A 57671-nucleotide genomic window follows, 5' to 3' on the forward strand; every position below is an offset into this window, starting at 1 on the left:
CAGCGTTCAATCTGAGCCATGATCAAACTCTTCAATTTAAGATTTTGTCGGCTCAATGAATACTGAACATTACATAAAGTAATGTTTGAATTGACTGTGCTGAATCCGAAGATTCAATGGTCACTTCGTATCATTGAAACCTAATTTGAAACCGAAGTTTCTAATTGGATTATCATCAACGAGTGCCCACACAGATTGATAGGTTCTTATTTTTAAAGAGCGTTTCGACTGAGGCTTGCTCAAATCGGACGGCCATTTTAGCGAGATAACTTTTGGTGTCAAACACTTTTTTCAGTTATTTCTCTGTGAGTTATTTTTTAACTCAACCGTCTTGTTATCCCGCATTGCTTTGCTAGACAACGGAGGCGAATTATAGGGAGAAAAATTGACTTGGCAAGGGGAATTCAGCCTAAAAAAGACATTTTTAGACTGAACGTTTAAATAAGCATCAATTTGAGGATTGTATAGCCGATTAATAGGCTTATGACTCTAATTTCGCCACTCGTTGATTGAGTTCAGCGATCGAATTTCTTACTTCGTCGACTAAATAGCCGTACTGCGCATCTTGCTCTTGCTGATAGACAATGCGTCCATTTACAAAGCTCACTTTAACCGACGCAGGTTCACCGCACATAATTGGAGCCATTAGTGAAGAGTGACAGCCTGACAAACGAGGCTGATTGAGATCATAAAGGACGAGGTCAGCGGCGTAACCTTCTTTTATTTCCCCCACATCGGTAAGACCTAAGATATCAGCCCCTCCTTTACTGCCCCATTCCAGGACTTGTTCCAATGTTGTCGCATCTGGACCATTTTGTGCTCTGTGAATTAGCCAAGTCAGGTTGAGCTCTTGCAGCATCGATCCTGATTCAGCAGACGCGGAGCCATCCACTCCCAGAGAAATAGGCATACCCGCTTTGGCCATCTCAATAACAGGTGCGATGCCACTCCCCAGACGGCAGTTAGATGTTGGGCAATGAGCGATTCCCGTTTTCGTCTCCGCTAACCGCTGAATATCAGCCTCACTCGCTTGGACCAAATGAGCAAACCATACATCATCACCCAGCCAGTCACAGCTCTGTGCAAACTCAACCGCACTCATTCCGTACTTAGCGAATGCTTGCTCATTATCAAAGTCCACTTCTAGAAGATGGGAGTGCATTCTCAATTTTTGACTTCTGGCATACTCAGCCATTAATTTGAGATCGCTAGGCGTTGCAGAATGAGCGATTGTGGTTGGTGCAACCACCAGCTTACGCATCGCAGATCCACCTTCTTGATGGTAACGACTACGAGTATGCTCTAAACGTGAAATCATTTGCTCTGCAGATTCTGGAACAACACCAGCTTTCGCTAACCCTTTGTGCGTGCCTTTAACTGTTGCCCCTCCCCGACATAAGACCAAGCGTATTCCCATTTCGTCAGCAGCCTGCCAAAGAACATCTTCTAACTCTTGGCTTGAGCTCGCATGATAAAGATAGTGGTGGTCAGCACAGGTCGTCGCACCAGAGCGAAGTAACTCATAGAAACCCAACTTAGCAGCGGAATACATGATCTCCGGTGTAATTTGAGGCCAATAGCGATATGGAACGCTCGCCAGCCAATCACCTAAGCCATGATTCATGCCTGCCGGGATCCCTTTTAATATAGATTGAGCGATATGGTGATGTGTATTAACCATTCCCGGGTAAACAACACAATTTGTCGCATCGACCAGTTTTTCGCTTTCATTAGGAAGTAAGTTCTGCCCCAGCTCAGTAATGACACCATTCTGAATTCGAATATCTTTTACATTTTGTTGAGGAGAAAACACACTATTGGCATTTTTAATTAAGTAGTTCATATAAAGATCCTTTTTAATGAACAATCGGTATCTAAGTTCAAACAACTAGAATGGATTAACCTTTGAGCAATGTCCCAGAGATTCAACTCTTAACCGCTTCTACTCAACTAATAATGAGGGTATGAGAACTCACTCCCCCCACTCTGTATACAATGCAATAACTGAACCATATTCAGAATATGTAATCCTCAATGTTTAGCACCGTTCAAATGCACCAAAATATTTTTTTTGAGGCCAAAATGCACATCTTTAGTGCAACATAGTCCATATCATCCCCTCAAATTAGCATTTATTGTATACAACACTGATTTTGTAATTTCTCCCTCAAACTCAAGGTTAATCATTCGTTACTTACAGGTTACATCATATGAGACTACAGGTTATCAATGAATGGCACAGTGTTTGCTAAATGTTAATTGAAAGCGTGAGTAGAAGCGGTTAGATACCTAAACATAAGGTGTCGGGACATTGCTCATAGTTAACCTAAAGCTGTGTAACCAACAATACGGTCGCATCTTTAGGGAAGTGAAAAGGAAGACACGGAGTAACTATGAAAACTATTTCAAAATTCAACAAACTTGCCCTTTCGTTATCTTTGCTATGCGCTTCAGGAAGTAGCCTTGCAGCAGATAAAGTAACTTTCCAGCTCGACTGGTTACCTGGGGGAGACAAAGCACCAGTATTCGTTGGGGTTGAACAAGGATTTTTTGCAGCAGAGGATCTGGATGTCACCATTCTTGGTGGTAAAGGTTCTACAGATGCAATAACCAAAGTAGCGACGGGTACCGCCGACATTGGCTCGGCTGATATTGTTGCTCTGATGGTTGCAAAAGCGAATGATAATGTGCCGGTAAAAGCCATTTACTCAATTTTCAATAAAGCACCTTATGCTTTCTACGCACTGGATGATTCTGGTGTTGAGTCGGTTAAAGATGTCGCAGGCAAAACCATCGTCACTTCTCCGTTCACTTCTGCGAACGTTTTTCTGCCAATCATGCTTAAGAAGAATGGTATCGATGAAAACAGTGTAAAAGTCCTCAAAGCAGATCCAGGCGCACTCAATCCAATGCTGATTACGGGGCAGTCTGATGTGATGATTTCCTGGATGACAGATCGAGTGAAAAATACGGAGCAGGCAGAACAAGCGGGTAAAAAGCTGAATGTACTGCCTTGGTATGACGCCGGTCTTGAGTTCTATTCATCATCTATTATCGCCAGCGATAAGTTCATGTCTCAAAGTCCTGACGTAGTGAAGCGATTCGTAAAAGCTTACGCGAAAGCCGTTGAATACACCTGGGCAAATCCAGAGCAAAGTGGCGCTGCCGTTAACAAAATCGTTCCAGATGTCGATGCGGCCCAAGCGACCGATACGATTAAATCCATTCGTGGTTTAGTGATGAACGAAGTTTCAGAAAAAGATGGCGTGGGTGTATTTACTCCAGATCGCCTGAGTGAAACATGGGCGTGGACAGCGGAAGCTCAAGGCCTTGATATTGGTAAGTTAGACCCTGAAAGCGCCGTTGCTCGTCAATTTTTCCAAGAGGTGAACTAATGCAGCCATTTGTTTCGTTCAAGAACATAGGGCATACCTATCACTCTGACAAACATTCGGTTACGGTTCTCAACGATGTCAACTTCAATGTTAATAAGCATGAATTTGTTGCCATCGTTGGTCCTTCAGGTTGCGGCAAGTCTACCTTGCTGCGCCTGCTGTCAGGCCTGATATTGCCAACCCAAGGTGAGATTTCCATTTTTGGTCAGCCAGTGACTGAGCCAAGAGAAGATATCGGTATCGTGTTTCAAAAACCAACGCTATTGCCTTGGAAAAACATCCTCGACAATGTGTTATTTCCGCTCAAGCACAAGTTCAACTATGTCAGTCAAAAAGAAAAGCAGCATGCCGAAGTTCTTTTAGACACGGTTGGTCTGGCTGGCTTTGAAAACAGCATGCCAAACCAGCTTTCAGGGGGGATGCAACAACGAGTCGGGATTGCCAGAGCTTTGCTACTTAATCCGGATATTTTGATCATGGATGAGCCGTTCTCCGCGCTTGACGCATTGACTCGTGAAGAGATGGGCTTTGAGTTGCAAAAAATTTGGATGGAGAAACCGAAAACCGTCTTATTCATTACTCACTCGATCTCCGAAGCGGTGCTACTCGCCGATAAAGTATTAGTCATGGGCCCACGACCAAGTACGGTGTTAGAGGAAATCAACATTGACTTGCCTCGCCCACGTGACATTCACACACTGCAAGATCCAACGTTTGGCTCTTATACCAACAAAATTCGCGAATACTTTTATCGTTCAGAGAAAAAGAATGAGGCGGATAGCAAGGATACAGACAACGTTGAACCAATACGCAGAACGGTTGCGTAATCGAATTTATCTAAAGGAATAGATATGAAACAGTATTTGTCACAATGGTCACAAAACTGGCTTCCGCTCGTCGCGATACTAGCACTCATTCCTATGTGGGAAGCGACGTGCCGGATCTTCTCGGTACCAACATTTATACTCCCTGCGCCATCAGATATTGCACTGGCTTTCAGCCAAGTTCCGATGGAAAGGTGGTTAGACAATTTATGGGCAACACTACGCATCGCCCTGCTTGGTTTTGGAATTTCATTTTTAGTGAGTATTCCTTTGGCCATCATGATGGTGAACTCTAAATTTCTCACTAAAGCACTGTTTCCAATATTAGTTGTTATCCAGTCAACACCCGTAGTGGCGATTGCTCCACTGTTGATTGTTATTTTGGGGACCGGTGATGCGCCGCGTCTCACCATTACCTGCCTGATCACCTTCTTCCCACTTGTGGTATCCGCGACAACCGGAATGCTGGCAACCCCACCGGAGTTGATTGAGCTATCTCGCTCGCTAAGCGTAAAAAACAGCAAAACAATTTGGCAAATTCGCCTTCCTTACGCCATTCCCCATATATTCAGTGGTGTAAAGGTCGCGATTACTTTAGCCGTGATTGGCTCTGTGATTGCTGAATTCGTCGCTGCGGAAAAAGGATTAGGCTATCTGGTTCAATTCTCTACTTCGTATTTCAAGATCCCTCAAGCTTTTGCCGCACTGGTGTTCTTGTCTCTGGTGAGTATGTTGCTGTTTAAAGCCGTTAGCTGGGTGCAACGAGCTTGCTTCTCGTGGAGCCTGACCGAAGAAGAAAAGCAAAGATAGAAAACCATAATTAGCAACGCAGCGGCTTTCACAATCACCGGGCGAGAAAACTAGCCAGCGTTTAATAAAAAATTTAACAAGGTGAACTCACTCCAGCTTAGGGGTTGAGTTCATTGAGGTTAACTTAACTAGGAGTAGAAGCGGTCTGTAATAGCGAGACATTATGGCTCTCAAGCTATTGCTGGACATTGCTCCAATAACAAGCACGTATTTAATTGTTAATTGGAGAAAAACAATGACTCAATCATACCTTTTAGATGAACTTAACTTTGAAACAACCATTGGTGGACAAGGTTTAGAATCAAACGATACCGCGATCCCGTTGATCAACTTACACGATTTTGAAAACCGTCGCGAAGAGATCACGGAACAGCTCTGGGAGGCAGCCACTCAAGTCGGTTTTTTCCAGCTGGCTGATCACGGGATCAGCTTAGCGGACATTGAAAAGTCGTTTAAGCTCAGTGAGAAATTCTTTGCCCTGCCAATGGAAACAAAGCAAAACTTTTCGTTGAAAGAAGGCTTAAACGCTGGCTGGGAGTTTAAACAACAAGTTCGTCCATCCACCGGCACCGCGGATCAAAAAGAGTCGTATCAAATTACCCTTCCTCATATGGACAACTTATGGCCAAGCAACTATCAAGTAGAAGACTTTGAATCGCATCTATTGTCATTCGAGCACCAGGCGTGGCAGCTCGGGATGAAGATTCTTTCCTGCTTTGCCGATAAGTTGGGGTTTGAACGTGACTTTTTTACTAAAGCACACCAAAGAGAGTCAGAAAACTATTTGAGCACCTTACGTATGTTGCATTACCTGCCGATGAAAGAAGTTCCAGAGACAGGCTCTTTTTGGCGTGCGGGTGCACACACCGATTTCGATTGCTTGACGATGGTATTCCAGCAGGAAAATCAGGGTGGTCTGCAAGCTGCTGCCGGGAAAGACGCCAAAGACAATTTGGTGTGGAGCACGGTTGAACCAAAAGCAGGTGTCATCACTTGCAACATTGGCGACATGCTGATGCGTTGGAGTGATGACTTGTTGAAATCAACCCTGCACCGCGTGCGTATGCCAACAGCAGAAGAGAACCAAGACTCCCGTTATAGCATGGCGTTTTTCTGCCAAGCAAACCGAGACCAAATCATTCAGGGTCCACTGAAGGTTTACGAGCCGATGACGGCTGAAGACTACTTAAAGATGCGCATTAACGCGAACTTCTCTTAAAGAGTTCGGCAATTGGAATAACAGTTCGAGCCCTGTAATTCCAATACTCCGAAGACGAAAAAGCCATGCAGATGCATGGCTTTTATTTAGTTCGCTTGGTGAAAAACTATTGGTTGGCGATGATATTGCCGTCTTTGACACCCAGCACAATCGGTTTTCCTGGCAAGAACTGCCCAGAGAGAATCGATTTCGCTAGTGGGTTTTCAACATTTTGTTGAATTGCGCGTTTCAAAGGACGTGCGCCATACACCGGGTCAAAGCCGACTTGTGCTATCAACTCTAACGCCTCGTCACCGACTTCCAGATCGTAGTCTTTCTCAGCCAGACGTTTATGCAGACGTTCCAACTGAATGGAAGCAATCGACTTAATGTGCTCTTTACCAAGTGGGTGGAATACCACGGTTTCATCAACACGGTTCAAGAACTCGGGACGGAAGTGTTTGCTGACCACTTCCATGACTTCATTCTTAATGCCTTGATAATCCAGTATTGCGAAGTTTTCCTGAATTCTCGAAGAGCCTAAGTTTGAAGTCATGATCACCACTGTGTTACGGAAATCCACCGTACGACCTTGGCCATCAGTCAGACGCCCGTCATCCAGCACTTGAAGCAGAATGTTGAACACATCTGGGTGCGCTTTTTCTACCTCATCCAATAGAATGACCGAATAAGGTTTGCGACGAACCGCTTCTGTCAGATAACCGCCCTCTTCATAGCCAACGTAACCCGGAGGCGCACCAACCAGTCTCGCCACAGAGTGTTTCTCCATGAACTCAGACATATCAATACGCACCATTGCGTCTTCACTATCAAACATGAAGTTTGCCAGTGTTTTACACAACTCGGTTTTACCTACACCCGTTGGACCTAAGAACAAGAAAGAGCCAATTGGTCGGTTTGGATCCGACAACCCTGCGCGGCTACGGCGAATCGCATTCGCAACCACTTCAACCGCTTCCACCTGGCCAATAACACGTTGATGCAATACATCTTCCATGCGAAGCAGTTTTTCTTTCTCTGCTTCGAGCATCTTCGAGACCGGAATGCCCGTTTGTTTGGACAGCACTTCCGCAATTTCGTTATCAGTAACTTTGTTACGCAACAACGTCATCTCTTGCATTTCGGCTTGTGCAGCCAAGTCCAACTGTTTTTCCAGCTCAGGAATACGACCGTATTGCAACTCAGACATACGGTTTAGATCACCAGCACGGCGAGCAAACTCCATATCCATACGTGCTTGCTCAAGCTCGGATTTAATGTGTTGCGTACCCGATAGTGCGGCTTTTTCTGTATTCCATACCTCTTCTAACTCAGCATATTCACGCTCTTTCTCAGTCAACTCTTCATTTAAAGTCGTCAGACGCTTTTCACTCGCTTCATCATGCTCGTTACTTAACGCTTGCTGCTCAATTTTTAACTGAATGATTTTACGCTCAAGCTTATCCAAAGACTCTGGTTTCGAATCGATTTGCAGACGAATGCTTGATGCCGCCTCATCGATTAAGTCGATCGCCTTATCAGGTAATTGACGATCAGAAACGTATCGATGTGACAAACTTGCTGCCGCTACGATAGCCGGGTCGGTAATTTCTACATGGTGATGCAGCTCATAACGCTCTTTCAAACCACGTAAAATGGCGACCGTATCTTCAACAGTTGGCTCATCCACCAGCACTTTTTGGAAACGACGCTCTAATGCTGCGTCTTTCTCAATGTACTTACGGTATTCGTCCAATGTTGTCGCACCAACACAGTGAAGTTCACCACGAGCCAATGCTGGTTTCAGCATGTTACCCGCATCCATAGACCCTTCACCTTTACCAGCGCCCACCATCGTATGAAGCTCATCAATAAACAGAATGATGTTGCCTTCTTCTTTGGCTAACTCATTCAATACTGATTTCAAGCGCTCTTCGAACTCACCTCGGTATTTTGCACCGGCAACCAGTGCGCCCATATCTAACGCGAGCACTCGACGACCACGTAAACCTTCTGGCACTTCATTGTTAATAATGCGCTGTGCCAGACCTTCAACGATCGCTGTTTTACCCACACCAGGTTCACCAATGATAACCGGGTTATTCTTGGTGCGACGTTGCAGAACTTGGATCGTACGACGGATTTCATCATCACGGCCAATCACCGGATCCAACTTACCCTGCTCTGCTCTTTCGGTAAGGTCTATGGTGAACTTTTCCAAAGCCTGACGAAGCTCTTCCGCATTCGGATCATCGACCTTTTGACCACCTCTGATCTTTTCGATCGCTTGGCTTACTTTCTGCTCGGTTAAACCGACTTCTTTCAATAATTGACCAAGCGGACCTTTGTCTTCAATGGCGGCTAGGAGGAAGATTTCAGACGAAATATACGAGTCCTGGCGTTTTTGAGCGACTTTGTCACAAAGATTGAACAAAGTCCCCATTGCACCCGAAAGCTGCACATCACCACCAATGCCGCTGACTTTTGGTAATCGATCAAGGATTTCACTCAACTTAGAGCGTAAATGTGTCACGTCCACATCCAACATTGTCAGCAATGGACGAATTGGACTGCCATTTTGATCAAGCAAAGCCACCATCAGGTGAACTGGCTCTATATATTGATGATCGCGCCCCAACGCTAATGATTGAGCATCAGAGATAGCGATTTGAAACTTACTTGTGAATCTATCAAGACGCATATCGACCTTCCTAACCTCATATAAGAGAATACTAATAACAGTAGAAAGATGGATACTCAGTAGGGGAATTTCAAGGGAGGATGTAAATAAATATAAACAGTGATGCAAACTCAGGGAATGCATCACCCATTTCAATTACTGGTTAAAACCTAATCTTCAAGCCAGATAAAGGTCGCTTGGCGCCCGGTCACCCCGTCACGACGATAAGAGTAAAAATCATCACCGTTTTGGTATGTACACAAACCCGAGTCAAACACTTGGGAGACTCCAGCTTTGTTTAGACGCTGCGTTGCGAGCTTGGACATATCAGCAAACCACTTGCCTTGAATGTCTCGCGGAATAAACGCTTGCTCAGCCTTAGGATCAAAATCAACAAAAGCTTGCAGAACATCTTCACCGACTTCAAATGCTTCTGGACCGATAGCAGGTCCAAGCCATGCCATCACTTCACCAGAAAACATCTCTAAAGCATTTTCGACAATGCCATTAGCTAAACCTCGCCAGCCAGCATGGACTGCCGCAACTTGTGTGCCTTGGCTATTGGTTAAAATCACCGGCAGACAATCTGCGGTCATCGCAGAACATACAACGTAACCAGAATTGGTGAACACGCCATCGGCATCGAGCACTTTAGACGTTGGCTCTGAAACCTGAGTGACAACGGTAGAGTGAGTCTGATTCAACCAAACCGGCGCACTTGGCATTTCGGCCTGCTTCATCAGCCAGTCACGGTTTTGTTCTACTAATGACAAATCGTCCCCAACGTGAGCGCCAAGATTAAGCCCTTGATAGGCTCCCGTCGAAACGCCTCCCACTCGCGTGGAAGCAAACGCTTTTACATTTTTAGGCGCTGGCCAGTTAGGAACAATGATCTTCATATTAGAATTCGTCCGGTAAACCGTGTTCTTCAGTATCTTTACGCAGTGCTTCGGTCATTGCCACCATGTCATCTGGCACTGGAGCATGAAACTCCAACTCTTCACCAGTGATAGGGTGTTCAAAGCGTAACATCACAGCGTGAAGTGCCTGACGGTCGAAGCCACGGATCATGTCTGTCAGCTCTTGCGAAGCACCTGTTGGAATACGTGCGCGACCACCGTAAGCCGTATCACCTAGCAATGGATGCTGCAGGTAAGACATATGAACACGGATCTGGTGAGTACGACCCGTCTCAAGACGCAGGCGAATGCGCGTGTGCTCACGGAAGTGTTCTGCAACACGGTAGTGAGTAACCGCTGGTTTCCCCATTGGAGCCACAGCCATTAATGTACGCTTGGTTGAGTGACGGCCAATCGGCTGATCGACTTTACCACCCGCTGTCATACGGCCAATAGCAATCGCCTCGTATTCACGAGTGATATTACGCTTTTGCAGTGCACGAACTAAACGCGTCTGCGCTGGTACCGTTTTCGCTACCACCATCAAACCGGTAGTATCTTTATCAAGACGGTGAACAATACCTGCACGCGGTACTTCAGCAATATCCGGGTAATGATGTAGTAATGCATTTAGCACCGTACCATCAGGCGTACCTGCACCTGGGTGTACAACAAAATCACGAGGCTTATTGATTACGATGATGTCATCATCTTCGTAGACGATATCTAGCGGGATATCTTGCGCTTCCCAGCGTTCTTCATCTTCCAGCTCGGCTTGCAATGTAATTTCCTCGCCGCCCATGACTTTGGTGCGAGGTTTGGTGACAACTTCACCATTCACTTGAACTTTCCCCTCAAGAAGCCATTCTTTCAGGCGAGAGCGAGAGAAGTCCGCGAATAATTCTGCGATAGCTTGGTCTAAACGCTGACCTAATTGACTATCTTTTACGGTATTTGTTAATACTATCTGCTGAGCCATATCGAACTTTTTTAAAAACTGTGAGACTAATGCTCACGACTGTGGAAAAATAGACTATTACGTCATTGTATCTGTTACTGGAAAGAAAGTAACGGCAGCTTAAGAAATATTTAGATTCAAGGAACAGACTCCTGATATGAAACGTCAGACTTTAACAGGCCTTTTAGCGGTATCCCTTCTGTTTGGATGTGCAAGCAAAGAAGAAATCGTTCCTGATGTGCCACCTTCGGAACTGTATGCAGACGCACAAACCTCGCTTCAAACCGGCAATTGGCTTACTGCGATTGAAAAACTGGAAGCATTAGACTCACGCTACCCATTTGGTGCGTACTCCGAGCAGGTACAACTTGATCTCATTTACGCGTACTACAAAAACGACGACCTAACACTTGGCTTGGCAACCATCTCACGCTTTATGCGCCTAAACCCAACTCACGAAAAAATGGACTGGGTGTTGTACATGCGCGGCCTAACTCATATGGCGCAAGATCGTAACTTTATGCACGATCTGTTTAATATTGATCGCAGCGACCGAGATCCAGAGCCAGTTAAACAAGCCTTTGATGATTTCAAAAAGCTACTTCAACGTTACCCAAACAGCCATTATGCAGAAGATTCACAAAAACGCATGATCGCCTTGAAAAACCGTTTGGCCAATTATGATCTGGCAACGGCAGATTTCTACCTACGCCGTGAAGCGTGGATTGCCGCGATCAACCGCAGCCAAGAACTGCAAAAGACCTTCCCTGATACAGAAGCAGCGCGTAAGTCGCTCGATATACAGCTAGAAGCTTACAAGCAGCTTGGTCTGGAAGACTCTATCGCCAGAACGGAAGAGTTGATTAAGCTTAATCCAGTCGATTAAACCAAACTGCCGCAAAACTCCTCGCCACAGTCTCAACAACTGTGGCGTTTTTCTATCAAAGCATCTTCCCCGTGCGTGACTTGATGGTTTTTTGAGCACAATATATGCTTAAAGCTCTCCCACCATTAACCTGGACGTGAACGTGAGATTATCTAAGCTATGGGCAATATTACTGATCCTGCTGTCAGCATCCGTTTGCGCATTACAAATTTCACCGTTGAAACAGCCACCGTATACCGGTGATTTAGACGTCATAAAAGAGAAGAACTTACTACGCGTGCTTGTCTCTGCTGACTTGGGCTTTTACTACATTGAAGGCGGGACTCCTAAAGGAATTGGTGCAGAGCTTCTGGCTCATTTCGAGAAAGATTTACGCAAAATCAAACCGAAACTAAACGTACAAATTATCCCTCTTGCTCGTGACCAGTTGATTCCCGCTCTAAACAAAGGCTCTGGCGACTTAATTGTCGCAAACCTGACGATTACTGATAGCCGTAAAGAAAAAGTCGATTTTAGTTCCCCAATAATTTCGGGAATTCAAGAGTGGATCGTCACCAACAAAAAAACACCTGCCATCACAAAGCTAGAGCAACTGAGTGGTAAAGAGATATGGGTCCGAGCTAGCTCCAGTTATTTTGAAAGCATTCAATCTCTTAATAAAACTTTAAACAAGAAAGGATTACCACCCGTCATTGTCCACTTCGTTGAAGAAACCCTCCAAGACTACGAACTGGTTGGCATGCTGAATAATGGCTACGTCAAAGCCATCGTGTTAGATAGCCACAAAGCAAGCCTTTGGCTCAAAGTAATGGATGACATTCGGGTACACAAAAAGGTTCCACTGCGTAAAAGTGGCAAAATCGGCTGGGCAATGCGTAAAGACAGCCCGCAGTTGAAAGCTGTGGTCAATAAGTTCATCAAGAAATCACGCTCCGGCACCCTGCTCGGAAACGTCATCTACGGCAAGTACATTGACAATACCAACTGGCTCAATAAAGCGCTCAACCCGAAAAAAATTGCTCAGTTAGAAAAACTGTCCGCGTTGTTTTCACGCTATGGCGAGAAGTACAACTTTGACTATCTGCTGATAGCGGCCGTCGCTTATAAAGAATCGGGCTTTAATAATAATCTGGTCGGCAGTCGAGGCGCGGTGGGCATTATGCAAATCCTACCCAGTACCGCACAAGATCCGAATATCAACATCAAAAATGTTCGACAATTGGAAAACAACGTTCATGCAGGCGTGAAGTACATGGCGTTTTTACGTCGGCAATACTTCAACGACAAGGCCATATCCGCCGAAAACAAAATCTATTTCACTTTGGCCGCCTATAACGCTGGGCCGGGCAATGTCGAGAGAATGCGTAAGCTCGCCGCCAGACAGGGATATAACCCAAATGTGTGGTTCAATAATGTTGAAGTCGTGATGAGAAAGAACATCAGCGCAACCGTCGGTTATGTCACCACCATCAATCGTTACTACGTCATATACAAACAATTAGAGAGTTTGGACCACGCTAAATCGTTAAAGAATGTTTTGTTGGCTCCGGACGATCCGGTTTTCATGACCCCATTACTCAAGGTTAGTCAAACACCAGAAAGCAAAAAGCCGCTTGTTAACTAAGCGGCTTTTCAAAACTCTCTTTGATTACATACTCTAGTGTGATTTCAATCACGTATTTTATTCAGTTAATTTTTGACCAAACTAAATTATGGGCTGTACAACGCCCCTAAAAACGAGGTGGTTTTCAGCTGAGTACTCTATCCAATCTAATGATTTGCTAACCGATAACAAGCTATTTAACGATAAATCTCGATACTTCTTGAGTGAGATCACATTCATTTTTCCTTTTAAAAACCTCGAACCAAATAGTGATACAGATCACATTTATTTATCCATAAAGCAGTAATCTGAACTTAACCCATGAGGGATGCAACAGAGGAAAAATACTTATGACAATGAATATCACTGGCAAAAACATCGAAATCACCTCTGCAATCCGAGCTCATATTGAGAGCAAATTTAAAAAACTGGAGAAATGGCAAGTCGACCTAATTGGATGCCAGGCAACTTTCAGTGAGGAACCAAATAAACAGAAAAAATTCGAAGCGGTTATCAAGGTTCCAAAAGGCCAACTTATCGCCTCAGCGACTCACGAAGATCTTTACGCAGCTATCAACGAAGTGGAGCAAAAACTAGAACGACAATTGAATAAGCTGACCCACAAGCCTGAAGCTCGCAGAGCTACCAAGCCAGAGCTTGAAGTAGAAGAAGAGTAAATAGACCAGATTGAGGAAATAGCGCCGTAAGGCGCTATTTTTTTGCTTGACGCTCTACGCCTGCTTGCTTATTGTGTTTAAACACTCATAAATTGCGCACTAATTATGCATTTAACCCCTCTGTTTATTTTTGACTTCTTTTTCCTCCCATAGATGGAGGGGCGAACTCGTTTGTGAAAGAAAAGTCAAAAACAAACAGAAAGCCTCCCAAACCGGGAGGCTTTTTTATAAGGAAAGAATTGATGACTGACCAACCCATTTCTCTGGAAGATATTCGTGTACGTTTAAACGAACTTGATGACGAGCTACTTAGCTTGTTGTCTGAGCGCCGCAGACTCAGCATTGAAGTTGCCAAGAGCAAAGTACAAACCTCAAAGCCTGTTCGCGATGCTGTCCGTGAACAACAGTTGTTGGTGAAGCTCATTTCTAATGGCCGCGAAAAATATGATTTAGACGCTCAGTACATCACCAAACTTTTCCACACAATTATTGAAGACTCCGTTCTTCTGCAGCAAAGTTATCTCCAGAATCTAGTTAATCCACAACAAAGCCGTAAACCTCTCGCACGTGTTGCTTTCCTTGGTGCGAAAGGCTCATATTCACATCTGGCAAGCCGCGAATATTTTAGCCGTAAAAATACTGAACTGATTGAACTGAACTGTGAACACTTCAGGGAAGTAACTCAGACGGTAGAATCAGGTCACGCCGACTACGGTGTCCTACCAATTGAAAACACCAGCTCAGGCTCTATTAACGAAGTGTATGACTTGCTGCAACACACCACGTTGTACATCGTTGGTGAGCTGACACAACCGATTGAGCATTGCCTGGTAGCGACAAAAGACATTCGTCTTGAAAACATTAAAACGCTTTACTCTCACCCTCAGCCTCATCAGCAATGCAGTGAGTTCCTAAGCCGCATGAAAGGCGTAAAACTGGAATCTTGCGCCAGCACTGCCGACGCTATGCAAAAAGTCCAAGAACTGAATCGTGATGATGTAGCGGCTATCGGTAATGCTTCAAGCGGTAAGTTGTACGGCCTACAAGCGATTCAGGGCAATATCGCTAATCAAACAGAAAACCATACTCGCTTTATCGTAGTAGCTCGTAAACCAGTCGAGGTATCTACGCAAATACCAGCCAAGACGACGCTGATTATGTCCACGTCTCAACAAGCGGGTTCACTGGTTGAAACACTACTGGTACTGCAACGCTATGGCATCAATATGACCAAGCTTGAGTCGCGTCCTATTATGGGCAATCCATGGGAAGAAATGTTCTACGTTGACCTAGAATCTCATTTGGATTCGCAAGAGATGCAGCAAGCGTTGCAAGAGCTCACTAAGATCACTAAGCACCTGAAAGTACTGGGTTGTTACCCTAGCGAAAATGTAAAACCAACCCAAGTTAAATTGAGTTAATAGACACCTGTGAGCAAAAAGATCATGGCAACCCAAAAAGTCGTTATTGCCTCTTTAAATCCGGCAAAAATCAATGCGGTTAAGAGTGCGTTTCAAAGCGCATTTCCAAATCAGGCTTTTGAGTTTGAGGGAGTGAGTGTACCCAGCGAAGTTGCGGATCAGCCGATGAGCAACGAAGAAACGTATACAGGCGCATTGAATAGAGTAAAAAATGCCAAAGTCGACGCTCTAGGCGGGGATTTTTATGTTGGACTAGAAGCTGGTATCGAAGGCAATGTTACCTTCGCCTGGATGGTGATCGAGTCGCAGACTCATCGTGGCGAATCCCGCTCAGCAAGTTTGATGTTACCGCCAGAAGTGTTGGCGCAACTTGAACATGCCAATGAACTTGGCGATGTCATGGACAGCGTGTTTGGCACAGAAAATATTAAACAGAAGGGTGGCGCAATCAGTCTATTGACCCAAAACCAATTGACGCGCAGCTCGGTATATCATCAAGCCTTAATTCTGGCTTTGATTCCTTTTACCAACACAGAGCACTTTCCAGCGAATCTTTAAAGCTCACGTTCCTATTCTATTGGTATTAAAAAGGGCGGAATTTCCGCCCTTTTGTTTTACTCTGTTGGCTCTAATAATGCTTTGAGCTTGTCTTTCTCTTCATCCGATTTGGATTTCAACTCATTTGAGCCGCGTGTGATGGTTGCAATGCCCACGCCCAGCATCTGGCTGATTTGACGTTGAGATAACTCGCCTTTGAGCAGTTCATTAAGAATGTTCACTCGGGCAATTAATGAATCTCGTTCATCAGGTGTCATCAGCATCGTTAAAAACATTTCATGCTGCTGACTATCGACACTTGTTCGAATTAGCTCAAGAATCTGCTGCCAGTCTGTGTACTCGGGTTCGTGTGACATCAAGTTACCTCACTCAATACTTGGTATTGATCTCATGTTGATTCAAGAACGCGCCATCGATACCCAAAAGATCACGGTAGTAAGTTTCAAACATTAAGATGTTCTGAACATAACCACGTGTCTCTTTAAATGGAATCGCCTCGATAAAGGCATAAGCATCCACTTTTCCCTGGGTTCGCTCTCGCCACGTTTTCACTCTGTTAGGGCCAGCATTATAAGCTGCTAGAGCAAAAATACGATTATTATCGTAATCCTCTAATAAACCTTGCAGGTAATGGCTGCCAATTTCGATATTTTTACCGACGTTATACAACTCTTCAGTACCTTGATACTTTAACTTGTACTTACGTGCGGTGTATTTTGCAGTTTCAGGCATTATCTGCATGATACCGCGAGCACCAACGGGTGAACGAGCCTCTACATCCAACGCACTTTCTTGCCTTGCCAAAGACATCATGGTAACCGGGTCGATATCATGCTTCTTCGCATAGAAATTAAACCACCACTGATGCGCAACAGGGAACCGTAATTCAATATTGTCCCACATCTGAGCTTGAATACTTGCGGTAACAGTCAAGTGATGCCAATGCTTCGAAGAGGCATAAGCCGCTAGCATGGCTTTGTCGTCTTTATTCACCCGACGGAGCAAATGCGCCCACTCGCTCTTTGCTGCAGAAATCTTGTCTGTCGCGATCATCTCCGAAATACGGGCCAAAGCATCGTGATAAGGCTGAACTGCCTTACTGTCTAATTTGATTCGGTGACTTGGATATTTGATCGACTGCCCTATCGCGTTTGCGGCTGCGACACTATAAAAGTTACGCTCTCCAACCAATGTTGCTAAACGCTTCTTACCCGCAATGTCATCTCCGAGTGCAATTTCACTTCGGCCCAACCAATATTGCCATCGCAGCGTCGCCTGCTCTTCTTTGTTAAGAACCGCAATCCACTCCTGAACCCCTTTCCAGTCTGCATTTTGCACCGCGAGACGAATACGAGTCTCGATGAGAGGCAGGTCCTGACTGGTTTTTGTCTTGTCATCTCGCCATTTAGCCAGACTGGCCGACTCTGTACGCGTCAGCCTGAAGGCAATGTAATCTGCCAATGACTGTGCTTTTTCAGGAGAGAATTTCTGCCCTTTTACCACCGAGTCATACGCTTGTTGTGCCTGCTCGATATTCATGCGAGCTAACTTTTCTAACGCATATTGACTCTGAGCACGATTAAAATCGTTCGCGGGCTTTTTCTTGGCAAATTCAGCGACCGTGGCAGGCTTATCAAACAACGCCTTCATATCTTGGGCTTGTTGTTTCGCTTTTGCCGACTTTGGTAGCTTTTGCAGATAACTCATCAGGCTGCCGTTACGTGCATCAAACGCCAGTAACATTCGCTGTAATATCAAATCGTCAGTTCTTCCGCCCGCTTTATCCCAGGCAGAAAATAGCGGGTCACACTCAGAAGCGATACTTGAACCGCTTAACCACATATCTTCCGCGCCTTTAAACGCAGCAACTTGTTTACCCTGCTTCAAATTCGCCTGGTAAAAAATACACTGGTAACGCTCGCCACTGGGTATCACTTTTTGAAACTCAGTAATGGCCTTCCAATCTTTCTCTTTGTAGAGATGATTCAGATAAGGAGCGCTAACACGGCGAGAAAAGGGAAAAGTCTCGTACTCGGAGATAAAGTCATTAACTTGTTTTGGGGACTTACTCGGTAACTGTCGAATGAAAGTACGGTAGTCCACATAAGGTGTCAGCGGATAGTCCGCAATTTTGGGACGGATCACTAAGTACCCGTTGATATCATTTTTATCTAATAGATTTTGGGCCTGCTCATACACTTCGCGCTGTTTTTCTAAGCTAAGCGCGGCGTTCGCTGTCAGACTAACCGCACATAAAGCAGCAGCACAGCATACACTTTTAGCCAATTCCGTAACGTTGAATCTCATTTGTATATTTTTCCCCAGACATTTATTGCCTCAAAGCCTAGTTTTCTTAGAGTTTATGTTTCAAAGGCACTTTAAGTATATGCATACATTTACACAGAAATATGCAACCAATGTAAAGTGAATTGATGTATTAAAATTTATACTCGTTAACTTTTGCAGCAATGAGGACGAGAAGTTCATAATGTGCAAAGAAATCCATTCTTCACTTCAAGCGAATAACAAAAGTGTATACCGTAACCATGTAAGTTTCCGGTCAGCTTAGAATAAGAAATCGTATAACAGGTAAAATTCTTGCAGCGCGGTAACAAATAGCCCCAGGTAAACGATTTATGCCAGTCAGTGACAAGGCTCTGAATTGGGCATCCTGAAGTCATTTGGGTATATCAGGCAGTTGGTATAAAATAGTGGGTTTGAATAACAGTTAATTTAGGAACGATCGGCAATGGCTGAATACGTATATACCATGTCGCGGGTGAGCAAAATTGTGCCACCTAAGCGTCAAATTCTTAAAGACATCTCTCTGAGCTTCTTCCCTGGTGCGAAAATCGGTGTTTTAGGTCTGAACGGTGCAGGTAAATCAACTCTGCTACGTATCATGGCGGGTATCGACACGGATATCGACGGTGAAGCACGTCCACAACCTGGGCTTAATGTTGGCTACCTTCCACAGGAGCCGGTACTTGATGAATCAAAAACCGTTCGTGAGATTGTAGAAGAAGCGGTATCAGACGTTGCAGGCGCGCTTCAACGTTTGGACGCGGTATATGCAGCATACGCTGAACCAGATGCGGATTTCGATGCTCTGGCAAAAGAACAAGGCGAACTGGAAGCTCTGATTCAAGCGAAAGATGGCCATAATCTTGATAATGCACTAGAACGCGCAGCGGATGCTTTGCGTCTTCCTGAGTGGGATCAAAAGATTGCCCATCTGTCAGGTGGTGAGCGTCGTCGTGTCGCTATTTGTCGTCTTCTACTAGAAAAGCCGGACATGCTTCTTCTCGACGAACCAACCAACCACTTGGATGCTGAGTCTGTTGCTTGGCTAGAACGCTTCCTGGTTGATTATACAGGTACTGTTGTAGCGATTACCCACGATCGTTACTTCCTTGATAACGCTGCTGGCTGGATTCTTGAACTTGACCGTGGTGAAGGTATTCCATGGGAAGGTAACTACACCTCTTGGCTAGAGCAAAAAGATGCACGTCTACAACAAGAAGCATCACAAGAAAGCGCTCGTCAAAAAACCATCGAGAAAGAACTTGAGTGGGTACGCAAAAACCCTAAAGGTCGTCAGGCGAAATCGAAAGCGCGTATGGCTCGTTTTGAAGAGCTTCAAAACACTGACCATCAAAAACGTAACGAGACCAACGAATTATTTATCCCGCCAGGTGAGCGCCTAGGTGACAAGGTTATCGAAGTGAATAACCTGACGAAATCGTTCGACGGCCGTGTACTGATTGATGACTTGTCATTCAGCATCCCTAAAGGTGCGATCGTCGGTATTATAGGTGCCAACGGTGCAGGTAAGTCAACGCTATTCAAAATGCTAAGCGGCACAGAGCAACCAGATTCAGGCACTATTGAACTGGGTGATACTGTGAAACTGGCATCGGTTGAGCAGTTCCGTGACTCAATGAACGACAAGAACACTGTATTCCAAGAGATTTCTGAAGGCGCTGATATCATTAAGATCAACAACTTCGAAATCCCTGCACGTGCATACTGTTCACGTTTCAACTTCAAAGGCTCTGATCAACAGAAAGTAATCGGTGAGCTATCTGGTGGTGAGCGTAACCGTGTACACCTTGCGAAACTACTGAAAGCGGGCGGCAACGTACTGTTACTCGATGAACCAACCAACGACCTTGACGTTGAAACGCTACGTGCACTAGAAGAAGCGCTACTTGAATTCCCGGGCTGTGCAATGGTTATCTCGCACGACCGTTGGTTCCTTGACCGTATCGCAACACACATCATCGACTACCGTGACGAAGGTCAGGTTAACTTCTACGAAGGCAACTACACCGAGTACATGGACTGGTTGAAGAAGACGCTTGGTCCTGAAGCTGCAGAACCTCATCGCATCAAATACAAACGTATCGCGAAGTAATCTCTACAGATTCATGGTCGCTACCTGACACAGTCAGGAAAGTCCGATTGTAATTTGAACAAAGGCCGCTATCATAGCGGCCTTTCGTTTTCTGAAGGCTGAACCAACATCACTTTTTAGCCATCCCGACACTTTCAGATAATATTCGCACACTTTTTGTGCTTTTTGATATATGATTCAGTCCGTTCGAGTCATTGGTAAGAAAAATAATAAAGTGGAGAGACGACTTTTTTCATCAATTGTCGACCAAACTCCTCTGCCCATCGAACCAACTAATTAGGCTGATGCTCATTGAAAGTACAGCCAACAAAAGTAATTTTCAGAATTGAATGTAGGCAACAACGAACTTCCATACGAAAGTTAACGCTGCTTTCGCTTTAGGAAATAAATAATCAAATGCCTACTTAAGTAACTATCACTATGTCTAAAAAAATCATCATTCAGATCCCGACAAAAAACGGCGATCAGCAATTTTACTTTGGCCGCATTTCGGTCGTCACCGTGTTGGCTTCGGTCATCGCGTTACCTGCCGTTATTGGTGGTGCATGGTATATGAACCAGCAACAGCGCTATGATCAAGATGTACTGGTTCAAGCCGTCGCTAAACTGGAGAGTGAGAAAAACGAAATCACCGCACTTTACGAAGAACAGCTTGATACCAACCACTCGTTGTCTCAATCTTTGACTGACAGAAATAACCAAATTCAGCTGCTGGGTAAACGTGTATTCGATGTCGAGTCGGTACTTGGATTAGCCGACGAAGAGCTGATGCTTGATGAAAACAATTTGGCACTGGAAGAGAGAATTGACGCTGCGGCAATAGATTCTGCCGTACGTGCAACCATGTTCCGCCTTATTCCTAACGACAGCCCAATCACTTATCAGCGCATCTCGTCCTCTTATGGCACTCGAATCAACCCGATTTCAGGGAAAAAACACGTTCATACTGGTATCGACCTAACCTGTAAGCGTGGTGAAGAGGTGCTGGCTCCTGCCGATGGGGTTGTAGAGACGGTTCGTCCGGGTAATCGAGGCTATGGCAACTACCTGACTTTACGCCATTCGTTTGGTTTTATGAGCTCTTATGCGCACCTGCAAAAATTCAAAGTGAAAAGCGGGGAATTTGTCAGTAAAGGGGATGTTATTGCTCAATGTGGTAACTCTGGTAATTCGACCGGACCTCACCTGCATTATGAAGTGCGCTTCCTCGGGCGAGCATTGAATCCTCAATACTTGATGGACTGGACACCAGAGAATTTCAACTACGTGTTTGAAAAAGAGAATAAAGTTAAATGGGGTCCATTAGTTCAGTTGATTGACAACGTTGTTCGTCTGCAAATCAACTTAACTAATTCGCCTTACCGAGACACCAGCATCAACACCGTGTCCAGTGAAGAAGGTAACGAGACAGCCGTTAACTAATTTTCTTCAAATAAAAAAAGAGCAGCCAACGCTGCTCTTTTTTTATATCAGGCTGTTAGCCACGATGAATATTATCATTGGCTTGCTTGAGCAGGTTCTGGCTCTCATTCATAAATTGTTGAGAGTAAGTACCAAACCAATCGCTCACCTGCTTGAAACTTTCGATGAATCGCGCTTTGTCTTTGCTATCCAGGATCGCCACCGCATCACCCAAACGCTGATGGAATCGCTTGATCATGTCAATATTCTCTTGAGAAGAGAAAATGATATCACCGTACAAATTCGGGTCCTGACCAAACAGTCGTCCAACCATCGCCAATTCAAGGCGGTAGATAGGCGAGCTTAGTTTGAGCAACTGATCGATATTCGGGTTCTCTTTACTTAAGTGCATGCCGTAAGCAAACGACGTAAAGTGTCTCAATGCTTGAATCAGTGTCATGCCATGATCGTGCTCTTCTGCGTCAATCTGACACAAACTTGCGCCCCAAATACCAAATTGTTGGAGCAGCCATTGGTAATGCTCGTTCCCACGGCCATCACAGTACACAATAACCTGCTTCGCAAGGCTAGGAACATCAGGACCAAACATCGGGTGAAGACCAACAACCGGGCCAGCGTGCACCTTGAGCATCGCTTGCAGTGGCTTCGACTTAATCGAGGTTAAATCACACAAAATGCAATCTTCTGGTAAGTTACCCAGCTTCTCGATAACCCCTTCCGTCAGATGAATCGGTACCGTGACCACGACTAAACCCGCGTTGTCCAGGATTTCATCCGCACGATCCCAATCTTTACTGCCCAGAACTTTGACCTGGTAGCCCGACAATTTGAACATACGGCCAAACAGGCCGCCCAGTTGACCATTACCACCGATAATCACAACTGAGCGTAATTCTGGGTTCAAACACTTAAATCCGGAATCTTTCTCACTGGCATAAGACTCACGCATAGTACGACGAAGAATGTCTTCGATTAGCTGTGGGGGTACCCCAATTTTTTCAGCTTCAGCTCGACGAGACGCTAACATCGCGGCCTCTCGGTCGGGGGCATAAATTGGCAAACCGTGTTCGCTTTTTACTTCACCCACTTTTTCTACCAGCGATAAACGCTGGGCTAGAAGCTCAAGCATTTGCTTGTCGACTGCATCAATCTGATCGCGTAATGCGTTAAGTTCAACTGCCATTGATGTTCCTTTAAATAAGTTCCGTTTTTTAGCCTTTTAGGCGATTCTCTAAGAAAGGCACCAGCTCTTCGTGTGCATGACGTAATAGTGCCTCAGTTGACTCCCAATTGATACATGCATCGGTGATAGATACACCGTATTCCATCTCTTCAAGTTTCAGGTCAGAAGACTGATTGCCTTCATTGATGTGGCTTTCAATCATCAGGCCGATAATAGACTTGTTGCCTTCACGAATTTGATGGATCACGTCTTCAGCAACCAGTGGCTGACGGCGGTAGTCTTTACGTGAGTTCGCGTGGCTACAGTCCACCATCAGTGAAGCGTCAAGACCTGACTTCGCCATTTCTTGTTCACACTCAGTCACGGATACTGAATCGTAGTTCGTCTGCTTACCGCCACGAAGAATCACGTGACCATTCGCGTTGCCCTGAGTCGTGAGCAGTGCAACTTGTCCTTCACGGTTAATACCCATGAAACGGTGGCTAGATGATGCTGCTTGCATCGCATTGATTGCTGTCGCCAAGCTACCATCAGTACCGTTTTTAAAACCAATTGGCATAGACAGGCCACTCGCCATTTCACGGTGAGTTTGCGATTCGGTAGTACGCGCACCAATTGCTGCCCAGCTAAAGGTATCTGCGATGTACTGTGGGCTGATTGGGTCAAGAGCTTCTGTCGCTAGCGGAATTTCCATCTCTGCCAGGTCAACCAGCAGTTCACGGCCTACATGCAGACCATGTTCGATATCAAAACTGCCATCCAGATGCGGGTCGTTAACTAAACCTTTCCAGCCAACGGTAGTACGAGGCTTTTCAAAGTAAACACGCATTACAATATACAGTTGGTCACTTAGTTGTTCTGAAAGCGCTTTAAGACGTTTTGCGTAGTCTTTCGCCGCATCAATATCGTGGATAGAACAAGGTCCACACACAACAAGCAAACGGTGATCTTTCTTATGAATGATGTCAGCAATAGTTTGACGAGATTCTTGGATAAAGCGGCGTGCTTTGTCACTCAGAGGCAATTTCGCTTTTAACTCATCTGGAGTGATAAGAACCTGTTCTTCGACGATGTTAATGTCGCTCAATTCACTTTTTTTCATAACCTTGACCTGTATATTATTTTTTACACCCAACCAAATCCTTGGTGAGACAACTAAGCTTTAACGACAAGATAACAGGCTAAACGATAAAAACAAGTGTACATTTTAAAAAACATTTACTGTAAATTTAATTTCACACAAAATAAAAGCCAAACTTAACTTAAGTTTGGCTTGAGTTCGGTGTTTTTAGCAGTTTACGTGCTTACAAGTATTGAAGTTTATGGAGTTAAACGCTTCATCGCTTCGCTGGCTTGTTTCCACTCTTGTGACAACTTGAGCTCACTCAGAGAAAAGCTCTGTTTTTTCAGTAACGCGCTGGCTTGCGGCACACTCGTGATAGGTAAGTTATCCAGAGCTTCGACCTGAGCCTCTCTTTTATTGCACATCAACAGCATATCGCACCCTGCATTCAAAGCCTGAATGGAGCGTTCTGCAGGACCGCCCATGATAACTGCGCCTTCCATGGTTAAATCATCAGAGAAGATCAAGCCTTTGAAACCAAGTTGCTGACGCAGAATTGTTTTCAGCCAATATTCGGAACCGCTGGCAGGTTGAGAGTCGTAGTTCGGAAAAATGACGTGGGCTGGCATCATGGCATCCAAAATACCCGCCTCGATTTGAGCTTTGAAAATCGCCATGTCTTGCTCAAAAATATCACTGCGCTCGTCATAGGGCGTTTCCAGATGAGAGTCAGCAATCACGCCACCATGTCCGGGAAAGTGTTTGCCTGTTGTCGCCATGCCGATGCTTTTCATCCCTTGCATGTAGGCAGTGCTATGACGAAGGATGGTATTGGCGTCTTCCCCAAAGGCTCGGCTACCAATCGCTTTGCACTGATGGCCTTTATCCAATACAGGGGCGAAGCTCAAATCAATGTCATGAGCAATCAGCTCCGCTGCCATAAGCCAGCCGCCCATTCGAGCAAGCTCTTCACTATTTTGATGTTTTGCATATTCATCAGCAGCAGGGATAAGAGAAAAGCCCTCACGAAATCGCTGTACGCGCCCTCCTTCCTGATCGACACCAATCAGTAGCGGACGTTTCGCCGCTTTGCGGATAGACTGGGTAAGCGCCTGAAGTTGCTCGCTATCATGATAATTCCGTGTAAACAGAATCAAGCCACCAACCGTTGGATGCTCCAAAATTTCTTTGTCTTCAGCAGTCAGCTCATAGCCTGCAACGTCAACCCATAACGGACCCATGTTTTCTCCTCAAATATCTGGTACCAAATGAGGTTATTCGCTTCAGATTTGCTTTACAATAAGCGAATGAAGAATTGACGAGATCGGCTGTGAATTTTAACGAACTTTACATTGGCGTGATGTCTGGCACGAGTATGGATGGTGTCGATACGGCTTTGGTTGAGATTAAAGGAAACCACGTTCAGCTTATTGCCCACGATGATTATCCAATGCCTGCCCAGCTGAAACAGGCTTTATTGTCCGTTTGCACTGGTCAGGAGACGAACCTGAAAGCCATTGGTGAACTCGACCACCAGCTTGGTCACCTGTTTGCAAATGCCGTTCTCCAGCTGTTGGATAAATCAGGCTATTCCGCTGAGCAAGTCCGGGCTATTGGCAACCATGGTCAAACCGTTTTCCACCAGCCAACTGGCGAGTATCCATTTACCACTCAATTGGGTGATGCCAATATTATCGCGGTGAAAACCGGTATCGACACCGTGGCGGATTTTCGTCGTAAGGACATGGCACTCGGCGGGCAAGGCGCTCCTCTTGTACCAGCTTTCCACAAAAGTATCTTCGCGATGCAAGACTCGACAACCGTGGTTTTAAACATCGGTGGTATTGCCAATGTTTCCGTTTTGCACCCACAGCAACCGGTGATTGGTTACGATACTGGGCCTGGTAATTTGTTGATGGATGCCTGGTGTGAGAAGCATACGACGCAAGGGTTCGATAAAGACGCACAATTTGCACTGCAAGGTACAGTCAATCCGGTACTGCTCAATCAATTACTTCAAGAGCCTTATTTAACACGCGCAGCACCCAAAAGTACCGGCCGCGAACTATTCAATATCCACTGGTTACAATCCCAACTGACTGGGCATTCACTCTCTGCAGAAGATGTTCAGCGCACATTATGTGAGTACTCCGCCGTCACCATCGCCAGTGAAGTAGATAAATTTACTTACGGCACATCTCCGCTACTGCTGGTTTGTGGTGGCGGAGCGAGAAACCCACTGTTGATGCAACGCTTAAGCGAATTAATGCCTCAATGGCAAGTGACCACAACCAACGAAAAAGGCGTTGATGGCGACTATATGGAAGCAATGGCGTTTGCGTGGTTAGCTCAGCGCCATATTCACGGTTTGCCGAGCAATTTACCGGAAGTCACCGGAGCAAGTCGACTGGCTTCACTCGGTGTACTGTATTCAAAAAATTAATAATGAAGGCTTAATTATGACAAACGACGCACTTATTGCCGCTTTATCACAGCTCGTTTCTGAAGGTCGTAACCCAGAAACAATGGATATCGACTTGCTGCCTTCACTGGATATTGTTCAGCGCATTAATCAGCAAGACAAACTGGTTCCTCTTGCCGTAGAAAAGGTCCTTCCTGAGATAGCATTGGCGGTCGATAAGATTACAGCAGCATTTAAAGCGGGCGGCAGGCTGGTTTATATGGGTGCTGGTACCAGTGGTCGTTTAGGCGTTTTGGATGCATCAGAGTGCCCGCCAACGTTTGGGGTATCCGACAAAATGGTCATTGGCTTAATAGCTGGCGGACCAGAAGCTATCCTCAAAGCGAAAGAAGGTGCTGAAGATTCTCCTTTGCTCGGCGAGCAAGATTTAAAGAATATCAACTTCAATAAAAGTGATGTGGTTGTCGGTATCGCAGCAAGTGGCAGAACGCCTTATGTGATTGGTGGATTAGAGTATGCCAATGAGATTGGCGCGACAACAGTAGCGCTGTCTTGTAACCCGGACTCTCCTATTGCCGACATCGCTGACATTGCAATCAGTCCAGTCGTCGGCCCCGAGGCATTAACAGGCTCGACCCGCCTGAAATCGGGTACGGCACAGAAACTGGTGCTGAACATGCTGACAACAGCAAGCATGATCCGCATTGGTAAGAGCTACCAAAACTTAATGGTGGATGTGAAAGCCACCAATGACAAACTGGTCGCACGCGCCGCTCGTATCGTGATGCAAGCGACGGACTGCAGTAAAGAGCAGGCAACAGCCGTGCTCAAACAAACAGACTATGAGGTAAAACTGGCGATCTTAATGATCCTGACCGATCTTGATATCAACTCCGCTCGCCAGCAGTTGGCGCATCAGGATGGCTTCCTGCGTAAAGCGGTAGAAAACCACCAGCCGAAATAATCACAAACAGGTAAGCATAAAAAAGGTGACTTCGTGTCACCTTTACTCGTCTATTTAACGTTGATTAATCTTCATAGAGCCATTCATCAAACTGGCGATTGAGCTCATTATTCGCTTTGCGTTTAATATGTTCGGGGTCGGTGGCATTTTTGACGTTTTCCACTTTATTGGTGTACTTGCTCGTCGCTTTCTTAGCCTCACGTTTGGCCTGATTCTGTACGTAGGTGCCACTGGTGATCTCTTCGATATCACGCTTAGTGTTATCAAGCGTATTAGTAATATGGCTTTTGCTATGCTCGTATTTACGTTTAGCTTTAATGGTATCCTTTAGCGCATTAGATGCACTGGCGGTCAGCGGCAATAAAACTAAGGTGAGCAGGAGGTACTTTTTCATCGTCGGAATCACTCTGAATTAAAATTCAATGGCAAAAGTAGACCAAACAAACCCTCCCCATTTGTCAGAAGATTAACAAGTCAGACAGTCGTCTTGATTATGAAACTGCGTTAGTTACTGTATTCGTTCCAGCCACGCTGCCATTCCATTCGGAATTTTTGCGCTTGTTTCGTCCCTTCGCACACCCCTTCGTAATACTGACCAGATAGTCCAATCTGATACGCAAAATCAGGGTTACAGTATTCAGACAAACCTTCGAGATAACCTTGGTCGTAATCTCCTTGTTTTACATTGCCCATTGCGCTTAGCTCTTTCACTGTGCGTGATGTATGACCCGCGATGCCATCCTGATAACCGATTTGATACCAGTCGCCTGACTGAGCGAGATCTTCTGTAGTCGCGGAACACCCTGCCAGTAAAGCCAGCGCTAACCCTAACGTTGCCTTTTTCATATTTCCCCTTAACTCTTTGTTTTAAAAATTTGTTTTCAAAATAAGCTTACCACTAAATTCTCACTTTGACCGTTTATCTGCGTATTTAACCCCTGACAGTGGTAAGCAACCGCTAAACGTGAAATCAGAACCACTCATACCAGCCAAATACCATTCACGGCTAAGAGCAACCACTGAGCGGTGCCCAAAACCACTCAAAGGCCATATCGACCACTCGTAGTCCTATTCGACCACTTACCGACTAAGCGAATGCAATTAACAAAAGCAGCCCTTAACATGCATCCTGAAATTAAAACAATTACCCTATCCTACTAACCAAGGACAATAGTTATGATGTGGTTTCTAACCTGTGTCGCAGCCCTAATCGGCGGATACTTCATCTACGGCGCTTTCGTCGAGAAAATTTTCGGCATCAATGAAAAACGCCAAACGCCTGCTCACACTAAAGCAGATGGTGTTGACTATGTTCCAATGTCAACCAAGAAAGTTTACCTAGTTCAGCTACTTAACATCGCTGGCGTAGGTCCTATCTTTGGCCCAATCATGGGTGCACTATACGGCCCAGCAGCAATGTTATGGATTGTTATCGGCTGTATTTTTGCTGGCGCGGTACACGATTACTTCTCAGGTATGCTATCTGTTCGTAACGGCGGTGCTTCTGTACCAACCATTACTGGACGTTACCTGGGTAATGGCGCAAAACACTTTATGAACATTTTTGCCATTGTCTTACTGCTTCTTGTTGGTGTGGTATTCGTATCAGCACCAGCTGGCATGATCACAAACCTAATCAACGATCAAACAAGCCTAAACGTAAGCATGACAACAATGGTTATCGCAATCTTTGCATACTACATCATTGCGACTATCGTTCCTGTTGATAAGATCATCGGCCGTTTCTACCCACTATTTGGCGCACTACTAATTTTCATGTCTGTTGGCCTAATGACTGCTGTAGCATTCTCTAGCGAGCACACGGTAATGGGTGACTTCCAAGTTTCGGACATGTTCAGCAACCTAAACCCGAATGACATGCCTCTATGGCCAGCACTGTTCATCACTATCGCATGTGGTGCAATCTCTGGCTTCCACGCGACTCAGTCTCCACTGATGGCACGTTGTATGGAAAATGAGAAAAACGGTCGCTTCGTATTCTACGGTGCAATGATCGGTGAAGGTGTTATCGCGCTAATCTGGTGTGCTATCGCTCTGTCTTTCTTCGGCTCTCTAGACGCACTGTCAGAAGCAGTGAAGAACGGCGGCCCTGGTAACGTAGTTTACAGCGCATCATTTGGTCTACTAGGTGTGTTCGGCGGTATCATCGCGTTCCTAGGTGTGGTTATCCTACCTATTACTTCAGGTGACACAGCGTTCCGTTCAAGCCGTCTGATCCTTGCTGAATACTTCAACATGGAACAGAAAACACTGCGCAACCGTCTACTAATGGCGCTTCCACTGTTCGTTATCGGTGGCATTCTGACTCAAGTTGACTTCGGTATCATCTGGCGTTACTTCGGTTTCGCAAACCAAACTACAGCAGTAATGATGCTTTGGACTGCGTCGGCTTACCTACTACGTCACAACAAACTGCACTGGATTACTACTATCCCTGCAATGTTCATGACAACGGTGTGTGTAACGTTCATTCTGAACAACAGCTCACTAGGTTTCGGTCTGCCAATGCAAGTGTCGACTATCGCGGGTATCATCTTCTCACTAGTTGTTACGGGTTACGTTATCAAAACCTCTAAAGGTAAAGGCGAAACTGAACTGGCTGACGAAGAGAAACCACAAGCGGTATCTGAAACTGCTTAATATCAGCGCATTTTCATCGACTGATTAAGTTAGAGAGCCTGCCCGATGCAGGCTCTTTTTGTTTTATACCCAAGTGACTTCAACATACTGGCTTAGAGCCTTGTCGCTGAACCAAGCATCTTGAGGTTACTTAGGTATACAATAACAACATTGATTTCAGGTTAGGTTCGCTATGGAACTGGTTATTTCTCTATTACAGCAAATGTGTGTTTACTTAGTACTGGCGTACATGCTGAGTAAAACACCCATTATATTGCCTCTGTTGAGCATCTCTTCTCGCTTAAGCCACCGCTTAATTTGTTACGTACTTTTCTCGGGCTTCTGTATTCTCGGCACCTATTTTGGTCTGCATATTAACGATGCGATTGCTAACACTCGCGCTATCGGTGCAGTGATGGGCGGGCTATTTGGTGGCCCCGTGGTTGGTTTCGCGGTAGGGCTTACTGGTGGTATTCACCGCTACACACTTGGTGGTTTTACCGATCTGGCTTGTGCAATCTCAACCACGGCTGAAGGGGTTATCGGTGGCCTGCTTCACGTATACCTAATCAAGCGCAACAAAGGTGCCCTGCTATTTAACCCAAGTGTCGTGTTCAGCGTGACTTTTGTGGCTGAAGTTGTACAAATGATCTTGCTGCTCGCGGTCGCAAAACCGTTCGACCAGGCTTATGAATTGGTATCAGCGATTGCTGCTCCGATGATCATTGCTAACTCGTTTGGTGCTGCTCTGTTCATGAGCATTCTTCAAGACCGAAAAACCATTTTCGAAAAGTACTCGGCGACCTTTTCACGCCGAGCGTTAACTATTGCCGACCGCTCAGTGGGCATTTTAAGTAACGGTTTTAACACTGAAAACGCAGAAAAAATCGCCCGTATTATTTATGAAGAGACAAAAGTAGGCGCGGTCGCGATTACCGATCAGGAAAAAATCCTCGCCTTTGTTGGTATCGGTGATGATCACCACAAACCGAATACCCCGATTTCATCGCAAAGTACCTTAGACTCGATGGAAAAGAACGACATTATTTATCTCGATGGCTCCGAGCGCCCTTATCAGTGCTCCATTGCGAAAGACTGTAAACTGGGTTCAGCGCTTATTATTCCACTTAGAGCGGGCAAGGAAGTAATCGGTACTATCAAACTCTACGAGCCAAAGCGAAAACTGTTTTCCACGGCAAACATGTCGATGGCAGAAGGGATTGCACAACTGTTATCCAGCCAGATTTTATACGGCGATTATCAGCAACAACAAACCTTATTAGCTCAGGCAGAAATCAAATTGCTGCACGCGCAGGTTAATCCACATTTCTTGTTTAATGCGCTCAATACTATCAGCGCGATTACGCGACGTGACCCGGATAAAGCTCGTGAGCTGATCCAAAACTTATCGCACTTCTTCCGCAGTAACTTAAAACAGAACATCAACACGGTAACGCTAAAAGAAGAGCTTGCTCATGTGAATTCTTACCTGAGTATTGAAAAGGCTCGTTTTACTGACCGACTCGAAGTCGAGATAGATATTGAACCAGAATTACTGGACATCAAGTTACCAAGCTTTACACTTCAGCCTTTGGTAGAAAATGCCATTAAACACGGCGTCTCTAATATGCTGGAAGGCGGCAAGGTGAGAATATACAGCCAAGCGCATCCACAAGGTCATCTGATTACCGTGGAAGACAATGCAGGCAGTTTTGAGCCACCTAAAGACAACCACTCTGGTTTAGGTATGGAAATTGTCGACAAACGTCTCACAAATCAGTTTGGGCGTGATTCAGCGCTAAAAATTGCGTGCGAGAAGCATCAATTTACTAAAATGAGTTTTATTATTCCCACAACTTCGTAAAGGTCAGTCGCAATACTACAAGGTAAGAATGGATGTTAACCGCACTCGTCATTGATGATGAACAGTTTGCTCGTGAAGAATTAGCCGAATTGTTGTCCGAAACAGGCCAGGTAGAGGTGATAGGTGATGCCTCAAACGCCATTCTTGGCCTGAAGAAAATCAATGAGCTTAAACCAGATGTGGTGTTCTTGGATATTCAAATGCCACAAGTCACGGGCATTGAGCTGCTTGGTATGCTTGATCCGGAAACCATGCCCTACGTGGTCTTTGTGACCGCTTATGACCAGTATGCGATTCAGGCTTTTGAAGACAACGCGTTTGATTATTTGCTGAAACCCGTCGATCCGGAGCGACTCAACAAGACAGTGAAGCGTCTGCATAAGACCATTAGCCAGTCGACACTGACTCAACAGCTCTCCGCGATAACGCCTGATACGTTAGACCAAATACCTTGTATTGGTCACAACCGCATTGTGATCATGGCAACTGACACAGTGGAATGCGCCTATAGTGATATCAGCGGTGTACACGTTCGTTCAATTAACCAAACTGCCAGTACGCAGTTAACACTGAAAACAATTGAAGAAAAAACGCCACTGGTGCGATGTCACCGTCAGTACCTGGTCAGTATCAAAGCGATTAGCGAAATAAAATTATTAGAAAATGGCTTAGCGGAAATCATCACTAAAACTGGCTTTGAGATTCCAGTGAGTCGCCGCTATCTAAAAGTACTTAAAGAGATGCTCGGTATCAGCCATTAAGCACCAAGCTATTTAATCAAAAAAGGCGACCCTGAGGTCGCCTTTTACCTATTCGAAAACTGGATTTCAGTCTACTTGCTTGATTTGCAGCTCTTTTGGTACTTCAAAGAACATGTTCTCTTCGCGGCCTAAGACCTCGTCCACAGCGCGCGCACCGACCATCTCTTTAATACGCTCAAGGATTTGGTTAACCAGTTCCTCAGGCGCTGAAGCACCAGCAGTAACACCGACTTTCGTTTTGCCATCAAACCATTCAGGTTTAATGTCTTCAGGACAATCCGTCAAATAGCCTGGTGTACCCAGTTTCTCTGCCAGTTCTTTTAGACGGGTCGAATTTGATGAGTTCTTCGAACCAACAACGACCATCACATCCACTTCACTTGCCATTTCTCGAACAGCATCCTGACGGTTTTGAGTCGCGTAGCAGATGTCGTCTTTTCGCGGCCCCTGAATATCAGGAAATACGCGGCGCAGCTCTTCAATCACGTCTGCCGTCTCATCAACGGAAAGCGTGGTTTGGCTTACGTAATGCAGATCGGAAGGATCTTTAACGATCGCTTTTAGCTTCTCTACATCAGCAGGTGTTTCCACTAAGTACATACCGCCAGTTTCACTCGCGTACTGACCCATCGTGCCTTCCACTTCAGGGTGACCGGCGTGGCCGATCAGTACCACTTCCATATTACGACGGCTGGCGCGAGCCACTTCCATATGAACTTTAGTCACCAACGGACACGTTGCATCAAACACAGTAAGGTCACGTTGTTTGGCTTCTTGGCGAACCGCTTGCGATACACCATGAGCAGAAAAAATCACAATGTTGTTATCAGGCACTTCATGCAACTCTTCTACGAAGATCGCACCACGTTGTTTTAGCCCTTCAACGACAAAACGGTTGTGCACCACTTCATGACGGACATAAATCGGTGGCTGATACATTTCAAGCGCACGCTCTACGATGCTAATCGCACGGTCAACGCCAGCACAAAAACCGCGTGGGTTAGCTAATAGGATTTTCATTTCATTGCTCATGGAAGTTATCTTTACTTGGGTTCGCTATTCTACTGACAAAATCTCAACTTCGAAAGTCACGTCTTGCCCTGCCAGAGGATGGTTGAAGTCAACCGTTACTGAATCACCAGCAATTTCAGTGATGATACCTGGGATTTCCATACCATCAGGGCCACTAAATGCCATGATGGTACCCACTTCCACTTCTGCGTCACCGACAAATTTGGTGCGATCCATGTGGTGGATATGATCTGGGTTTGGCATACCAAACGCATCTTCCGCTTTTAGTTCAATCGCTTTTTGCTCACCAGACTGCAGGCCAACCAGACATTGTTCAAAGTTTTCGCTCAGGCTACCATCACCCATTACAAATTTAGCGGGCTTACCCATGTTATGGGTGCTGTCTGCAACTGAACCATCTTTCATTTTAATGGTGAAGTGTAGAGTTACTACAGATTCTTTAGTAATTGTTGTCACGTTACTGCTTCCTTTTTCTTGGATAATACCAATCCACGGTAAACAACTGGTCACTTATTTACTGTGATCGGTTTAAGCGCTTTTCACTTTATTTATTAAGATGCGCCAGTTTGCGCTCCAACATAATAAAAAGCGCCGCTCGAATCAACGGGCGACGCTTAGGGTTATTTTAATATTGTCGGCAAGCGTTACTTCTCAGCATCTTTTTTACGAAAACCATCAAGAATGATCATCGCAGCACCTATACAGATCGCCATGTCTGCAAGGTTGAATGCTGGCCAATGGTAATTACCCCAGTAGAAATCTAGATAATCAACCACAAAGCCATGAATCACTCGGTCGAAGACATTGCCTACCGCGCCGCCAATAATCATGGCATACGCAATATTATTCCACTTTTCATTCGCTGGTAACTTGCTCATCCAGTAGGTCAACAGACCTGACACGATGAAGGCAATGCCAGTGAAGAACCAACGTTGCCAGCCAGCTTGATCACTCAAGAAGCTAAATGCTGCACCATAGTTGTGGACATATAGAAGGTTAAAGAAAGGCAAAATTTCAATGCGGTTTGCCCAACCGAACCCCATGTTGTTCATCACAACGTACTTGATGCCAATATCAGCTAAAAAAATCACAATCGCCAGCCATAGCCAACGTACACCAGATTGCTTTAATGGAATATGACTCATTTCTATCCCTATCTCAATCAACTAACCCATTGCACTCAGACCATCCCCTAAAATAGAGAACGAGTACGATAAGGAACCTAATCCGTCATTAATACCAAAGAGTTTTAATTCGCTGGTTATCCTCTTGCAAGGATAATGCGAAATTGGGCAATAAAAATAACCCCAGTAGATACTGGGGCTATAAAATTGTGAAAAAGTTCCGAAGACATTAATACTCTAAATTATTGGTGCTGTAGCGAGGCGACAAATTTATGAAGCTCCTGAACATAGTGGTCTATGTGATGGAGTGAGTAAATGTAGTCAACAAAGCTACAGTGCCAAGAATAACGAGTATTTAAGCGAATTTACGTACTTCGCCTTCCCCTTCAACGTTCGACACACAACGGCCACAGATTTTCTCGTGACCAGCGATTGTGCCTACGTCTGGAGTGTGGTGCCAGCAACGGTCACATTTCTCAGACTCTGTTGCTTTCACTTCAACGAACAGGCCTTCGATATCCGTCGCTTGTGCTGCGTCTGACTTCTCGCTTAGTGGCTTCACTGTTGCTGCAGAAGTTAGTAGTACGAAACGTAGTTCATCGTCCAGCTTATTGATTTTCGCTTCTAGCGCGTCATCAGCAAACAGCGTCAACTCAGCTTGCAGTGCACCACCGATGGTTTTCTCTGCACGTGCTGCTTCTAGCAGTTTGTTCACCGCACCACGAACTTTCTGGATTTCAGTCCAGAAGTCGTTGTTTAGCTCTTCACCTTCATTCAAACCAAACAAGCCTTCGTACCATTCATCGCAAAGTACAAACTTCTCACGCTTACCTGGCATTTCGTTCCAGATTTCGTCAGCTGTAAACGACATGATAGGCGCCATCCAGCGAACCAAAGCTTCTACGATGTAGTAAAGCGCAGTCTGACAGCTACGTTGCGCATGACCGCCACGTTTTGCTGTGTACTGACGGTCTTTAATAACGTCTAGGTAGAAAGAACCCATTTCGATTGAACAGAAGTGCATTAGACGCTGCATTACCGCATGCGTGTTGTACTCGCCGTATGCTTTTACGATCTCTTCTTGAGCAGCAAGTGCACGACCTACAGCCCAACGATCCAACGCAACCATCTCTTCTGCAGGAACGATGTCTGTTTCTGGGTTAAAGCCGTTTAGGTTAGCAAGGAAGAAACGTGACGTGTTACGGATACGACGGTACGCATCTGCACTACGTTTTAGGATTTCATCAGAAACTGCAACTTCACCAGTGTAGTCTGTAGAAGCAACCCATAGACGCAGGATATCTGCACCTAGCTTGTTAGTTACGTCTTTTGGCGCAACAACGTTACCGATAGATTTCGACATCTTGCGGCCGTGGCCATCAACAACGAAACCGTGAGTCAGTACTTGTTTGTACGGCGCTTCGTCTTTCATCGCGATAGATGAAATCAGAGAAGACTGGAACCAACCACGGTGTTGGTCAGAACCTTCTAGGTATAGGTCAGCACTGTGGCCGTTGTACTCTTCACGAGCATCAACAACTGAGAAGTGCGTAACACCAGAGTCAAACCAAACGTCTAGCGTATCCAGTACTTTTTCGTACTGCTCTGCTTCGTCGCCTAATAGTTCTGCTGCGTCTACATCCCACCATGCCTGGATGCCTTTTTCTTCAACCAGCTTCGCTACTTTTTCGATCAGTTCAAGCGTGTTTGGATGAAGTTCTGCTGTCTCTTTATGTACAAACAGAGCGATTGGCACACCCCAGGTACGTTGACGAGAGATACACCACTCAGGGCGGCCTTCAATCATACCTTCAATACGGCTTTGACCCCATTCAGGCATCCATTGCACGCCTTTGATTGCTTCTAGTGCTTTTGCACGTAGACCAGCCTGGTCCATAGAAACGAACCACTGAGGTGTTGCACGGAAAATGATTGGAGTCTTATGACGCCAGCAGTGTGGGTAGCTGTGCTCGTAAGCGTGGTGATGCAGTAAAGCGCCTTTTTCTTTTAGCGTTTCAACCACAGCATCGTTCGCTTTAAATACGTGCTGGCCAGCAAATAGCTCAGTGTCCGGCAGGTAAACGCCGTTTGAGCCCACTGGGTTTGCTACTTCTAGGTCGTATTTTTGACCAACAGCGAAGTCTTCTTGACCGTGGCCAGGTGCAGTGTGAACAACACCCGTACCTGAGTCAGTTGTAACGTGATCGCCAAGGATTGCTGGTACAGTGAAATCGTAGAATGGATGTTGGAACTGAGAAAGCTCTAGATCCGCACCTTTAGCAAAACCAAGGTTGTGGAAATGCTCAATACCAGCGCGATCCATGACATCTTTCGCAAGTTCAGCGGCAACGATGATACGCTCAGGGTTGTCACCTTCAACTTGGATTAGCACGTACTCAAGATCATCACGTAGACATACAGCGCGGTTTGCTGGCAGAGTCCAAGGTGTTGTTGTCCAGATAACAATAGAGATGTCACCTTTACCTTCATGACCTTCAGTCAGCTCAAACTTAGATAAAAGTGCCGCTTCGTCCGCAGTTTTAAAACGTACGTCGATAGACGGAGAAACTTTATCTTTGTATTCCACTTCTGCTTCAGCAAGAGCAGAACCACAATCTGTACACCAGTGAACCGGTTTGAAACCTTTTAGCAGGTGACCTTTGCTCGCGATTTTACCAAGCGCACGAATGATGTTCGCTTCAGTATCAAAATCCATAGTGCGGTATGGTTTATCCCACTCACCCAAGATACCAAGACGCTTGAAGCTCTCTTTTTGACCTTCAACCTGGCCTGCTGCGTATTCACGACATTTTTCGCGGAATTCAGCTGCAGTCACTTTTTGGCCTGGTTTGCCCACTTTCTTCTCTACCATCAATTCGATAGGTAGACCGTGGCAGTCCCAGCCTGGGATGTAAGGTGCGTCAAAACCTGAAAGTGTTTTGGATTTAATAATAATGTCTTTAAGAATCTTGTTTAGTGCGTGACCAATGTGAATGTCACCATTTGCGTAAGGAGGGCCATCGTGCAGTACGAATGACTTTTTGCCTTTCTTAGCTTTACGGATTTCACCGTAAAGATCTTCTTTGTACCAACGCTTAAGCATTTCTGGCTCACGATTGGCCAGGTTGCCGCGCATTGGAAACCCTGTTTCAGGTAAGTTCAGGGTATCTTTATACTCACTCATCGATTCTTAATTCCGTTATATTGGGCGAAAATTAGACATTATGTTGAACGGTGGAATAAACCGCTCAACTCTTAAGCTGACGCAGCCACACCCTTGCTGCTTCAGCATCCAATTCGATTTGTTGTTTAAGTGCTTCAAACGACTCAAACTTTTGCTCATCTCGAAGTTTGTGCAAAAGTTCCACTTCTAATTGCTTGCCATACAAATTGGCATGAAAGTCAAATAAGTGTACTTCTAACTGTTGGCGAACGCCATTTACCGTTGGTCTTTGGCCAATGTTAGCCACGCCACCAATTGGCTTATCACCAATGCCTAGCGCTTGAACAACATAGACTCCGGATACCGGAGATACACAGCGTTTCAAAGGAATATTCGCAGTAGGAAAACCAATCGTTCTGCCTAGCTTTCTTCCATGAGAAACACGACCGCTGATGCTGTAATTTCTTCCCAGCATCTCATGTGCGGAATGCAAATCATCACGAGCCAGGGCTTCCCGAATAGCGGTACTGCTCACTCGTAATCGTTGTAAACAAAAGCTTTGGGTACTGACGACTTCAAAGCCGTACTTTTCCCCTGCTTCCTGCAACATGGCAAAGCTCCCGCTGCGGCCTTTACCAAAGCAGAAGTCATCACCAACGACAAGAAACTTAACACCCAATCGCTCTACCAACAAGTCACGGATAAACTCTTCCGCCGTCAAGCTGGCAAAATGTCGATTAAAATTGACACACAGCAATCGATCAATGTCTAGTTTACTTAACTGGACAAACTTATCGCGCAGTCGTGTCAACCTTGCTGGTGCCTTGCCTTTAGCAAACAGCTCCATTGGCTGAGGTTCAAAGGTCATCACAACCGAAGGTAACGAAAGTTCCTTTGCCTGTTCAGACACTTGTTGCAATACTTGCTGATGTCCTCTGTGGACACCATCGAAATTGCCAATAGTCAGAACACACCCATAGTGACGCGATGTGATATTGTGAATGCCTCTGATCAGTTCCATTGGATACTGCTTTTTGCCTCTGTTTTTACTTTGCACTGTGTGAAACTGACGGATTATATACTAATCACCCTTACTCTGTCCCAGCTTTTAGGTCTTTTAAGCGCACACCTGTTAAAAATAGAACGACAAGGTAAACCGCCGCTCCCAACGCGATCAACATTCCTAACACACCGCTACGGTATGCAAAACTCCACTCGAGCCAGACAGACATATCTTCCAATTGCCACAAAATCGCTGCAACCATCGCAGCCCCGGCAATCACTAAGCGTATAATAAAGAAGATGGTGCGCTTAGTTATCTGATAAACCTCAGCTAAGTGCAAACCTCGGTATAGCAGCACCATATTGACGAGAGCAGATAAAGCGGTTGCGATAGCCAAACCAACATAGCCATAGAAATAAGCGAACATGGCATTAAATACCATGTTCGTCACCATAGCTATGATGCCGTATTTCACCGGCGTTTTAGTATCCTGACGCGAGTAATAGCCCGGTGCGAGTACCTTGATCAACATAAAGTTCAGTAAGCCAGATGCGTAGGCTAACAGAGAAAGTGAAGCTTGGTGTACGTCCTGCGGCGAAAACTCACCACGCATAAATAGCACCATCAGCATTGGTTTCGCCAACACCATCAACCCCAACATGGCTGGAATACCGAGTAGCGTAACCATGCGTACACCCCAGTCCATGGTATGAGCAAATCCTTCGCTGTGGGCATCAACGTGCTTACGAGAAAGTGCCGGTAGAATCACGGTTGCAATAGCAATACCAAAGAGCCCAAGAGGAAACTCCAGCAAGCGGTCTGAGTAATACAGCCAGCTGATTGACCCTGTCTGTAGAAAACTGGCAATAAAGGTATCAAATAATAAGTTGATCTGGCTGACTGAAACACCAAACAAAGCAGGGATCATCAAGGTACGTATCTTTACTACCCCCGGATCGCGCCAACCCCATTTAGGTTTGACCATCACGCCTGCTTTAATAAGGAAAGGAATTTGAAACAGGAACTGAACTAAGCCACCTAAGAAAACACCAATCGCAAGGCCAATCTCAGGCTGTGACATCTGCGGCGAAATAAACCAAGCCGACAGTATGATCATGACGTTCAAAAATACGGGGGTAAATGACGAAACGGCAAACTTACCGAGTGTATTGAGGATCGCGCCAGACAGTGCGACGAAAGTAATGAACCATAAATATGGGAACGTAATTTTGAGCATCATACTAGCGAGCTCAAACTTTTCGGCAGATGGCCCGCCGTTCATCCAATCTAAAAACCAGCCGAAGCCGAATAGTGCGGTGACAACGCCAGAGCCAAGTACGCCAAACAGGGTCACTACCGAAACGATGACCCCTAGAGTCCCCGCGGCTCGGGCGATGAGCTCCCGTGTTTTGTCCATATCGCCTTGAGCATGGCTTTCGGTTAGTACTGGTACAAATGCTTGAGAAAATGCACCTTCTGCAAACAAACGACGTAAGAAGTTTGGAATCTTATTAGCAAAGAAAAAGACGTCTGCGCTTGCTCCTGCCCCCATTAAATTCGCCACTACCACATCACGGACTAAGCCTAAAACGCGCGAAATAAGAGTCATAGCACTGACAATCATGCCTGACTTGAGTAGTCGTTTACTCACTGTAACCTCGGAATATCACTATAAGACAGCCAACCCTATACCGTTAAGCTTGTGGAGGCTCTAAATAGACGTCAAAAATTTATCCACCTATTGTTAGTTCTGAGTGGATAATTATTAGCATTGGTATAAAAATGCTGTTAGAATCCCCGCCATCTTAACCGCGATGACCTCTCTTACCAAAACTTGTTTTGGTTTAGAACGGTTTTTGCACAAATCATTTGACATTTAAGCGCAAATGAGGGATATTCCTCGCCCTTAAATTGTCACAGAACTAAGTTTTTGGGAGTTAGACCCTTGGCAAATAGTAAATCTGCTAAGAAGCGCGCTATCCAAGCTGAGAAACGTCGTCAGCACAATGCTAGCCGTCGCTCAATGATGCGTACTTACATGAAGAAAACTGTTGCTGCTATCGAAGCAGGCGACAAAGAAGCTGCAACTGCTGCATTCGCTGTAGTTACACCTATCCTAGACCGCATGGCAACTAAAGGCCTTATTCACAAGAATAAAGCAGCTCGCCATAAGTCTCGTTTCACTGCACAAATCAAAGCTCTTTAATAGAGTCCTGATTTTAAAGTGAAGAAAAAACCGACTTTATGTCGGTTTTTTTATATCTGAAATTCGTCAAAATCGATATCAAGATAAAAAAAGCTGGCACTGCCAGCTTTTCTTTTTCTGATGACCAATCTAGTCGCTTCTTAACGCTGCCAGCCTGAAATCACCATGTCACACTCATTAATCAAAATGATTAATTGGCACAGTATAGGCCGTGAAGCGTTTTGATCAGTGTTTTGACCTCGTCACTCTTCAAGGTGTAATACACCGTTTGCGCTTCTTTTCTTGTTGCGACTAACTCATCACGTCGTAGCCAAGCAAGGTGCTGTGACAACGCCGACTGGCTTAGCTCCAATTTTGCACACAGCTCTCCAACAGAAAGCTCTTGGTTATGCAGCATACAAAGAATTTGTAAGCGTCTTTCGTTCGCCATCGCTTTAAGCAATACGACAGCTTTAGCGGAGTTTTTCTCCATGTCTTGTAAATTCATGTGTTGGACCTCTAGCTACAACTTACTCATTCCAACTCGGGCTAGCTAGTTGTGATACAAAAATTTTCTCGTGACATCCAGATAAATAATCAGAGTCTCAATATTGATAACTTTAACCTAGGTTCTTAATTACAGGTAAAGCTAGTAAGTCTTAACCACCAGCGTTAATTCACCCTATCTCGATACGCAATTTGCACGTTCAAAAAACCAGTCGAAGTTATTTAAGTCTCATTTAGATTTAGGTTTATATTTTTGTCGATAGTAATCTATTTATTTGCGCAACGATACGTGTTTATTCAAACATTTGGCTAAAATCAGCGTCACAAACATTCTTTACTGCGGGATGCTGGATCATCCGCTCCGCAAAAATAACATAATACTCTTCTTTTAAATCATCCACATGACCGATTAGTTGTAACTTTCGGTCGTCTTCAATTTCGGACATGTACATGGTCGGAGCCAGAAATATCACATCATCATGGTATCGTGCGAAGGCCTTCATCAAGGCAACATCGTCAAATTCGCCTAAAATATCAGGCTGTAAACCTTGTCGGTCAAACCACTGAATGACTTTGCGCCCCATTGCTGTGCGACTAGCTGGTATCAACAGTTTTTTCTGTTCCAATATTTCGGGGAAATTTACCTCTCCAATTTCAAACGAGGCAAAGAAACTCATGCGGCTTTCCCCGAGTTTCTTACTATAGAGGCCTGGGCTTTGAGTTGAGTCGACCGGGCAGTCAGATAAGATCATATCCAGTTTGTGTTGAGATAATCTTTCTAATAAGAGTTCATGGGTCGATTCATAACAGCGCAAATGGATACTGTTATCTTCAGGAACGGTTGTCATGAGTACTTTACTAACCAGACGCTTTGACAATGCATCCGCCACACCGACCTCAAACAAAATATTGGAGTGCTGGCTATAATTCACGATATCCAACATCTCATAGCTCAACCCGAACATTCGGTCGGCGTATTTAAACACCAGCTGTCCTAATTCTGTGGGCTCAACGGTTCGCCCATTGCGCTTTGTCAGCTTCCCTTTCATTCTCTCTTCGAACGCTTTAATTTGTCCGGTCACCGTTTGCGGTGTGAGGAAGAGCGCATCTGCTGCTTTAGTAACAGAGCCTTGTTTGCAGACCATCCAGAAGTAGTAAAGATGATTATAATTTAGATGTGACATACCCATTTCCTGAAATGATGGTGATGTTTTTATATCAAATGTGACAGGGATAGACAATTAACTCGGTAAAACCAACAAAAGAATCATTTAAAATCAGGTTTTACCGAATATGTAATATTCATATTGTCATAAAACTTGCGATAAAACCCATTTTTACGAAATTCACCCCGCATAACGGCACCAGAAATCAAAAACAAAAATCATCTAAAAACAGTAACTTAAAAGAACAAAAACAACCACAAACTTGCAACTGTCAAAAATGACAATAAAAAATCCAAACCGCCATCAATCTGTAATATTACTGAAATATTTCTTGTCTAACATCGCCCTCAGTTTCAACTAAAGACCAAGAAAGAACTGAAAGGTCACGGAGAAAATTATGATGAACCAAGCTACTTCAACAGCGGCGCCGATCTCGAGTACGACTCGCTGGTTACGCTGGGCTAACTTGGCATTCATGCTATACCTGCTTCTTCTAGCAGTATCTATGGTTGGTAGCGGCTTTAAATGGGCCACTGGCGATCAAGCAAAAGTACTGTTTGAATTTGCATCGCACCCTGTAGCTGGTCTTATGATCGGTCTGGTAGCGACAGCCCTAATCCAATCTTCTAGTACTGTAACTTCTATTATTGTGGGCTTAGTTGCGGGCGGTTTGCCTGTAGAGACGGCGATTCCTATGGTAATGGGTGCCAACATTGGTACAACGGTCACTAATACACTTGTTTCTCTAGGTCACGTACGTTGTAAAGAAGAGTTCAAGCGTGCATTTGCTAGTGCAACGATCCATGACTTCTTCAATCTACTTGCTGTGGCGATTTTCCTTCCTTTGGAAATGATGTTCGGCATCTTAGAGAAGATTTCTCATTGGCTTGTTTCACCGTTACTTGCAACTGGCGATATGAGCATTAAAGGCTTTAACTTCATTAAACCAATGACGAAACCTGTTGTGAGTGCAATCAAAGAGCCTCTTTCAACATTCGGTGACACAGTTGGTGGCGTGATGCTTATCATCCTTGGTATCGCAACTATCTTCGTTGCTATCACTGTGATGGGTAAACTGATGAAGAGCCTGATGGTTGGCCGAGCTCGTGACATTCTTAAGAACGCAATTGGTCGTGGTCCAATCCACGGTATCCTTTCTGGTTCTATCGTGACTGTTCTTGTGCAATCATCTTCAACAACCACGAGTTTGATGGTTCCACTTGTGGGTACTGGCGTGCTAAAAGTACGTGATATCTACCCATTTACACTAGGTGCTAACATTGGTACATGTATCACAGCTCTACTGGCAGCAACGGCTGTATCTGGTGAGTTCGCAGTATTTGCACTACAAATCGCTCTGGTACACCTAGTATTCAATATTGCAGCAACGCTACTTATCTTCGGTATTCCGTTCTTACGTGAACTACCACTGAAAGGCGCTGAAATGATTTCTGAGATGGCAATTAAGAACAAAGCCGTTGTTGGTGGCTACTTAATGTCAGTATTCATTATTTTGCCAGGTGCTATTCTTGCTCTGACAGCATAATAATAACGAATTACCATCGCTTTACTTAAGGCTCCACATTGTGGAGCCTTTTTTGTATCCGCCATTTTCACAAGTATTGTTCAACGTTAAAGAGGATGAACAACAAATATTTGTTGTTCAAGTCACGTGCCTGGTGATAATTTGAGCCTTACCACTCGAATCAATCACGATGACGGTTGGTGTTGCCTTTACACGGAGTTAAACAGTATGGCTCAAGCTCACGAACCGATTTCCAGCCAGCTATTAGCAATAGACGAACAACTAACCCAATTGGTTAGTGACATTGATATCCTCAGTAGCGTAAACCCTCTCAATTACGCATTAGAAAGAGAAAGCTTCATCAACAACAAGTATTCTCAAGAGCCTAACTTTGAATACCAAAAGACGCCTCTTATCACCCACCAATCCAAACGTCTTTTGTATGAGTTACCATTAGAAAATATCAAGGATACACAACTGCAAAAACTTTATGCGGATGTGATTCAATCCTATGCCGATAAGCTTGATCAAGTAGATACCATTGGTACCCAAGATTTTCTGTATAACTCGTTGCGTTACTACGGTGAGCCGAGTGCAAAGGATATCGCCAATGCACACTTCATCTTGCACTTACCAACGGAAGAAGAAAGCCAGCCAGAGCATGACAGCCATTCCATCGCTCAGTTCATGGGGAGCTTTGCAGATAGACATGGCTATGACTGTGAAATACAGGTGCTTGATGGCATGCTAGCAAATGCCCTTGTTTCTGGCTTACGCGTAAAAATAAACAGTGCTGCATACATCACGACTGACGAGCTAGAAGCATTGGCTCATCACGAGATGGGGGTCCATTTACTGACAACCATTAACGGCCGTAGACAACCACTTAACGTCTTAAGTTTAGGTTGCCCTGCCAATACCAATACGCAGGAAGGTTTAGCGATTTTATGTGAGTACCTTTCCGGGCACTTTAGCATCAAGCGATTACGTACACTGGCTCTGCGTGTGTTAGCGGTTGAATCAATGATCAAAGAACGTGATTTCCGCCAAACCTTCAGGCTGCTTAAAGAGCAATATCATACTTCCGATACACAAGCCTTCACGATTACCGCTCGTGTTTACCGCGGTGGTGGCCTGACAAAAGACTACTTATACCTACGTGGGTTTCGAGAAGTGCTCAACGCTTACGATAATCTGGGGAACGATTTCTCATTACTCTTGTGTGGTAAAACAGAGCTGAAATACTTCGATATGATTAGCTCACTGGTTAACAAAGGCATCTTTGCCCAACCAGAATTCATCAGCCCTGCACTGTCTCATCCTCAGCAAACTGACCCAATACACCGGTATATAGTCAGTGCGCTAAAATAATTGCCGTAAACGAAAAAAAGCTCCATTCGGAGCTTTTTCATCTTATGACCAACAGAGCAGACTACACAGAGAATGGGTAGCGAATTGCGTCATGGTATTCGTAACCTTCGACCCAGAAGTCATCCAGCGTGACCCAGGTTTCCAAATCTTCCAGAGATTTGATTTCAGGGTTAATGTGGAAAGTTGGTGCTTTAAGTGGTTCCCGTTTTAGTTGCACATCACGCATCAACTCCAGCTGATCTTCATAAATATGTGCATTCACAATCTTATGATACGCCTGACCCGGCTTCTTACCGGTAATTTGCGCCATGATAGCCAGGAAAACATAAACCTGAACCATGTTGAAGTTCAGCCCCAACGGCACATCACATGAACGTTGTGTGCTGTTGAGGTACAACGTGTCACCCAGAAGTGAAAAGTGATGGCTGTACATACATGGACGTAAACAACCCATGTGAAATTCACCAGGGTTGTAAAAGTTAAGGATCTCACCACGGTCGTCTACGCCGCGCGTTAAATCATCAACAATCTTACGCAGTTGGTCAATGTGGCCGCCATCAGGCTTAGCCCATGCACGACCTTGAACACCGTATACACGGCCCATGTCGTCTTCACCTTTACGGTAAGGGTTATTCAGCCATGCGTCATTCTGGTTAGCATTTGCATCCCAGGTTTTGGTGCCTAATTTGCGAAAGTCTTCTGCGTTGTCATAACCACGGATGTAACCCAGTAGCTCAGCAACAGCCGCTTTCCAGAAGCTTTTACGTGTCGTCACTAAAGGAAATTGGTTGTTCGCAACATCGTAGGTCAAATCCGCGTTGATCACCGTCAGACAACGCTTGCCTGTACGCTCATTTTCAACCCAAACACCTTGGTCAACGATACGCTGACACAAATCTAAATACTGTTTCACACCAATACCTTACTTCGTTTTAACTGGAGCTTTATCTTGGTAAAGACCACGTTTGTACGCCCAAACCATCATCAGGATTCCCAGCACGATCATCGGTGTAGACAGGATTTGTCCCATCGAAATAAAGTCACCAAACAGACCAAGCTGAGCATCCGGTTCACGTACAAACTCTACTAGGAAGCGGAATGTACCATATCCAGCTAAAAATAGCCCTGATACTGAACCGAGAGGACGTGGCTTTTTGATAAACCAGTTCAAAATGAAGAAGAGAACCACGCCTTCCAGCGCCATTTCATACAACTGGGAAGGGTGACGAGGCAGAGGACCACCGTTCGGGAAGATAATCGCCCAAGGCACATCGGTGACACGCCCCCACAGCTCACTGTTCATGAAGTTACCCAGACGCCCCATTCCCAAACCAAACGGCACAAGTGGAGCAATAAAATCGGCCACACCAAAGAAAGTACGGCCGTTTTTGCGTGCGTACCAGAACATTGCTGTAATCACGCCGAGTAAACCGCCATGGAATGACATGCCACCCGTCCAGACTTTAAACAGGTATAAAGGATCTACCAGGAACAACTCAAAATTGTAGAAAATCACGTAACCCACTCGGCCACCAATCACTACGCCGAGAAAGCCCGCAAACAATAGATCGGACACCTGCTCTCTCGTCCAGCCGCTGTTTGGTTTATCAGCACGGCGGTTCGCCAGCCATAGGGCAAAGATAAAGCCAACCAGATACATTAAGCCGTACCAGCGGATTGAGACAGGACCAATAGAGATTAAAACCGGATCAATATTGGGAAATTCGATGAATCCCTGAGACATAAATCATTCTCTTCTTAATACAAATAAAACGGATAAAATTTACAGTAACATGGTCGCCGCAATGATAATCAAAAATACGGCAAAAACTCTTTTTAATACTGCTGTAGGAAGACGGGTCGCCAGCTTCGCGCCAACTTTGGTGGTGAGCATAGAGGTCATGGCAATCGCTAATAAAGCCGGAAGATAAACATACCCAATACTGTACGCAGGTAAATTCTCCGCTTTGTAGCCGTGCAAGATAAAACCGATCATACCTGAAATAGCGATGACGCAGCCGCACACCGAAGACGAACCAACCGCTTTTCGCATTTCAACACCATGTTTGTTGAGGAAAGGAACGGACAGCGAACCACCGCCAATCCCAGCCAAACTGGACACGACACCAATGCCAGCGCCATACATTACGGTAACCGGGCTACTCGGCATAGGTTTGGATTTCAGTACTTTTATAGAGCGGAACATTTGTACCGCAAGAAGCAGCACAATCACACCAAAGAGCTTTGGCAAATAATGCGTGGGAATTAATTCAGCTAAACTGGCACCGACAAAACCACCAATTACCACTCCCGGCATCAACCACTTGACCACAAACATATCGACATTACCGAGTTTGAGATGATGCATGGCCGATGAGCCAGAGGTAATAATAATGCTCGCCAGTGAGGTTGCCAGCGCAATATGCATACTCAGCTCAGGAGAAATACCCGCAAAAGGAAGAAGATACAGCAATGCAGGTACCACAATTAACCCGCCGCCAATACCTAACAGACCCGCCATGACACCGACAAACGCGCCTAATGCCAGCAATAACAAAAATAAAGAGACAGTCACGATTACCTACTACTTTTTGCCTGCCCTAATAAAGCCAGCGAATCCTTGTTGGATAAAGAAATCATGCATCATTTGATGAATTTCCTCTCCATATGAAAGTGTCATAGCTTGTTCCGCTAATTTTTTAAGTTCTTCTTGTTGGCTGTGACGAATCAAATACTTAACCTTAGCGACGTTAGACGTGTTCATGCTCAGACATGTATAGCCCAAGCCCAATAACAAGAGCGAACCAAACGGATCACCAGCTAACTCACCACAGATGCAAACCGGTACGTGATATTGCTGACAAACGTCATGAATCTGCTTTAGCGCCAGCAACACGGCTGGGTGCATGGATTCATAGACATCAGAAACACGGGAATTGTTCCGGTCCACGGCTAATAAATACTGGGTTAAGTCGTTGGTACCCACTGAAACGAAATCAACGCGATGCGCGATGGTCGGTAACAAATACACCATCGATGGCACTTCGATCATAACCCCGACTTTCGGTGCCTGAATACGATCATCAATCAACACGGCTTCAGTATATGCCTGATTAATTAAAGTAATCGCATCATCCAACTCTTTCACACCAGAGACCATTGGCAACAAAATACTTAAGTTACCGCTATCAGCGCTTGCTCTTAACATCGCGCGTAACTGGATAAGAAAAATATCCGGGTGATCTAAGGTAAAGCGAATACCGCGCCAACCTAAAAATGGGTTATCTTCATCGATAGGTAAATACGGCAGTGGTTTATCCCCACCGATATCTAATGTACGCATTACCACACGCTGATGTGCGTAACTGTTTAGTATCGCTTTGTATTGATGATACTGCTCATCTTCAGATGGAAAGTGATGCTGAAGTAAAAATGCAATTTCAGTTCGATATAACCCTACCCCATCCACACCTGTGTTGATCGCAATATTGCTGTCCGCGCTGAGACCCGCATTGAGCATCACTTCAATCTGGTGGTTATCTTGCGTAATCGCAGGTAGTGCGAGATCTTTGTTCACCATTGCGGCGAGCTCAGTCTCTTCGCTGACTAAACTGCGGTATTCACGTAATAACTGACGGTTTGGCTCGAGGAAAATCTCTCCGGTATAACCATCAACAATGCCCAACTTACCATTGACCACTTCTGTGTTGATGTTTGCGCCCATAACAGCAGGCACACCTAGTGCGCGAGATAGAATCGCCGCGTGAGAGTTTGCTCCCCCTTCTAGCGAAACCACCGCCAATAAGTGTTCTTTAGGAACCGACGCAAGTAAGGTTGCGGTAAGCTCATTCGCCACCATAATGACTGGTCGGTCAATGGCAGAATTCTCTTGTTCACTATTGTGCAAGAAGTAAAGCAATCTTTGACCCAACTCTCTGATGTCCTGCGCTCGCTCGCGCATGTACACATCAGACATTCGGGCAAATCGATTTGAATACGACTCCACCACTTGGCGCAATGCCCAATCAGCTCTGTCGCCTTTCTCAATTTGTTTCTTGAGATCACCGCGCAACATCGGATCGTTCAACAAGTGAGTAAACAAATCGAAGATAGCTAACGCGTCTTTATTGATTTCACTATCCAGCTTCTTACGCATTCGGCGAAAATCATTTAAGGCGCGTTCAATCGCCACCAGCAAGAGTTCATATTCTCGCTCTTTGTCTAACGTCGAGGCAGGAAAAACATCGGACAAGCTAGGTTGAGTATTATCAAACCAGAACTCGCCAATCGCCACGCCAGTAGACGCTGGAACGCCTTTAAGAACAGTAGGTTTAGAAGCTAACTGCCAATGGCCAAGACTTTGCGCATGAGCAATCAATACCGCTAACTGAGCGGAGAGCGTCACGAGGAATGACTCTTCCATCTCGCTGAACAAACGCGGCGTTTTCTGTTGAATAACTAAAACACCCAGAACTTGTTTGCGATGGATAATAGGAGTGGCTAGGAAGGAGTGGAAAATTTGTTCTCCGAGCTGAGGGAAAAATTTAAACTCGGGATGTTTAGACGCTTCAGCAAGGTTGAGCGGCTCAGCGCTACGTTTTACTAACCCGACCAAGCCTTCATTGAAGTTGATATGGATGCTATCACCTTCAAAAGTCAGGCCTTGAGTTGCCATTAACTCAAGGCGCTGCATCTCTTCATTAGCAAGATAAATAGTACAACACTCTGTGCGAAGGGCAGCACAAGTCTCTTTAACCAATATATCGAGAGCCAGATGGACATCGTCGACTCTGGAGACTTTTTCAACTATTTCCCTTAGCTGGCTGAGCATGACTATCCTCTACGTTGCTTTTTTCTTTTCCCTTTCGCTTTTCTTTCTCGAAAAGGCATGGCTAAAGAAGCAAACTCTTTCATTGCACGACGGTATACGTCTCGCTTGAAAGAAACAACTTGCCTAACCGGGTACCAATAACTTACCCACCGCCAACCATCAAATTCAGGGGATTTCCCACGTTGCATATTAATGCGAGATTCATCACATTCCAATCGCAACAGAAACCATTTCTGTTTTTGGCCGATACAAACAGGCTTGGAGTCCCAACGCACCAGTCGCTTTGGTAGCTTATATCTTAACCAATGACGACTTGTTGCAATGATTTTAACGTCTTTTTTCGTTAAACCGACTTCTTCATATAACTCCCTGAACATTGCTTGCTCAGGTGTTTCACCTTCGTCAATTCCACCTTGTGGAAATTGCCATGAGTGTTGCCCGTATCGTTTAGCCCAGAAGACCTGACCATGGTTATTACATATCACAATACCAACATTCAGTCGGTAACCATCGCCATCTATCACTGGCTAACCTCTATGAATAATTTTTTATTACCGTGATTTTTCCACATATCCCCATGACTAGCAAACTTACTGATGTGATATGAGCAAGATTTATTACTTTTCCACCATCATTGGATATCTTTTAGCCATAAAATACTTTATCAACACAAGAGTGAGACATTGCCCACATTTATTCACCTTTTCTGTGAATAACTTTGTGAAGAATTCGATAGCAAAAAGTATTTCTGTTCAAAACATTCGCAAACCACTTGGTTGATATTAATGATAACTAAAAATAAATACATGATTAATATCACTTTAAATCTAAGCTTGATGATTAAATGATCAAAAATCAACTGATGATCTTTTCATCAAAAACAGATCGGTTAAAGATCCACCAACCTGCAATTTATCCACACTTATCCAGCGTAGCTTCACGACATCCTAATAAAATCAAGCCTAAAAACCGTTTAAAACCCCTGTTAATTCATCCAGCACCGGCTTAGATCCAATCACAACCCCACCTACCTGTGGATAAGTTATGAATTGATCATTCTTAATCCACCTCGATGAAATCTTAAACAGTGCTTTTTTGCGGAATTTGTTAAACTGTATGTTTTGAAATAATCCCCATTCATTATGAAACCAGAACCACAAACAGAATCAGAGCTTATGGAGCGTGCTCACGATATCGCCGGTCTCAGCTTTGCGGAACTTGCAGCAGAAGCCGATATGATCGTTCCTGAGAATTTAAAGAGGGACAAAGGCTGGGTGGGTCAGTTACTTGAATGGCATTTAGGCGCACCAGCGGGCAGTAAACCCCAACAAGACTTTTCCAAACTGGGGATCGAACTCAAAAGTATTCCAATTGGTTATTCAGGCAGACCGTTAGAAACCACGTTCGTCTGTGTCGCCCCCCTAACTGGCGTGCAAGGCCTGACATGGGAAACAAGCCACGTACGAAACAAGCTCTCTCGTGTACTTTGGGTGCCCGTTGAAGGAGAGCGAGAAATTCCTCTTGCTGAGCGTCGTGTCGGCAGCCCTCTGATTTGGTCGCCCGATGAAGAAGAAGAGCGCATTTTACGTTGCGACTGGGAAGAATTGATGGAAATGATCGTACTGGGCAAATTTGATCAAATATCCGCCAGACACGGAGAGGCACTGCATCTGAGACCAAAAGCCGCCAATGCCAAAGCACAAACAGAAGCTTACAGCTCAAATGGCAAGCCGATAAAAACTCTGCCCCGAGGTTTCTACCTAAGAACACAATTTACCGAGCAGATTTTGTTGAAGCACTACATCAACGCCCAATCGGAGTAAGGCAGCTTACCGAAATTTAGTGTGTGATGAGTGACAATTCAATATCACAATATGAAGCGACCTCATCACTGCCGCACTCGTCGTACGCATTGTGCAACCTCAAATATGCTTTGTCGAACCCCAACCTGAGCAGCTCTTCTTTCACCAATTCTAACGATCCGAAATGAATAGGTTCTTCGCCATCTTTGATCGGTTCCAGTTGGTGTTTGTATTCCACTGCTAGCAAATAGTCAGAGACATCAGAGCAACCTATCACAAAGACCTTAGGCATTTTATAGCTGTCTTTGTGCTGACCATGTAACCACATGTCCAATTGATGCTTCTGCATGATTCACCTCCTTTACCACTTGCTCTAAGTGTAGTTACGGTATGAATAGCTTTCGAGTCATCGATACGGTTAAACGTAAATCATTTGCGAGAGCGCCTAAAAATCCCCTATATTGGAAGAACTTATTAAGTCGGTAACTCAAGGAAGTGAAATGCAATACACCAAACTACCGCACTCATCGCTCGAGATAAGTAAGATTTGTCTTGGGACCATGACGTTCGGTGAACAAAATACAGAAAAAGAAGCGTTTGAGCAGCTCGACTTTGCCCTGGATCATGGGGTGAACTTCATCGATACCGCTGAGATGTACCCTGTGCCACCACAAGCATCGACACAAGGACTGACCGAACAATACATTGGAAACTGGCTAGCAAAATCAGGCAAACGAGAAAAAGTCGTACTGGCAACAAAAGTCGCCGGACCGAGAAGCGTTCCCTATATTCGCGACAACATGAGCCTCAATCGTCGCAATATTCACGATGCCATTGATACAAGCCTGGAACGACTACAAACGGATTACGTTGATCTATACCAATTGCACTGGCCACAACGTCAAACTAACTGCTTCGGACAACTGAATTACCCTTACCCAGACAAACAAGAAGAAGTGACCTTAATCGAAACACTAGAAGCATTAACCGAGCTGGTCAACGCGGGTAAGGTTCGCTATATCGGCGTATCAAATGAAACACCTTGGGGCGTAATGTCGTTGCTACGCTTAGCAGAAAAGCACGACTTGCCACGTATCGTATCCATTCAAAACCCGTATAACTTACTCAACCGCAGCTTTGAAGTGGGCTTATCCGAAATTAGCCACTACGAAGGCGTCCAACTACTGGCCTATTCCCCTCTCGCATTTGGTTGTCTGAGCGGTAAATATCTCAACGGAGCGAAACCAGAAGGTGCCCGCTGTACTAAATGGGAGCGCTTTGCTCGTTACTTTACGCCTCAGGGCGTCAAAGCAACCGAAGCGTATGTGAATCTGGCGAGAGAGCACGGTTTAGATCCGGCTCAAATGGCATTAGCATTCGTGAATCAGCGTCCGTTTGTCGCTTCAAATATTATTGGTGCCACTAACCTAGATCAGCTAAAAGCCAACATTGATAGTATTGATCTCCAACTCAGTGAAGAGCTGCTAACTGAAATTCAAACCATAGGCACAACCTATTCCAACCCTTGTCCGTAAATGCAAACAGGCTGACCACTAAGGTCAGCCTGTTTCGTTCTATTTGGATTAACTCTTTCAAAGTTCTGTATTTATAGCGTGCCGAACTTACGTCTCATAGATAGCAACAGACAAAGCCCAACACGCTATAAATTACGTCGGTATTCGCGCAGTTAAAACACGACGAAGATGACGAACTCGACGCTCAACCATAACAGTGTCAGGAACACTTACGCGTGTAGAGCGACCTTCAGGATCCAGACCAATATCCTTCAATAAGTGCACATTAGTCCACGGAATATCATGAGCAGAGCGGCGAACTTTGCGTTGCCATTCCTTTTCTTCACGTCTTAAGTCTGCTTTCAAAAGTAGAGTGGCAAGTTTCAAGTAAATAGAGTGACGCATAATATTTTCTCCAAGTATCGATAGAGGTCGACTGGGAAAAATAGTGCGCAGAGAAACAGATTGAACTGTGGTACTAAGCCGCCATTTTTCCGCAGCCTAGTAAAAAATAAGATAGGTTACGGGTTAATTTTTATCTCGTGAGCCAGTGGTAGTATTGGTATCTGCCGATTTTAGAGGTGTCGGTGCGATAGAAATACAATCAGCGCAAGTCATGGTGTTATCAACGTAATGTTTCATCTTGCGCCTCCTAGCTAAAAAATTAATCCGTTTATGAAGTGATATAACTCTTTGAGTTACGGTTAAATTGTAAGCTCTGGTGTTTATTTATCAAACAATTTTTGCCGTCTCGATAAAAAACAAACCAATAACCTGAAATCAAGTTGCATATGTTTTTTTGAATAACATATTCATCTAGGGAATATATAAATCATCGAATTTTATAAATCATAAATATAGAAAAACAAAAGCGACCATTGGCCGCTCTTGTTATTTCAATCTATTCCGAATCAATGAAGACATATGGCTTAGATAGTTTGGTCTGAAATTAAATTATGCTTGTTGAGAAGGCGGTACATGGTTGCACGTGAAACGCCCAGCTCTTTAGCTGCATTCGACACTTGGCCTGAGTGCGACTCCAAAACCACGAGCAATGCATCACGTTCACTCTTTTCGCGAATCGATTTCAGGCTTCGTTTGGAGTCATTGCGTTGAGGCAGATCTAAATGATGCTCATCTATCACAACGCTGTCAGACATTAATACTGCACGTTTGACTTGATTCATTAGCTCGCGCACATTGCCAGGCCAGTAGTAACGCGTCAGAGCTTTTAGGGCATCTTCTGAGAAGCTTTTCGCTTGTGAGTTGTACTCTTTTGAAAACTCTTGCAAGTAGAAACGCGCCAATAACGCAATGTCGCTGGCACGCTCTTTAAGGCTAGGAACACTAATTCGCAACACGTTAATGTAGTGATAAAGCTCTTCGTTGAAGTCGCCGTTAATCAGCGCTTTCTCTACATCAGATGAGTTCGCCGCAAGAATACGAACGTTAACACTTTTCACACCGTCAGCGGTTTCGACAGTGCCTTCTTGCAAAAACCTCAACAGATTCATTTGTTGCTGCTTAGAGATGGTAAGCACGTCATTAAAAAGAACAGTACCACCATCAGCCTGTTCCAGTAAGCTTGGACCTATTGAACTGTTCGCTGCCATACCAAACACTTCCGCTTGGAATCTTTGCTCGTTCAAAGCTCTGCAATTAATCGACATAAACGGTTTGTGAGAACGGGAAGAGACCTTATGAATCGCTCGGGCGACCGCTTCTTTTCCGGTACCGCTTTCTCCAGAAATAAGGATACTGACGTCTGTTGGACCGATACGCTTCACCTGATCTCTCAAACGTTTCATTGGGATTGAATCTCCCAACAGGCCCATATCAAGACTGTTACCAAAACTTGGCCACACTTTCTTTTCTAATTTCAGCATACCAAGCTGGTGACCGATGGTGCTTAGTAGTTGCGCGTCAGGAATTGGAGCAGTGAAGAAGTCGATACAAAAGTTGACGATAAACTGGCAGATCGTATCAGCACCCAGCTGCGACTCTCTGATAAATGCCAGCCAACGCACGTGCTTATGAGAGCTCACCAAATTAGCCAAACCGTTTAAGCTGAACTCATCATGGCTAAGGTCTACGATACCAATACAGGGACCAATATCTTCCAACAACGCATTAGCTTTACGTAAATCACCTACCTGGTGACACTTCCAGCCAACTTGCTCTAATACTGATAACCAAGGCTCATACGTGCCGCCGACGACGACAAGCGACCCCGGAATGGAATCCATCTTAAACTGCCCAGCCATTCTCTAACCCTTATTATTTATTGTTGATAAAATATTTGTGAAAAGCCCATCTGTGCGAACGGGTAACATTATCGAGACTCCGATCGCTCAAGTCTGTCTCAATATTAAGACTATGCAATAGATTGAGTTTTGGCGAATGTTTATTTGCATATCCTGTAAAGAATTTAATGCAATTGTCTGATTTTGTTTAAATTAAAGGCAAAAAAAAACCACCCTAAGGTGGTTTTTATTTTATTTCTCAATCAATTACGCTTGTGGGCGCATCGCTGGGAATAAAATCACGTCACGGATAGTGTGCGTGTTAGTAAATAGCATTGCCAGACGGTCAATACCGATACCTTGACCTGCTGTTGGCGGAAGGCCGTGCTCAAGTGCAGTGATGTAGTCTGCATCGTAGAACATCGCTTCGTCATCGCCCGCGTCTTTCGCGTCAACTTGTGCTTTAAAGCGTGCGTCTTGGTCTTCAGCATCGTTAAGCTCAGAGAAACCGTTCGCCACTTCACGACCACCGATAAAGAACTCGAAACGGTCAGTGAAGAATGGGTTGTCATCGCTACGACGTGCCAGTGGAGAAATATCCGCTGGGTAGCCAGTGATGAAAGTCGGTTGAATCAGTTGAGGTTCAGCCGTTTCACCAAAAATTTCTTCAAGAAGCTGACCACATGTCCAGAATGTTTCCACTTCAACGTGTACTGATTTCGCAATCGCAACCATCTTCTCACGGTCTTGTAGATCCGCTTCTGTTAGTGCTTGGATTTCTGAATGCTCAGGGTTGTAGTGTTTGATTGCTTCAAACATGCTCATGCGCGCGTAAGTACCGCCAAATTCAACAGTCTCTTCGCCGTAAGGCATTGATGTAGAACCCAGAACTTCCATCGCTACCGTGCTTAGCATCTCTTCAGTCAGATCCATCAGATCTTTGTAGTCAGCGTAAGCTTGGTAGAATTCCATCATTGTGAATTCTGGGTTGTGACGAGGAGAAAGACCTTCGTTACGGAAGTTACGGTTGATTTCGAATACACGATCAAAACCACCTACAACCAGACGCTTCAGGTACAGCTCAGGAGCAACACGTAGGAACATGTCGATGTCCAGAGCGTTGTGGTGAGTAATGAATGGACGCGCAGTCGCACCGCCAGGGATCACGTGCATCATCGGCGTTTCCACTTCTAGGTAACCTTTTGAGCTCATGAAGTTACGAATCGCAGACACTAGCTTAGAGCGAATGATGAACGCTTTACGTGAATCTTCGTTCACGATTAGGTCTACGTAACGCTGACGGTAACGCATTTCCTGGTCAGTCAGACCATGGAATTTTTCTGGTAGAGGACGCAGCGCTTTAGTTAGCAGTTCGTACTCTTCCATGTTTACGTATAGGTCGCCTTTACCAGACTTGTGCAGCGCACCTTTCACACCGATGATGTCACCGATGTCTAAACCTTGGTATTTAGCTTTAAGCTCTTTCTGTACGTCTTTTGCAGCGTACGCTTGAATACGGCCAGAAGTCTCTTGAATTACTAGGAAAGGACCACGCTTAGC

General features: G+C 45.0%; 49 protein-coding genes and 1 other annotated feature (1 of these 50 running past the window's edge). Of the genes, 21 read left to right on the plus strand and 28 right to left on the minus strand.

What is annotated here, in order from left to right:
- Positions 1–481: 481 nt before the first annotated feature.
- A complete protein-coding gene (locus V1U08_RS10345) occupies positions 482–1843 on the minus strand; it encodes an amidohydrolase family protein (protein ID WP_330470558.1) in 1362 nt (453 codons plus the stop codon).
- Between the two features lie 550 nt (positions 1844–2393).
- On the opposite strand from V1U08_RS10345, the gene V1U08_RS10350 reads away from it, so the two are divergent.
- The 4 genes from V1U08_RS10350 (at position 2394) to V1U08_RS10365 (ending at position 6248) form a co-directional block, all read left to right on the plus strand.
- Positions 2394–3395, plus strand: coding sequence for an ABC transporter substrate-binding protein (locus V1U08_RS10350; protein ID WP_065299150.1), 1002 nt, complete (start codon positions 2394–2396; stop codon positions 3393–3395).
- The gene (locus V1U08_RS10355) at positions 3395–4222 is read left to right on the plus strand and encodes an ABC transporter ATP-binding protein (protein ID WP_330470559.1); all 828 of its coding nucleotides are present in this window, start codon (positions 3395–3397) and stop codon (positions 4220–4222) included. Before V1U08_RS10350 ends, V1U08_RS10355 begins: the two co-directional genes overlap by 1 nt.
- A 24-nt stretch (positions 4223–4246) precedes the next feature.
- Positions 4247–5029 carry an ABC transporter permease gene (locus V1U08_RS10360; protein WP_014230894.1) on the plus strand — a complete coding sequence of 261 codons (783 nt, stop codon included), beginning with the start codon at positions 4247–4249 and terminating at the stop codon, positions 5027–5029.
- A gap of 235 nt (positions 5030–5264) precedes the next feature.
- Complete coding sequence (locus V1U08_RS10365) at positions 5265–6248, plus strand: isopenicillin N synthase family dioxygenase (RefSeq protein WP_330470560.1); 984 nt, start codon at positions 5265–5267, stop codon at positions 6246–6248.
- 106 nt (positions 6249–6354) lie between these two features.
- Here the strand turns inward: V1U08_RS10365 and clpB are convergent, their stop codons facing one another.
- From clpB to rluD, 3 genes are all read right to left on the minus strand, one after another.
- Positions 6355–8928: an ATP-dependent chaperone ClpB gene (gene clpB / locus V1U08_RS10370; protein ID WP_014230892.1), complete on the minus strand. Its 2574-nt coding sequence runs from the start codon at positions 8926–8928 to the stop codon at positions 6355–6357.
- Positions 8929–9077: 149 nt separating this feature from the next.
- Positions 9078–9806 carry a peptidoglycan editing factor PgeF gene (gene pgeF, locus V1U08_RS10375; RefSeq protein WP_014230891.1) on the minus strand — a complete coding sequence of 243 codons (729 nt, stop codon included), beginning with the start codon at positions 9804–9806 and terminating at the stop codon, positions 9078–9080.
- A 1-nt stretch (position 9807) separates the two neighbouring features.
- Positions 9808–10785: a 23S rRNA pseudouridine(1911/1915/1917) synthase RluD gene (rluD, locus tag V1U08_RS10380; RefSeq protein ID WP_065296375.1), complete on the minus strand. Its 978-nt coding sequence runs from the start codon at positions 10783–10785 to the stop codon at positions 9808–9810.
- A 136-nt stretch (positions 10786–10921) separates the two neighbouring features.
- Between rluD and V1U08_RS10385 the strand changes: the two genes are divergently transcribed.
- The 5 genes from V1U08_RS10385 (at position 10922) to yjjX (ending at position 15909) form a co-directional block, all read left to right on the plus strand.
- Positions 10922–11650 carry an outer membrane protein assembly factor BamD gene (locus V1U08_RS10385; RefSeq protein ID WP_330470561.1) on the plus strand — a complete coding sequence of 243 codons (729 nt, stop codon included), beginning with the start codon at positions 10922–10924 and terminating at the stop codon, positions 11648–11650.
- 142 nt (positions 11651–11792) lie between these two features.
- Positions 11793–13274 (plus strand): lytic transglycosylase F, encoded by a 1482-nt coding sequence (locus tag V1U08_RS10390; protein ID WP_014230888.1) that lies wholly within the window; start codon positions 11793–11795, stop codon positions 13272–13274.
- Positions 13275–13603: 329 nt separating this feature from the next.
- Positions 13604–13930 carry a ribosome hibernation-promoting factor, HPF/YfiA family gene (gene hpf, locus V1U08_RS10395; RefSeq protein ID WP_020335943.1) on the plus strand — a complete coding sequence of 109 codons (327 nt, stop codon included), beginning with the start codon at positions 13604–13606 and terminating at the stop codon, positions 13928–13930.
- Positions 13931–14038: 108 nt separating this feature from the next.
- Positions 14039–14160 (plus strand) — a sequence feature (Phe leader region).
- 12 nt (positions 14161–14172) lie between these two features.
- The gene (gene pheA, locus V1U08_RS10400; protein WP_014230886.1) at positions 14173–15351 is read left to right on the plus strand and encodes a prephenate dehydratase; all 1179 of its coding nucleotides are present in this window, start codon (positions 14173–14175) and stop codon (positions 15349–15351) included.
- Positions 15352–15375: 24 nt separating this feature from the next.
- The gene (gene yjjX, locus V1U08_RS10405; RefSeq protein ID WP_065296373.1) at positions 15376–15909 is read left to right on the plus strand and encodes an inosine/xanthosine triphosphatase; all 534 of its coding nucleotides are present in this window, start codon (positions 15376–15378) and stop codon (positions 15907–15909) included.
- A 56-nt stretch (positions 15910–15965) separates the two neighbouring features.
- On the opposite strand, the gene trpR is transcribed toward yjjX, so the two are convergent.
- Both trpR and sltY read right to left on the minus strand, forming a co-directional pair.
- Positions 15966–16265: a trp operon repressor gene (trpR, locus tag V1U08_RS10410; protein ID WP_330470562.1), complete on the minus strand. Its 300-nt coding sequence runs from the start codon at positions 16263–16265 to the stop codon at positions 15966–15968.
- 13 nt (positions 16266–16278) lie between these two features.
- On the minus strand, positions 16279–18216 hold the full coding sequence (gene sltY, locus V1U08_RS10415; protein WP_243976028.1) for a murein transglycosylase: 1938 nt from the start codon (positions 18214–18216) through the stop codon (positions 16279–16281).
- Positions 18217–18658: 442 nt separating this feature from the next.
- Between sltY and ettA the strand changes: the two genes are divergently transcribed.
- Both ettA and V1U08_RS10425 read left to right on the plus strand, forming a co-directional pair.
- Positions 18659–20326 (plus strand): energy-dependent translational throttle protein EttA, encoded by a 1668-nt coding sequence (ettA, locus tag V1U08_RS10420; protein WP_020335937.1) that lies wholly within the window; start codon positions 18659–18661, stop codon positions 20324–20326.
- A gap of 420 nt (positions 20327–20746) precedes the next feature.
- A complete protein-coding gene (locus tag V1U08_RS10425; protein WP_014230881.1) occupies positions 20747–21748 on the plus strand; it encodes a M23 family metallopeptidase in 1002 nt (333 codons plus the stop codon).
- 55 nt (positions 21749–21803) lie between these two features.
- Here the strand turns inward: V1U08_RS10425 and tyrA are convergent, their stop codons facing one another.
- The 3 genes from tyrA to nagZ form a co-directional block, all read right to left on the minus strand.
- The gene (tyrA, locus tag V1U08_RS10430) at positions 21804–22931 is read right to left on the minus strand and encodes a bifunctional chorismate mutase/prephenate dehydrogenase (RefSeq protein ID WP_014230880.1); all 1128 of its coding nucleotides are present in this window, start codon (positions 22929–22931) and stop codon (positions 21804–21806) included.
- Between the two features lie 28 nt (positions 22932–22959).
- Positions 22960–24033: a 3-deoxy-7-phosphoheptulonate synthase gene (locus tag V1U08_RS10435; RefSeq protein WP_020335936.1), complete on the minus strand. Its 1074-nt coding sequence runs from the start codon at positions 24031–24033 to the stop codon at positions 22960–22962.
- A gap of 218 nt (positions 24034–24251) precedes the next feature.
- Entirely contained in the window at positions 24252–25235 is a 984-nt protein-coding gene (gene nagZ / locus V1U08_RS10440) for a beta-N-acetylhexosaminidase (RefSeq protein ID WP_118117755.1), read from the minus strand.
- Positions 25236–25324: 89 nt separating this feature from the next.
- Between nagZ and V1U08_RS10445 the strand changes: the two genes are divergently transcribed.
- Together V1U08_RS10445 and murQ are read left to right on the plus strand one after the other, a co-directional pair.
- A complete protein-coding gene (locus V1U08_RS10445) occupies positions 25325–26437 on the plus strand; it encodes an anhydro-N-acetylmuramic acid kinase (RefSeq protein WP_330470563.1) in 1113 nt (370 codons plus the stop codon).
- A 16-nt stretch (positions 26438–26453) separates the two neighbouring features.
- Positions 26454–27380 (plus strand): N-acetylmuramic acid 6-phosphate etherase, encoded by a 927-nt coding sequence (gene murQ, locus V1U08_RS10450; RefSeq protein WP_065299140.1) that lies wholly within the window; start codon positions 26454–26456, stop codon positions 27378–27380.
- Positions 27381–27444: 64 nt separating this feature from the next.
- Here murQ and V1U08_RS10455 read toward each other — a convergent pair whose 3' ends face one another.
- Both V1U08_RS10455 and V1U08_RS10460 read right to left on the minus strand, forming a co-directional pair.
- Positions 27445–27774 carry a hypothetical protein gene (locus tag V1U08_RS10455; RefSeq protein ID WP_014230875.1) on the minus strand — a complete coding sequence of 110 codons (330 nt, stop codon included), beginning with the start codon at positions 27772–27774 and terminating at the stop codon, positions 27445–27447.
- Positions 27775–27884: 110 nt separating this feature from the next.
- Positions 27885–28226 (minus strand): DUF2799 domain-containing protein, encoded by a 342-nt coding sequence (locus tag V1U08_RS10460; RefSeq protein ID WP_014230874.1) that lies wholly within the window; start codon positions 28224–28226, stop codon positions 27885–27887.
- 330 nt (positions 28227–28556) lie between these two features.
- On the opposite strand from V1U08_RS10460, the gene V1U08_RS10465 reads away from it, so the two are divergent.
- From V1U08_RS10465 to btsR, 3 genes are all read left to right on the plus strand, one after another.
- Positions 28557–30041 (plus strand): carbon starvation CstA family protein, encoded by a 1485-nt coding sequence (locus tag V1U08_RS10465; RefSeq protein ID WP_020335932.1) that lies wholly within the window; start codon positions 28557–28559, stop codon positions 30039–30041.
- A 172-nt stretch (positions 30042–30213) separates the two neighbouring features.
- Positions 30214–31884: a sensor histidine kinase gene (locus tag V1U08_RS10470; protein WP_014230872.1), complete on the plus strand. Its 1671-nt coding sequence runs from the start codon at positions 30214–30216 to the stop codon at positions 31882–31884.
- 32 nt (positions 31885–31916) lie between these two features.
- Complete coding sequence (gene btsR / locus V1U08_RS10475; protein ID WP_014230871.1) at positions 31917–32645, plus strand: two-component system response regulator BtsR; 729 nt, start codon at positions 31917–31919, stop codon at positions 32643–32645.
- Positions 32646–32711: 66 nt separating this feature from the next.
- On the opposite strand, the gene ispH is transcribed toward btsR, so the two are convergent.
- The 6 genes from ispH to murJ all read right to left on the minus strand — a co-directional run bounded on the left by ispH (position 32712) and on the right by murJ (position 40618).
- Positions 32712–33677 carry a 4-hydroxy-3-methylbut-2-enyl diphosphate reductase gene (gene ispH / locus V1U08_RS10480; protein ID WP_020335931.1) on the minus strand — a complete coding sequence of 322 codons (966 nt, stop codon included), beginning with the start codon at positions 33675–33677 and terminating at the stop codon, positions 32712–32714.
- A 24-nt stretch (positions 33678–33701) separates the two neighbouring features.
- Positions 33702–34133: an FKBP-type peptidyl-prolyl cis-trans isomerase gene (fkpB, locus tag V1U08_RS10485; protein WP_014230869.1), complete on the minus strand. Its 432-nt coding sequence runs from the start codon at positions 34131–34133 to the stop codon at positions 33702–33704.
- A gap of 188 nt (positions 34134–34321) precedes the next feature.
- Positions 34322–34822, minus strand: a complete 501-nt coding sequence (lspA, locus tag V1U08_RS10490; protein WP_020335930.1) for a signal peptidase II — start codon at positions 34820–34822, stop codon at positions 34322–34324.
- Between the two features lie 334 nt (positions 34823–35156).
- A complete protein-coding gene (gene ileS / locus V1U08_RS10495; protein WP_014230867.1) occupies positions 35157–37985 on the minus strand; it encodes an isoleucine--tRNA ligase in 2829 nt (942 codons plus the stop codon).
- Between the two features lie 64 nt (positions 37986–38049).
- Positions 38050–38985, minus strand: coding sequence for a bifunctional riboflavin kinase/FAD synthetase (ribF, locus tag V1U08_RS10500; protein ID WP_065296367.1), 936 nt, complete (start codon positions 38983–38985; stop codon positions 38050–38052).
- A gap of 70 nt (positions 38986–39055) precedes the next feature.
- The gene (gene murJ, locus V1U08_RS10505; RefSeq protein ID WP_330470564.1) at positions 39056–40618 is read right to left on the minus strand and encodes a murein biosynthesis integral membrane protein MurJ; all 1563 of its coding nucleotides are present in this window, start codon (positions 40616–40618) and stop codon (positions 39056–39058) included.
- 294 nt (positions 40619–40912) lie between these two features.
- Here murJ and rpsT point away from each other — a divergent pair, with 294 nt between their 5' ends.
- A complete protein-coding gene (gene rpsT / locus V1U08_RS10510; RefSeq protein WP_014230864.1) occupies positions 40913–41173 on the plus strand; it encodes a 30S ribosomal protein S20 in 261 nt (86 codons plus the stop codon).
- 190 nt (positions 41174–41363) lie between these two features.
- Here the strand turns inward: rpsT and V1U08_RS10515 are convergent, their stop codons facing one another.
- On the minus strand, positions 41364–41660 hold the full coding sequence (locus tag V1U08_RS10515; RefSeq protein ID WP_014230863.1) for an ArsR/SmtB family transcription factor: 297 nt from the start codon (positions 41658–41660) through the stop codon (positions 41364–41366).
- 292 nt (positions 41661–41952) lie between these two features.
- Positions 41953–42843: a transcriptional activator NhaR gene (gene nhaR, locus V1U08_RS10520; protein WP_014230862.1), complete on the minus strand. Its 891-nt coding sequence runs from the start codon at positions 42841–42843 to the stop codon at positions 41953–41955.
- Between the two features lie 382 nt (positions 42844–43225).
- Between nhaR and V1U08_RS10525 the strand changes: the two genes are divergently transcribed.
- The gene (locus V1U08_RS10525; protein WP_024372782.1) at positions 43226–44371 is read left to right on the plus strand and encodes a Na/Pi symporter; all 1146 of its coding nucleotides are present in this window, start codon (positions 43226–43228) and stop codon (positions 44369–44371) included.
- Between the two features lie 207 nt (positions 44372–44578).
- Entirely contained in the window at positions 44579–45721 is a 1143-nt protein-coding gene (locus tag V1U08_RS10530) for a flavohemoglobin expression-modulating QEGLA motif protein (protein WP_330470565.1), read from the plus strand.
- Between the two features lie 61 nt (positions 45722–45782).
- Here the strand turns inward: V1U08_RS10530 and V1U08_RS10535 are convergent, their stop codons facing one another.
- The 5 genes from V1U08_RS10535 to rppH are packed head-to-tail and all read right to left on the minus strand — an operon-like array spanning position 45783 to position 51076.
- Positions 45783–46634 (minus strand): thymidylate synthase, encoded by an 852-nt coding sequence (locus V1U08_RS10535; RefSeq protein WP_020335923.1) that lies wholly within the window; start codon positions 46632–46634, stop codon positions 45783–45785.
- 9 nt (positions 46635–46643) lie between these two features.
- On the minus strand, positions 46644–47465 hold the full coding sequence (gene lgt / locus V1U08_RS10540) for a prolipoprotein diacylglyceryl transferase (protein ID WP_330470566.1): 822 nt from the start codon (positions 47463–47465) through the stop codon (positions 46644–46646).
- A 39-nt stretch (positions 47466–47504) separates the two neighbouring features.
- Positions 47505–48296 carry a sulfite exporter TauE/SafE family protein gene (locus V1U08_RS10545; RefSeq protein WP_014230857.1) on the minus strand — a complete coding sequence of 264 codons (792 nt, stop codon included), beginning with the start codon at positions 48294–48296 and terminating at the stop codon, positions 47505–47507.
- 9 nt (positions 48297–48305) lie between these two features.
- A complete protein-coding gene (gene ptsP, locus V1U08_RS10550) occupies positions 48306–50552 on the minus strand; it encodes a phosphoenolpyruvate--protein phosphotransferase (RefSeq protein ID WP_014230856.1) in 2247 nt (748 codons plus the stop codon).
- A 2-nt stretch (positions 50553–50554) separates the two neighbouring features.
- Positions 50555–51076, minus strand: a complete 522-nt coding sequence (rppH, locus tag V1U08_RS10555) for an RNA pyrophosphohydrolase (protein WP_005381953.1) — start codon at positions 51074–51076, stop codon at positions 50555–50557.
- A 618-nt stretch (positions 51077–51694) separates the two neighbouring features.
- On the opposite strand from rppH, the gene mutH reads away from it, so the two are divergent.
- Positions 51695–52375, plus strand: a complete 681-nt coding sequence (gene mutH / locus V1U08_RS10560) for a DNA mismatch repair endonuclease MutH (protein WP_014230855.1) — start codon at positions 51695–51697, stop codon at positions 52373–52375.
- 16 nt (positions 52376–52391) lie between these two features.
- Here mutH and V1U08_RS10565 read toward each other — a convergent pair whose 3' ends face one another.
- Positions 52392–52703 (minus strand): DUF6482 family protein, encoded by a 312-nt coding sequence (locus tag V1U08_RS10565; protein WP_014230854.1) that lies wholly within the window; start codon positions 52701–52703, stop codon positions 52392–52394.
- Positions 52704–52854: 151 nt separating this feature from the next.
- On the opposite strand from V1U08_RS10565, the gene V1U08_RS10570 reads away from it, so the two are divergent.
- Positions 52855–53889, plus strand: a complete 1035-nt coding sequence (locus V1U08_RS10570; RefSeq protein WP_065296363.1) for an NADP(H)-dependent aldo-keto reductase — start codon at positions 52855–52857, stop codon at positions 53887–53889.
- A gap of 132 nt (positions 53890–54021) precedes the next feature.
- Here V1U08_RS10570 and V1U08_RS10575 read toward each other — a convergent pair whose 3' ends face one another.
- From V1U08_RS10575 to lysS, 3 genes are all read right to left on the minus strand, one after another.
- On the minus strand, positions 54022–54273 hold the full coding sequence (locus V1U08_RS10575; RefSeq protein ID WP_065296362.1) for a DUF1127 domain-containing protein: 252 nt from the start codon (positions 54271–54273) through the stop codon (positions 54022–54024).
- A 524-nt stretch (positions 54274–54797) separates the two neighbouring features.
- Positions 54798–56132, minus strand: a complete 1335-nt coding sequence (gene vpsR / locus V1U08_RS10580; protein WP_330470567.1) for a cyclic-di-GMP-binding transcriptional regulator VpsR — start codon at positions 56130–56132, stop codon at positions 54798–54800.
- A gap of 246 nt (positions 56133–56378) precedes the next feature.
- Positions 56379–57671, minus strand: partial view of a lysine--tRNA ligase gene (gene lysS, locus V1U08_RS10585; RefSeq protein ID WP_330470568.1) — the 3' portion only. 225 nt of this gene lie beyond the right edge of the window; the window shows 1293 of its 1518 coding nt (coding positions 226–1518); the start codon falls outside the window, past its right edge; it ends in the stop codon at positions 56379–56381.

Source organism: Vibrio sp. YYF0003 (genome assembly GCF_036350715.1).
In the GTDB taxonomy this organism is placed as follows: domain Bacteria; phylum Pseudomonadota; class Gammaproteobacteria; order Enterobacterales; family Vibrionaceae; genus Vibrio; species Vibrio natriegens.

Coding starts and splice junctions, on each gene's coding strand:
- V1U08_RS10345 (WP_330470558.1), bottom strand. CDS start 1,843: ATGAACTACTTAATTAAAAATGCCAATAGTGTGTTTTCTCCTCAACAA.
- V1U08_RS10350 (WP_065299150.1), top strand. CDS start 2,394: ATGAAAACTATTTCAAAATTCAACAAACTTGCCCTTTCGTTATCTTTG.
- V1U08_RS10355 (WP_330470559.1), top strand. CDS start 3,395: ATGCAGCCATTTGTTTCGTTCAAGAACATAGGGCATACCTATCACTCT.
- V1U08_RS10360 (WP_014230894.1), top strand. CDS start 4,247: ATGAAACAGTATTTGTCACAATGGTCACAAAACTGGCTTCCGCTCGTC.
- V1U08_RS10365 (WP_330470560.1), top strand. CDS start 5,265: ATGACTCAATCATACCTTTTAGATGAACTTAACTTTGAAACAACCATT.
- clpB (WP_014230892.1), bottom strand. CDS start 8,928: ATGCGTCTTGATAGATTCACAAGTAAGTTTCAAATCGCTATCTCTGAT.
- pgeF (WP_014230891.1), bottom strand. CDS start 9,806: ATGAAGATCATTGTTCCTAACTGGCCAGCGCCTAAAAATGTAAAAGCG.
- rluD (WP_065296375.1), bottom strand. CDS start 10,785: ATGGCTCAGCAGATAGTATTAACAAATACCGTAAAAGATAGTCAATTA.
- V1U08_RS10385 (WP_330470561.1), top strand. CDS start 10,922: ATGAAACGTCAGACTTTAACAGGCCTTTTAGCGGTATCCCTTCTGTTT.
- hpf (WP_020335943.1), top strand. CDS start 13,604: ATGACAATGAATATCACTGGCAAAAACATCGAAATCACCTCTGCAATC.
- pheA (WP_014230886.1), top strand. CDS start 14,173: ATGACTGACCAACCCATTTCTCTGGAAGATATTCGTGTACGTTTAAAC.
- yjjX (WP_065296373.1), top strand. CDS start 15,376: ATGGCAACCCAAAAAGTCGTTATTGCCTCTTTAAATCCGGCAAAAATC.
- trpR (WP_330470562.1), bottom strand. CDS start 16,265: ATGTCACACGAACCCGAGTACACAGACTGGCAGCAGATTCTTGAGCTA.
- sltY (WP_243976028.1), bottom strand. CDS start 18,216: ATGAGATTCAACGTTACGGAATTGGCTAAAAGTGTATGCTGTGCTGCT.
- ettA (WP_020335937.1), top strand. CDS start 18,659: ATGGCTGAATACGTATATACCATGTCGCGGGTGAGCAAAATTGTGCCA.
- V1U08_RS10425 (WP_014230881.1), top strand. CDS start 20,747: ATGTCTAAAAAAATCATCATTCAGATCCCGACAAAAAACGGCGATCAG.
- tyrA (WP_014230880.1), bottom strand. CDS start 22,931: ATGGCAGTTGAACTTAACGCATTACGCGATCAGATTGATGCAGTCGAC.
- V1U08_RS10435 (WP_020335936.1), bottom strand. CDS start 24,033: ATGAAAAAAAGTGAATTGAGCGACATTAACATCGTCGAAGAACAGGTT.
- nagZ (WP_118117755.1), bottom strand. CDS start 25,235: ATGGGTCCGTTATGGGTTGACGTTGCAGGCTATGAGCTGACTGCTGAA.
- murQ (WP_065299140.1), top strand. CDS start 26,454: ATGACAAACGACGCACTTATTGCCGCTTTATCACAGCTCGTTTCTGAA.
- V1U08_RS10455 (WP_014230875.1), bottom strand. CDS start 27,774: ATGAAAAAGTACCTCCTGCTCACCTTAGTTTTATTGCCGCTGACCGCC.
- V1U08_RS10460 (WP_014230874.1), bottom strand. CDS start 28,226: ATGAAAAAGGCAACGTTAGGGTTAGCGCTGGCTTTACTGGCAGGGTGT.
- V1U08_RS10465 (WP_020335932.1), top strand. CDS start 28,557: ATGATGTGGTTTCTAACCTGTGTCGCAGCCCTAATCGGCGGATACTTC.
- V1U08_RS10470 (WP_014230872.1), top strand. CDS start 30,214: ATGGAACTGGTTATTTCTCTATTACAGCAAATGTGTGTTTACTTAGTA.
- btsR (WP_014230871.1), top strand. CDS start 31,917: ATGTTAACCGCACTCGTCATTGATGATGAACAGTTTGCTCGTGAAGAA.
- ispH (WP_020335931.1), bottom strand. CDS start 33,677: ATGAGCAATGAAATGAAAATCCTATTAGCTAACCCACGCGGTTTTTGT.
- lspA (WP_020335930.1), bottom strand. CDS start 34,822: ATGAGTCATATTCCATTAAAGCAATCTGGTGTACGTTGGCTATGGCTG.
- ileS (WP_014230867.1), bottom strand. CDS start 37,985: ATGAGTGAGTATAAAGATACCCTGAACTTACCTGAAACAGGGTTTCCA.
- ribF (WP_065296367.1), bottom strand. CDS start 38,985: ATGGAACTGATCAGAGGCATTCACAATATCACATCGCGTCACTATGGG.
- V1U08_RS10515 (WP_014230863.1), bottom strand. CDS start 41,660: ATGAATTTACAAGACATGGAGAAAAACTCCGCTAAAGCTGTCGTATTG.
- nhaR (WP_014230862.1), bottom strand. CDS start 42,843: ATGTCACATCTAAATTATAATCATCTTTACTACTTCTGGATGGTCTGC.
- V1U08_RS10525 (WP_024372782.1), top strand. CDS start 43,226: ATGAACCAAGCTACTTCAACAGCGGCGCCGATCTCGAGTACGACTCGC.
- V1U08_RS10530 (WP_330470565.1), top strand. CDS start 44,579: ATGGCTCAAGCTCACGAACCGATTTCCAGCCAGCTATTAGCAATAGAC.
- lgt (WP_330470566.1), bottom strand. CDS start 47,465: ATGTCTCAGGGATTCATCGAATTTCCCAATATTGATCCGGTTTTAATC.
- ptsP (WP_014230856.1), bottom strand. CDS start 50,552: ATGCTCAGCCAGCTAAGGGAAATAGTTGAAAAAGTCTCCAGAGTCGAC.
- mutH (WP_014230855.1), top strand. CDS start 51,695: ATGAAACCAGAACCACAAACAGAATCAGAGCTTATGGAGCGTGCTCAC.
- V1U08_RS10565 (WP_014230854.1), bottom strand. CDS start 52,703: ATGCAGAAGCATCAATTGGACATGTGGTTACATGGTCAGCACAAAGAC.
- V1U08_RS10570 (WP_065296363.1), top strand. CDS start 52,855: ATGCAATACACCAAACTACCGCACTCATCGCTCGAGATAAGTAAGATT.
- V1U08_RS10575 (WP_065296362.1), bottom strand. CDS start 54,273: ATGCGTCACTCTATTTACTTGAAACTTGCCACTCTACTTTTGAAAGCA.
- vpsR (WP_330470567.1), bottom strand. CDS start 56,132: ATGGCTGGGCAGTTTAAGATGGATTCCATTCCGGGGTCGCTTGTCGTC.